Raw genomic sequence first — 57,671 nt, forward strand, 5'->3', positions numbered from 1 at the left:
ACCCGGACGAGGTCGTCGCCGTGGGCGCCGCACTGCAGGCCGGTGTGCTGCGCGGTGAGGTCAAGGACGTGCTGCTTCTCGACGTCACCCCGCTGAGCCTGGGCATCGAGACCAAGGGCGGTGTGATGACCACGCTCATCGAGCGCAACACCACCATCCCCGCCAAGAAGTCGATGACGTTCACCACGGCGGAGGACAACCAGCCCGAGGTTGGCATCCAGATCTACCAGGGTGAGCGCCAGATCGCCGCGCACAACAAGCTGCTCGGATCCTTCCAGCTCGCAGGTATCGCCCCGGCACCCCGTGGTGTCCCGCAGATCGAGGTCACCTTCGACATCGACGCCAACGGCATCGTCCACGTCACCGCCAAGGACAAGGGCACCGGCAAGGAGAACACGATCAAGATCCAGGACGGCTCCGGCCTGTCCCAGGAGGAGATCGACCGGATGATCAAGGACGCCGAGGCACACGCTGAGGAGGACAAGAAGCGCCGCGAGGAGCAGGAGGTCCGCAACTCCGCGGAGTCCATGGTCTACCAGACCCGCAAGTTCATGGAGGACTCCTCCGACAAGATCGGCGAGGACACCAAGGAGGAGGTCGAGGCAGCCGCCAAGGAGGTCGAGGAAGCTCTCAAGGGCGAGGACATCGAGGCCATCAAGACGGCCGTCGAGAAGCTCTCTACCGAGTCCCAGGAGATGGGTAAGGCCATCTACGAGGCCGAGGCTGCGGCCGGAGCCACCCAGGCCGATGCGGGTAACGCCGACTCCGATGTCGTGGATGCAGAGGTTGTCGACGACGACAACGAGGAGAAGAAGTAGATGACCGATCCGATCGGCACCGACAAGAACCCGGACGAGGTTCTCGAGGGCGACGCCGTGGCCACCGACCTCCAGGAGGCGGCGGACACCGCCCACGAGCGCGCGGTGCACGAAGAGCAGGCCATCATCGACAGCGAGAACGAAGACAGCGACGAGGACGAGGAGGCCACCCAGTGAGCCAGGACGACGCAGCAGCAATGCCGGACAATCCCGGCGATCCGGCCGCAACGGATCCGGAGGCCACATCTCCGGAGCGCGCCGAGTCGGCGGTAGCCGATGCCGAGGCCGCAGCCGACGCCACGGAAACCTCCGACGCGGAAGCCGCCGACGCCGAGCTCGATGAGGCACTTGCCACCGTCGCCGCGGAGGAGGCCGCCGAGGATGCGGAGGCCGCCGCGGGTGGGGAACCGGATCTCTCGGCGGAGCTCGCCGAAAGGACCGAGGATCTGCAGCGGGTTACCGCGGAGTACGCCAACTACCGGCGTCGCACCGAGCGGGATCGGCAGGCGGTCATCGCCTCCGCGAAGGCCTCCGTCGTCAACCAGTTGCTCGATGTCATCGACGACCTCGAGCTTGCGGGGCGGCACGGTGACCTCACTGGGCCCCTGAAATCCGTCAACGACAAGCTCCGCGGCGTATTCAACCGGCTCGACGTCGTCGAGTTCGGTGCCGAGGGCGACGAGTTTGACCCCGAGCGTCACGAAGCCGTCCAGGATCTCTCCGAGGGCGATGACAAGGTCATCGGCACCGTCCTGCGCCGTGGTTTCGCGATGGGGGACCGGCTGTTGCGTACCGCGATGGTGATCATCACCGACCCCCGGGAGTCCGCTCCCGAGGGTGACGGTGCTGAGGGTGGAGGCGACGCCACCGCCACGGAGTGACGTGGCGACGGGGCGGTGGCGACACCGCCCCGGTGTCCGGGTCCGCAGTCGCGGATCCTGGACACCACCGAACAACCTGAATCACACTGAACCCGTGCATGACGCGGAAGGAGGAGATGCCCAATGGCTGAGCGTGAATGGGCTGAAAAGAACTACTACGCGGACCTGGGTGTCTCCTCGTCCGCATCAGCGGAAGAGATCAAGCGGGCGTATCGCAAACTCGCCCGGGACAATCACCCGGACAACCATCCCGGTGACAAGAACGCCGAAGAGCGCTTCAAGCGCATCGCCGAGGCCTATGATGTCGTCGGCGACGAAAAGAAGCGCAGGGAATACGACGAGATGAAAGCCATGCTCGCGTCCGGTGGACTGCGCGGCTTCGGCGGAAAAGCGGGGTCCGGCTTCCCGGGCGGGTTTCGCCAGGCGCAGGGGGACTTCGATGTCTCGGATCTCTTCGGAGGAGATGGAGGATTTACTTCGGAAGGGGGTCTGGGTGATATCTTCGGTGGCCTTTTCAACCGCGGCCACGGTCCTCGCCACGCAGCTCAACCGTCGCGGGGGGCCGACGTCGAAACTGACATCACACTTGATTTCCGGGAAGCTGCGCAAGGGGCGACGATCCCCGTAGAGCTCAAGGGGCCGGCGCCGTGTACACGGTGCCACGGCTCCGGCTCCCGTTCCGGCAAAACCAGCCGGTGCGAGAGCTGTAGCGGAACCGGCTTCACGAGCGAGAGCCGCGGAGCCTTCGGGTTCTCCGCCCCGTGCCCCGACTGCGGCGGCAACGGTCAAGCCATCTCCGATCCGTGCGCGGACTGCTCCGGAACCGGAACCGTCAACCGGACGCGGTCCATCACCGTCCGGATCCCCGCAGGTGTCATCGACGGGCAGAAGGTGCGCCTCGCCGGACAGGGTGAGGCAGGCCCCAACGGACGTCCCTCCGGTGATCTCTTCGTCACCGTGCATGTCCGCAAGGACAAGGTGTTCACCAGAACCGGCACCACACTTGAGGTCGAGATCCCGGTCTCGTTCGCGGAACTGGCTCTCGGCGACACGATCACCGTGCCGACACTCGATTCGCCGGTTCGGGTGAAGGTCCCGGCCGGGACACCTGACGGACGGACCCTGCGGGTCCGGGGGCGCGGGATTCCGAAACGCGACGGGACGAAGGGCGATCTGATGGTCACCGTCAGGGTCACGGTCCCGAAGAATCTCGGTCCCGCGGCGACCAGTGCTCTGCGTGCCTACGCGCAGGCGGAGAAGGAATCCGGTTTCGACCCCAGGGCGGACTGGGCGGGATCTGCATAGACGACGACGCCCGGGTCGGGTGGGGCGGCGACGGATCCCCACCGGCCCGGCATCCGGGCCGGTGACCCACCGGGTCGGCCACGACATCCACACGAGGAGGTGAGGGAGCAATGCCGCACAGTGACCGGCGGTTCCAGCCCCACGACGGCACCTCGCCGGACCACGAAGAGGTTTTCGTCATCTCGGTGGCTGCGGAGCTTGCGGGGATGCACGCGCAGACCCTCCGCACCTACGACCGGATGGGCCTGGTGACGCCAATGCGCACCCGCGGTGGGGGTCGCCGCTACTCCCGCTCCGATGTTGCGCTCCTCAGGGAGATCCAGCGCTTGAGTCAGCAGGAGGGGGTGAACCTCGCGGGCATCAAGGCGATCATCGACCTGACCCAGTCCAATGAACGTTTGCGCCGGGAGGTGGAGACCCTCAGGTCCGACAACCAGCGGTTGAGTGAGGCGCTCGAACGGGAGCGGAGAGCGCCGCGTACGCGGGGAGAACTCGTTGAAGTCCCCGAGTCCACGGCGGTCGTCATCTGGGAACCACGGCGGAAACGACGCAAGCGCCATTCCTGAGAGGTACCGGGAACCGGGATCGCATCGGACCATCGTCCGGGTGCGATCCCAGTTTTTTTGTTCCGGGGGGCTGGTTCCTTACTCCGAATCGGTAAAACCGGCGACATCCCATTCCTGAAAAAGAAGTGAGAAACATCGAAAACACCCCCGTATTAGGTATTTGCAAGGGGTATGTTGGCAAATTTTACTGGATCTAGAGAAATGGCTCGTCGGTGGCAGATTTCAGCTCTGGCGATGATGTTGTGTTGTGCCTCACTGTGTCCGGTCATGCATTTAGTGATGTGCAACACAAGAAGAAGTGGTTAGGGTGGGGCTCACTACATGGTCGGACCTGATCGACTCGCACCGGTGGGACTCCATCCCCGGCGCGAGCGTCGGGAAGGCCGTTCGTCATCACCGAACAAGCGAGGACCGTTATGACTATCTACGCCAATCCCGGAACCGAAGGTTCCATCGTCTCCCCGAGGGAGCGCTACGACAATTTCATCGGCGGCGAGTGGGTTGCCCCGGTCGACGGTGAGTACCTGGACAACATCAGTCCGATCACCGGTGAGGTCTACACCCGCTTCGCCGCAGGTAAGGCCGCGGACATCGAGAAGGCACTCGACGCAGCCCATGCAGCGGCACCGGGCTGGGGGAGCACCCCGCCCGCGGAGCGGGCCCTGATCCTGCACCGGATCGCGGATCGTATCGAGGAGCACCTCGAGGAGCTCGCGGTCATCGAGACCTGGGACAACGGCAAGCCGGTGCGCGAATCCCTCGCCGCCGATCTTCCGCTCGCGGTCGACCATTTCCGGTACTTCGCCGGTGTCACCCGCACCGCGGAGGGGCGTCTCTCCGAGATTGACGACAACACCGTGGCCTACCACTTCCAGGAGCCGCTCGGTGTCGTCGGACAGATCATCCCGTGGAACTTCCCGATTCTGATGGCCACCTGGAAGCTCGCTCCCGCGTTGGCTGCAGGCAACTGCGTGGTGCTCAAGCCTGCGGAGCAGACCCCCATCTCGATCATGCACCTGATGGAGATCATCGCTGACATTCTCCCCGCAGGTGTCGTGAACGTGGTCAACGGTCTCGGATCAGACGCCGGTGCGGCCCTGTCCGGCTCCGATCGGATCGCGAAGATCGCCTTCACCGGATCCACCGAGGTCGGCCGACTCATCAACAAGGCCGCGGCGGACAAGATCATCCCGGTCACCCTGGAACTCGGCGGGAAGTCCCCGAACGTGTTCTTCGCCGACGTCCTCGACAAGAAGGATGACTTCCTGGACAAGGCGGTCGAGGGCATGGCGATGTTCGCGCTCAACCAGGGCGAGGTCTGCACCTGTCCCTCCCGTGCGCTGGTGCAGGAATCCATCATCGATGAGCTCATGGAGCTCGTCGTCGCCAAGGTTGAGAAGGTCCGGATGGGCAATCCGCTGGACACCGACACGATGCTCGGCGCGCAGGCCTCCGAGGAGCAGATGGAGAAGATCACCGGCTATCTCTCCTCCGGCCCCCAGGAGGGTGCCGAGGTGCTCACTGGTGGCGGGGTGGCCAAGATCGACGGCCTGAACGGCTACTACATCCAGCCGACGATCTTCCGTGGCGACAACACGATGTCGTGCTTCCGGGAGGAGATCTTCGGGCCGGTCCTCGGCGTTACGACCTTCACCGACTTCGACGATGCGATACGTATCGCGAACGACACCAATTACGGCCTCGGTGCCGGCGTCTGGACCCGCGACAACAACACCGCCTACCGTGCCGGGCGTGCGATCCATGCGGGGCGCGTGTGGGTGAACAACTACCACTCCTACCCGGCGCACGCCGCGTTCGGCGGGTACAAGGAATCCGGCATCGGGCGGGAGAACCACGCCATGATGATGGCCCACTACACCCGAACCAAGAACATGCTGGTGTCCTACGGCACCAAGCCCACCGGGCTCTTCTGAGCCTGGGTGGTGCCGGGCGTTCGCTGAACCTTCCGGCACCACCACCGCACATTCCGGTCAGGTACACACATCCCGTGTGACCTGGCCGGAGGCATGTTCCCCCACTGTTGAAAATAGTTGCCAATTGGCTTTTATGCAAGGGGGTGGCTCCACCCACCCCTGTTCATCCCTACACGAGGAGATTCCCATGAGTAACGCCCCCGAGAAGTTCACCGCCGCCGTCGTCGACGAGTTCGGTCCCGAGGTCACCGTCCGGGAAGTCGATCTTCCCGAGCCCGGCCGTAACCAGGCGCTGGTCAAGCTCCAGGCCTCCGGTATCTGCCACACCGACCTGCACGCCGCAGAAGGTGACTGGCCGGTCAAGCCCCCGCTGCCCTTCGTCCCCGGGCACGAGGGTGTCGGTGAAGTGGTCAAGCTGGGCCCCGGCGAGCACGACGTGGAACTGGGCGACATCGTCGGCAACGTCTGGCTCTGGTCCGCCTGCGGAACCTGTGAACAGTGCCGCACCGGCTGGGAGACGCTGTGCAACGACGCCGAGTATGGCGGCTACACCGTCGACGGTTCCTTCGGTGAGTACATGCTCGTCGACACCCGCTACTGCGCCCGTATCCCGGAGGGCGCCGACCCGCTCGAGGTCTCCCCGATTCTCTGCGCCGGCGTCACGGTCTACAAGGGCCTGAAGATGACCGAGACCCGCCCCGGTCAGTACGTCGTGATCTCCGGTGTCGGTGGACTCGGCCACATCGCTGTCCAGTACGCCGTGGCCATGGGCATGCGCGTCATCGCGGTCGACATCGCCGACGAGAAGCTCGAACTGGCGAAGAAGCACGGTGCCGAATTCACCATCAACGCCCGCGAGCAGGATCCCGCTGAAGCGGTCATGGAGTTCACCGGCACCGGCGCCCACGGCGTGCTGGTCACCGCCGTCCACGAGGCAGCTTTCGGTCAGGCCATCAACATGGCCCGCAAGGGCGGAACCATCGTGTTCAACGGCCTGCCCCCGGGAGAATTCCCCGCCCGCATCTTCGACATCGTCTTCAAGGCGCTCACCATCCGTGGTTCCCTGGTCGGCACCCGCCAGGACCTCGAGGAGGCCCTCGACTTCTACGCCCGCGGACTGGTCAAGCCCACGATCGCGGAGTGCAAGCTCGACGACATCAACAGCGTCTTCGAGGATCTGCGCAAGGGCAGGATCGACGGCCGCATGGCCATCCGCTACTGAGCGACCGCGGACACCCGGGCACGAACTGATCCGGGTCGCCGACTTCCCCGGCCCCGTGCCTCCCACTGTGGAGTCACGGGGCCGGGTTCTTCGGTCCCTTCGGTGACGCCGGTGGCGGCTCAGTGATGCTGCAGCTTCCTCAGCGCGTCCAGCACCACCGGATCCCGGAAGTAGTCACTGTGACCGCCGGTCGCGGGAAGCACCTCAGCCCCGAACACGTCGCTCGAGGGGTCCGGCCCGTGCAGTCCCGCGTAGCCGGAACCCACGATCCCGATTGGATCCGCGGCACTCCTGGCGGCGACGATGTGCGGATCCGGGGAGTTCAGCTGGAGCTCATCCACACCGGACACGCTGGTTCCCGGACTTCCGAGGAACACGATGTTGTCCGCGTCGAGCCCGCCACTCTTCTTCGCGGCTGCCATCCCGACCACGAGAGATCCGTAGCTGTGAGCCACCACGGTGTGCGTTACCGACGGCCCGCTGCGCTCGGTGAGGGAACGCATGAAGTTCCGGAGCTCCACCGCACCCAGACGCGCCGAGATGTCCTGACCGCCGTCGATGAGTGATTCCGGTGGCCGGTACCCGTTCCACACGATGACCGCACCGCCCACCTGCCGGTGGAGTTCCCGCCCCCGGTCGAGGGTTCCCGCCACCGCCCCGGGAGTGGCGGAGCCGACGCCCGAGACCACCGTCGTGATGGATTCCGCAGCGTCGATGTCACCGAATGCGGCGACCAGATGATGGTCCCCGCTCTCCAGGACGACCATCCCGGGGAACTGATCAGCGAGTTCCCTGAGCCCGTCTTCCGCGCCGGCCATGTTGACCTCGTGCAGCTGGGCGGCGGAGACGGTGGGGTCCTCAGGGAGCGGCAACCGCGCCGGGGCCGGTGTGTACAGGTCCTCCAGAGTCGCCACACACCGTTTCCTCCGATCGTCGAATGGTGTCAGAGGCAGGAGCATCTCGAGCCGTCCGGCGCAGTGCCGGTCGAGGAGGATCCCCTCCTCCTTTATCCGTCCCAGCATGACGTTGAAGATCACGGCCTCTTCGAGCAGGTCGTCGGTGAATGCGATGATCGTGCCCGCGACCTCGGTCAGCCCCCTGGACCGCGCGGTTTCCACAACCCGGTCGTACTCCGCTTCCAGTGCAGCCTGGGCGGAGGCGACCCGGGAGAGGACGGACACGGCGGTCTCGATGAGGTTGGCCGCGGCCTCCCGTCGGGCGGTGATCTGCTCTTCTCTCCTCCTCGCCGCGGCGAAAGACACCCCGTGTAACCCCTGGTGAGTGGCCGTCGACCACTGTCCCCTGTTGATGTCGCGCGAAAGGATGATCGCCCGCCCGCCCCGATCGAGGCCTGTCGTCACTGCCTCGAGTGTCCCCGACCAGGGCAGCGCGAGTGGGGGACTAGCCATGAGCGATGCCGTCGAGATCCCGGGCGCCGGAGGCATCGGCAGCCCGGAGCTGAGAGACCAGGTCCCGGACAGCGGAGCGGAGATCGGTGAGCTCCACGGACGTCTGATCGAGAAGATCCGTCCAGGCGGCCACCAGCCGGGAGAACACCGCAGCGGTCATCGAACCCGGGGGCAGCTCGGGGAAGACGACGCGAGGGTGTGCGGGGCTCCGCAGCGGGAGGGACGCATGGTCGGAAATGATGATCCGGTTCACGGAGGGGTCCTTTCGTCCGGCGTGGTGGAGGGGTGGATGAAACCACGGATTCGTGGACCCAGATTCGGCGACCCGGGCAACCGGGGGATGACTCCCCCGGCACGGCTGTGGACAACTCGGCGCGGGAACGGTCAATCCACCTGAGGCTGCGGAGACATGCACCGGAACCCCGGCGGATGTCCACCGGAACCCCTATCGTGGAGCCATGCGAGTAGCTCTGGTCCAGATGCAGTCCACCGGTGAGGTCTCCACCAACCTCGGTGCCGTTCTCCGGCACGTCCGCACCGCCTCGGGGAACGGTGCGGAGCTCATCGTCTTCCCTGAGGCGACGATGCGGGCATTCAAGACGGGACGCCTCGACACCGTCGCGGAACCGCTCGACGGCCCGTTCGCCACGGCGGTGCGTGAGCTCGCCGACGAACTCGGGGTCACGGTGGTCGTCGGCATGTTCACACCGGCCGACATCGTTGAGGTCGACGGAAAGACGATCCACCGGGTGCACAACACCGCGTTGCTGACCGGCGGGGGGCACCACCTCGGATACCACAAGATCCACTGCTACGACGCCTTCGGTTTCCGCGAATCGGACACCGTCAGTCCCGGGGACGAGCTGGTCACGGTGGAGATCGGCGGCCTCACCGTGGGCCTCGCCATCTGCTATGACGTCCGCTTCCCGGAACAGTTCGTCGCGCTCGCGGAGAACGAGGGCGCTGAGGTGATCGTCCTCCCAACTTCGTGGTCGGACGGCCCGGGGAAACTGCAGCAGTGGCGGGTGCTCACCGGCGCCCGCGCACTCGACTCGACCTGCTACCTACTCGCCGCGGGGCAGGCCCGCCCCGGTGGGGAGGGCTCGGCGGGGGAAAATGATGGGCCGACCGGGATCGGGCACTCGGCGGTTATCGGTCCGGACGGTCTGCGCATCGTCGAGGCAGGCTACGGCGAGGACATCATCTACGCGGATATCGATGCTGCCACGGTGGCCGACACCCGCAAATCCATTCCGGTGCTCGGCGCTGAGCGACAGTTCTGACGGCTCACACCGGATCGTGTCGGATGTTCTCCGCCGGGGTGCCTGCCGCCCGCATCGCGGCGGCGATGTCCGCCACGATGTCGCCCGGACCGGAGATGAGGACGTCCCGGTCCTCCCAGGTGCCATAGCTGGGGACCACCTCCGCGAGTGAGCCGGTCTGCTGCATGTGGAGGCCACGTGGGGCGGTCGAATGCTCGGTGCGGCGCACCCACCACGGGTCGACTTCCCGGGTGACCACCGGGGTGACCGACAGCCACGGTGCCCCCGCGACCAGCTGCCAGAGCCCCCGGAGATCATAGAGTTCACCAGGGCTGTCCGCCCCGAAGAACAGGTGTACCCGGCGGCCTGTTCCGTGCATCAGCATGTCCAGGAGTAGCGCACGCAACGGGGCGAGGCCCGTCGAGTGGGCGACCATCAAGATGTCGCGGGAGCCGTCGACCGACATCAGGCCGAGCGGTGAGCCGAACCGCCAGCGGTCACCGGGCTCGGGTGCCGCGAGGAGACGCCCGATGGTGTCGTCTCGGTCCGCGAAGACATGGAATTCTACCTGGCCGTCGTCGTTGGTCGGGATCGACGGCGACAGGTGCCGCCACAATCCACGGGTCGTCGTGTCACTCGTGACGGGCAGATACTGCCCCGCCGCGTAGGGAGGGGGGACGTCCGCGATCAACCGGACGACGGACACCCGGGCGCACCGCCGCTCGACCTCCACGACCTCGGCGGGCCAGGAATCCGGTATTCCGGCGGCATCGCATTCTGCGGCAGCCTCCGCCATAACCCCGAAGCACTGGGCGATGGCGGTGTCGGCACCGGTGACGAGCTCCGATGGCAGGTTGGTGATGATCCGTCCTACCTCTGCCCGCGTGGCGCCGGACAGCGACGCGTAGTGCGCCGTGGGCATCCGGTACCGGCGATTCTCCCGCCCCAGTTGCGCGAGAATCCTGCGCACCCGCTCCGGGAGGGAGCCGTCGACAGGGGTATTGGTCAGGACCCAGTCGAGCACCGTCGGCAGATCGGCGTGCACGTCGTGGCTGGCAACCGGAAACAGTTCCCGATCGCTCGGGTGCTCCCGAAAGAAACGTGCGTTGACCTGCCCGCGGAGGCTCTCCGCGTGAATGCGCAGCCGGACCGCCACCGGCTTCAGGGTCTCATGGTGCACACGTGTCATTGTGCCCCAGAAAACGACGTATCCCCGCACCGGACACCCATTTTCGGTGGGATCCGTGGTGCGGGGAGGAGGCGCGGGTGGCCTAGTAGTACTCGCCCTGGCGGTAGTCCCAGCTCAGGAAGAACTCGGAGAGGTTGTTCATGATGCGGTCGCCGTCCAGGCCGTTGCGGATCAGGACCGGGCACGGGGTGACGGAACGCTCACCCTTCTGCTCGGGGACGAGCTTGCCGTCCTTGTCCACCAGGGACACCATGACGCCCTGCTCGTGGCGGGAGTCCTCGTCCTTGTCGGGCTGGATCGACGCGACGTAGTCATCCGCGGCGACGATGTAATCGGCCATGGATTCGATGCGCTCACCGATGAACGCGACCTGGCCGCGGTTGCCGATGCCGGAAGGGTTGGCAGAAGACGCGAAGGTGACCTTGCCCTGTTCCCAGTTCTTCGCCGCGATCTGCTCGGCCGGGCGGCCGAAGCGGATGACGAAGCAGCTCGTACCCCGGCCGTCGCGGGCCAGCTCACGTACGGTCTCGTCGGGCATCTTCGCGATGGCGTCCTCGCGCCAGGGCAGGATGCAGCCCAGCAGGATGTCCTGCTCCCAGTGGCGCTCGTAGAACGCGACGATCTCGTCGTTGACCTGGGCGAGTTCCTTCAGCTCGTCGATGTTCGCGCACAGGACGACGGCGGGCTTGTTGCGCTTGCGCTGCTTGGCGTCGAACTTACGCTCCAGGCCCTTGCCGTCGGTGGCCATGAGGATGTAGCCGACCTTGGTGGCGCAGACGATCAGGCCGCCGTCGGCGGAAATCGCGTCGAAGGCCTCGGGGATGATCTCGCCGGTCCACTGGGTTTTGGGCGTTGCTTCTGCCATTTTTTCGGTGTCCTTTCTTCGGGCTACCGCGGTGGATGCGACGGTGGTCGCGGCCGCGCCGGTGTTTCAATATGTGGAATGCGAGTCCTACTATATGGGATCGAGTCCGGTTGGGCAATGCGGGGGATGGGTGAGGAGGGCCCGTGCCTCCGGATCCTTGATGGTGGGCCGAGGGATGCGGTACAAAGTTGAGTCCTGCACTATAAAGGCAGCGAGCCGAAAAAAGTTTGAGTTGAGTGGAACAGACTCAACCCTTGTGGCGTTGTACGGAGTGAAAGGCCGACTAACGGGACGAAACCCCGTAGGCGGTGACAAAAAACACACGATAAAACGACACCGAAAAAGAAGGGACAGACGAAGAACATGAGTTCTTTCACCCCCACCACAAAAACCCAGGAAGCGATGCAGGCCGCCCTGCAGTCCGCTTCCGCCAACGGCAACCCCGATATTCGCCCCGCCCACCTCCTCGTCGCCATCCTCGACCAGACCGACGGCATCGCCGCCCCAGTCCTCAAGGCCGCGGGCACCGACCCCAACATCGTCCTCGCCGAAGCGAAGAACCTCGTGGCCGGCTACCCCAAGGCACAGGGCGCCAACATGGCGAACCCGAACTTCAACCGGGACGCCCTCAACGCACTCACCGCGGCACAGGAACTCGCCGGTGAACTCGGCGACGAATACGTCTCCACCGAGGTGCTCCTCGCCGGAATCGCCCGCGGCGCCGGTGAGGCCGCCGACCTGCTGAAAAAGCACGGCGCAACCTACGACGCCATCAAGAGCGCCTTCACCACCGTGCGCGGCTCCACCAAGGTCACCACCGAAGACCCCGAAGGCCAGTTCCAGGCCCTGGAGAAGTACTCCACCGACCTGACGAAACTCGCCCGCGAAGGCAAGATCGACCCCGTCATCGGCCGCGACTCCGAGATTCGCCGCGTCGTCCAGGTTCTGTCCCGCCGCACCAAGAACAACCCGGTGCTCATCGGTGAACCCGGCGTCGGTAAGACCGCCATCGTGGAGGGGCTCGCCCGCCGCGTCGTCGCCGGTGACGTGCCCGAGTCCCTGCGCGGCAAAACCCTGATCAGCCTCGACCTGGGCTCCATGGTCGCGGGCGCGAAATACCGGGGCGAGTTCGAGGAACGCCTCAAGGCGGTGCTCGACGAGATCAAGAACTCCGACGGCCAGATCATCACCTTCATCGACGAGCTGCACACCATCGTCGGCGCCGGGGCCACCGGCGACTCCGCCATGGATGCGGGCAACATGATCAAGCCGATGCTCGCCCGTGGTGAACTACGCATGGTCGGCGCCACCACGCTCGAGGAATACCGCAAGTACGTGGAGAAGGACGCCGCACTCGAACGCCGCTTCCAGCAGGTCTACGTCGGCGAACCCTCCGTCGAGGACGCCATAGGTATCCTCCGTGGCCTGAAGGAACGCTACGAGGTGCACCACGGCGTCCGCATCCAGGACTCCGCCCTCGTCGCCGCCGCAACCCTCTCCGACAGGTACATCACCTCCCGCTTCCTCCCCGACAAGGCCATCGACCTCGTCGACGAGGCCGCCTCCCGCCTCCGCATGGAGATCGACTCCTCCCCGCAGGAGATCGACGCCCTCGAACGCGTCGTCCGGCGCCTCGAAATCGAGGAAATGGCCCTGGCCAAGGAGAAGGACGCCGCCTCGAAGGACCGCCTGGACAAACTCCGCCAGGAACTCGCCGACGAACGCGAGAAACTGAACGAGCTCAAGGCCCGCTGGACCAACGAGAAATCCGCCATCGACAAGGTTCGCGGCGCGAAGGAGGAACTGGAACGCCTGCGCCAGGAATCCGAGATCGCCGAACGCGACGGCGACTACGGGCGCGTCGCCGAACTGCGCTACGGCCGCATCCCCGAACTAGAGAAGGAGGTCGCCGACGCGGAGAAGAACGTCGACAACCCCGGCGAGAACCAGCTCCTCACCGAGGAAGTCACCCCCGACGTCATCGCCGAGGTCGTGTCCGCATGGACCGGTATCCCCGCAGGCAAGATGATGCAGGGCGAGACCGAGAAACTCCTCGCCATGGAGAGCGTCCTGGAGAACCGCGTCGTCGGGCAGCCCGAAGCCGTCGAAGCCGTCAGTGATGCCGTGCGCCGCTCCCGCGCCGGGGTCGCCGACCCGAACCGGCCCACCGGCTCGTTCCTCTTCCTCGGACCCACCGGCGTCGGTAAGACGGAGCTGGCGAAATCGCTGGCCGAGTTCCTCTTCGACGACGAGCGCGCCATGGTCCGCATCGATATGTCCGAGTACGGCGAGAAGCACTCCGTCGCCCGACTCGTCGGCGCGCCCCCCGGATACGTCGGCTACGACGCCGGCGGCCAGCTCACCGAGGCCGTCCGCCGCCGCCCGTACACCGTCGTCCTGTTCGACGAGGTGGAGAAAGCGCACCCGGACGTGTTCGACGTGCTGCTCCAGGTCCTCGACGAGGGCCGGCTGACCGACGGCCAGGGCCGCACCGTGGACTTCCGCAACACGCTGCTCATCCTCACCTCCAACCTCGGTGCGGGTGGCACGAAGGAACAGATGATGGACGCCGTGAAGCACGCCTTCAAACCCGAGTTCATCAACCGCCTCGATGATGTGGTCACGTTCAACCGACTCTCGGAGGAACAGCTCACCCACATCGTGGAGATCCAGGTCCGGCAGCTCGCCACCCGACTCGCCGCCCGCCGCCTCGTCCTCGAGGTCGACGACCCGGCGAAGGCATGGCTCGCCGAACGCGGCTACGACCCGGCCTATGGTGCCCGCCCGCTGCGCCGACTCATCCAGCAGGCCATCGGTGACCAGTTGGCGAAGGAACTCCTCGCCGGCACCATTGTCGACGGCGACACCGTGCAGGTCACCCTCGCCGCAGACGGGGAGACCCTGAAGGTCAGCCCACAGCGGTAAGTGCATTAGTGGTGCCCCGGCCGTTTCAGTGCGGCCGGGGCACCAGTATGAGATGCACTATTCTGTGGCTATGAACTCGGCTCCCGACAAAGAACCCAACGCCAGCGGAGATGATGTCCAGCCGGAGAAAAAGACGACCAACCGCTGGAAAATGTATGCGAAACTGCGAACAGTTCTCGTCGGTGCGCCCTTCGTTCTTCTCCCAGCAGGGCTCATCGGAACCGGGTGGGACCGAATAGTCGAGGATATTGAGGAGATCTGGAATTGGATTGGCTGGCTTTACATCATCGGGCTTGTGATTGTGGTTGTGGGGGTATGCTGGTGGCTGTTTGAACCCGTTGAACCGACCGACAAAGACGGTGCTTCGGCAGTTTCCACGGAGACGACTCATCCCTCCAGGTTTTCGTGGATCGAGCTCGTTTTTGTTCTCTTCTCCCTCCTGTCACTGGCCGGAGGAATACGCGTACTCACGGTCATGCACGAGGAGGGCAAAGCACAACTCGCTGCGGGGCTGTTTGCTGCAGGTGCGCTCGCGCTGTCTGTCTGGGCAACTCAACGCCGCTCCATCGAACAGCAGGAGCGGGAAGACAAGAGGCAGAACGATCGACTGGAATCCGAATCACTGCGGGAGAGTCGACAACTCTCCGTTCAGCAGCGTATGGACATGTCGAAGAAGCTGCAAACTTCGATTGAGCACCTATCCAGTAAGAGTGAAGTTGTCTGCGCAGCCGCCATCTCCGAACTGATGTTCCAGATTGATGACTGGAATGCCCTCATTCAAGGAGAGGTCACGGAAATCGAAACCCGGAAACCCCACGACGCGGAACAGCGGGTGGAGCAGCTCAAAGCTGAGGGGTTACGCCGGAGGCAGGAGCTCTTTGATCTGGCGATGAAAGACTACGCGGAAAGCGGTGAGGATTCTCAGGAGCCCTCATCAAGTGACAGTACGAACCACAATGAGAAACGAGAATTCCGCAAAGGGATCATTGCTGCTCGCCGGAGAGGCCTGAAATCAGCGCAGAAGGGATCGTTTGAGGGGGTGAGCTTTGAAGGAGTTAGGCTTCCAGATCTTCCTGTTGGTGGCAGAGGCGTCCCGGGAGATACAGAAAAAGAGGGAGAGGAGAAACGCATAGAAACTTGGTCGATCCATCTGAGGGGGGTTGATTTGGTGGGTGCCCATTTGGAGGGGGCGAACCTGGAGGGGGCGAACCTGAAGGGGGCGAACCTGGAGGGGGCGAAGCTGGAAGGGGCGAACCTGGAGGGGGCGAAGCTGGAGTGGGCGAACCTGGAGGGGGCGAACCTGAAGGGGGCAAACCTGCGAGGGGCGAAGCTGGAGTGGGCGAACCTGCGGGGGGCGAACCTGCGGGGGGCGAACCTGTGGAGGGCGAACCTGCGGGAGGCGAACCTGCGGGGGGCGAACCTGCGGGAGGCGGCCCTGTGGAGGGCGAACCTGCGGGAGGCGAACCTGCGGGAGGCGAACCTGCGGGAGGCGAACCTGCGGGAGGCGAACCTGCGGGAGGCGAACCTGGAGGGGGCGAACCTGGAGGGGGCGAACCTGGAGGACGCGAACCTGAAGGAGGCGAACCTGAAGGAGGCGAACCTGAATGGGATGAAGCTGGGGAGGGCGATCCTGCGGGAGACGGTGCTGCGGGGGCTGAAGCTGGCGGAGAGGAGCCTGTGGTGGGCGAACCTGTTGGGGGTGAACCTGAAGGACGCGAACCTGAAGGACGCGAACCTGGAGGACGTGAACCTGGAGGGGCTGAAGCTGGTGGAGAGGAGCTTGCGGTGGGCGAACCTGTGGGGGGCGAACCTGGAGGGGGCGAACCTGGAGGGGGCGAACCTGGAGGGGGCGAAGCTCGCTCACAAGGATGACGATGGGGTGCTGATCTACCCCTGCGCCTTCGACGATGACACGCAATGGCAGGACGCCACCTACAGTGTGTCCACGGTTTTCCCCGAGGGCTTTGATCCGGAAACTCAAGGCATGATCCAGGTCGATGACCCGAAACCGGAGGAGACCTTGGAGGGGAACGACTAAATCTGTGCAGGGGAGGGATACTCAGATGCCGATGTGTCTACAGTCCGGTTGGCTGTCTGGACTAGCAATGTGTTGGAGACTGTAACCACTCCATCCGGCGAAGCGCGCTAGAACCTGAAGGGCTGCTTGATCCATCTTTCGCTGACGGCTCGCGGTCAACACTGTCGATGACGGCCGGAGATAACCGGGGTGCTGCTGTCGAAGGCCGATCTAGTGCCCGTCGCACAAATCTGTCCACCGTAGACCGCGTAGGTCATTCCGTGGACTTATTGCGCTGGGAAGCGCCGCCTATAGGCGTGGGGGATATGGGGCGGTAAATACGCTACTGATCTGGTGGGTTGGCTCCATGCGCTTTGCGGGATCATGGTCCGCTTTGTCGTGTGTCGAAATTGATCGAATGACTGTGTCGAACAGCAGGGCGTCTAAAGAGGTTCGCCTGTCCGTCCGAGGTTACCGGTGGTGTGTGATGCTGTGCCGTTGGGTCCGCAACCCGACGCAGGTTGTGGTCCTTCCGTCGGGGTTTCCGCGGTCCTCCTTCTGCCGCCGGTGTCTTCCTTCGTGAGAAGATCTACTATTGAGTTCATGGGAGAAAACAACCGGACCAATGTGGGGACGGATGGAGAGGCCACGGAAACCACGGAGTTTCGTGAGAATTTCTGGACTGTTGATGGGATTCCGGACAGCTATCCCCGAATAGTTCGAGGGGCGATCTGGATGGTCGCTATGTTGTTCCGGTTGGTTGCGTTGCCGCTCCGACTGTTGCTCTGGGGTCTGGAACGACCCTGTGTAACAGATGCCGACGTACAAAGTGAACAGTCAGCGAAGTCAGTCTCCACAGGTCATGGGGATGGCAGCGACGGGGAATCTCCCCGGTATATTTCCCGCTGGCGGACTATAAGAGATAGACAACAGATCGCTACCATCGGTGTTTTCCTTGTTCTCCCGGTCGCTCTCATAGGGGAGGGGTGGGGTGCCCTCTGGAAAGGGCTCGGTTCCGGTCCTGCATGGCAGTGGATTCTTGTTGGTTTAGCGGTAGCGGTAGTTCTGGTGTGGCTGAGTGTGTGGCTCACAGAGCTTGTGCCCGAGCCTGGGAAACGGTGGAAACACGGTGACGGAGGCTCGGGTGCCGAGGTCCCGAATAAGGCGCCCTATGCCGAGCGGCTTTTTGTTCTTCTCGCGGTGCTCGCTCTCGCTGCGGGTGTGCGGGTGATCCTTGTTTCAGACCTTGAGCGGACGGTCCAATTGGCTGCAGGGTTATTTGCTGCTGGGGGTGTTGCCCTGTCTGTGTGGGCTACTCAACGACGGTCCTTGGATCAGCAGGAGCGGGAAGATAAACGACAGCATGACCGACTCGTCAGGGAAAGCGTACTGCAGGACGATCGGCTTCGGCGCGAAGCCGAGCTTCAGAATGAGCGGCTCGAACGGCAGGCCGAGCTTCAAAATGTTCGTCTCGAGCGAGACGCGAAACTCCAGAACGAGCGGCTCGAATTCGACTCGTTCCGTGGGAGCCGGCAGTTGTCGGTTCAGCAGCGTCTTGATCTGTCGCAGAAACTCGCGGTGTCCATCGGCCATCTTGCGCATGATGATGTCACGGTCCGTGCGGCGGCGGTGGCGGAGCTGATTTTCCAGATTGATGATTGGTCGTCTCTCGAAAGGTCCGAAAGGGCAGTGATCGAGGTATCTGCCGACCAACAAAAAGAGCACAAGATCAAAGAACTGGAAAATGAGAGTCTTCGACGGCGCCAGGAGCTGTTTGATCTCGCGTTCAAATCGGATATCCGTGGGCAGTCGGTCTCAGAAGTCAGAACCAGGGGAGCGGGGCCGCGTCTGGTGGATGGTGATCGGGGTTGTTTTGCTGGTGTGGATCTTTCCGGGATGGTGGCCCCGGGCGCTCAAGCGCCGGAGGCTAGCCTGAAAGGGATGAAGCTGCGGGGTGCTCATTTGGAGCGGGCGAACCTGCAGAGGGCTCATTTGGAGGGGGCGAACCTGGGGCTTGCTCGTTTGGATGGGGCGGACCTGCGGAAGGCTCGTTTGGAGGGAGCGCACCTGGGGGAGGCTCGTTTGGAGGGGGTGGACCTGCGGGATGCTCATTTAGAGGAGGCGGACCTGCGGGGGGTGAAGCTGGAGGGGGCGAAACTGCGGGATGCTCATTTGGAGAGGGCGTACCTGGGGGAGGCTCGTTTGGAGGGGGCGAACCTGGGGGAGGCTCGTTTGGAGGGGGCGTACCTGGGGGAGGCTCGTTTGGAGGGGGCGTACCTGGGGGAGGCTCGTTTGGAGGGGGCGTACCTGGGGGAGGCTCGTTTGGAGGGGGCGAAACTGCGGGGTGCTCGTTTGGAGGGGGCGTACCTGGGGGGTGCTCGTTTGGAGGGGACGGACCTGCGGGGTGTCCATTTGGAGGGGGCGAACCTGCGGTTTGCTCGTTTGGAAGGGGCGAAACTCGCTGACGGGGATGACGATTGGTTTCTGCTCGGTCCCTGCACCTTCGACGAGAACACCCAATGGCAGGACGCTACCTACAGTCCCTCCACGGTTTTCCCCGAGGGCTTCGATCCGAAAACTCGCGGCATGAAACTGGTTGATGACCCGGAACCGGAGGAGACCCCGGAGGATAACGACTAGCGCTCATACTGTGACGCGGCCGGGGTGAGCGCCCGATCCACGATCAGGCAGATTCCATCCCCTCCACCCGTTGTACCCCGTACCTCACTATTTCGGCCTGTGCGCTGGCCGGTCTCCACCTCCACCCGCCTTCCCCTGTGCTGGAACTTGACTACTCTGTGGGGTATGAGCCTTCTGATCAGTCCCACTGAACTCGCCGATGGAATGCAGACCGGAATCAAGACGACGCTCCTGGCGTCGATGTGGTTGCCCGGCCCCGAGAACGCTGGCTTCGAGTACTACCGAGGCAAGCACATCCCCAACTCTATTTTCTGTGATCCGGCGCGTGCGTTGGCGTCGGCGCCGTCGAGCAAGCTGGGGCGGAATCCGCTGCCTGATCCTGTGAGCCTGCAGAAATGGTTCGAACGTTGGGGTTTGAATGATAAACACCGTGTTGTTGTCTACGACGGTGGTCGTGGTTTGATGTCTGCCCGCGCCTGGTGGATTTTGACGTGGGCGGGTGTCCCTGATGTTCAGATTCTTGATGGTGGGCTCGCGGCGTGGATCAAAGAGGGGCGCCGTCATGCTGGTGGCCCGGGGAATCTGCCGCAGAAGTGCACTCTTGAGGTGAATCCGGGGCAGTTGCCGGTGGCGTCGATTGATGATGTGAAGAGTTTTGATGGTGTCCTTCTTGATGTTCGTCAGGAAAACCGTTACACGGGTCGTAAGGAGCGGATGGATCTGAAGGCTGGGCATATTCCCGGGGCGGTGAATCTTCCGACTCGTCGTTTGGTGAATGAGGATAAGACGTTCCGGAGTCCGGGGGAGATTCGTGCGGAGTTTGAGGCTGTGGGTGTGGAGGATCCGTCGAAGGTGATTGTTTATTCGGGGTCTGGTTTGCATTCTGCTCTGGCGGTTGCGGCGATGCATCATGCTGGTATGCCGGGTGCTGCGGTGTATATCGGTGGTTGGTCGCAGTGGTGCGCGGACCCGAAGAACCCGGTGTCCACGGTTGTCTGATCAGTAACAATCTCCCTGCTGGGGAGTGGGTCAGGGCGGGGCGATTGCTGGCAGATGCTCGTGGGATGTGGAAAGCCCGTGTTCTCCCCACCGGACACCGCCGTGAATGTTCCTGGGCGGGGGCGCGTGGGGCGCTAGACTCGGAGCCAAATGCTAACCGAAACTCTCCTCCTGCTCGCCGGGGCCTCCGCCGCCGGTGCCGTCGCCCTGACGCTCGCCGCGAACCGCCGCGACGCGCTCACCCGTCGGGCCGCCGCCGATGCCGACGAGGCCTCCGGTCCTGTCCCCGACGCGGAAAACGACCTCCCCGGGGACGACAGCTGCGCGTCCGTCGCTGATGCGGAGCCGATCCGGGAACCCGACGAAGACACCCCGGTCCCGCAGTATGCTCTCGAACCGGACCGTGCGGAGGCTACGGTCCCGGAAGACGAGGAACCCGGGGCTGGTGCTGACGTGATCGACGTGGAGGTCGAGGACCAGCTGCGGGACGTGCCGGTCGTGACGCCGGACGAACGGGACGACCGCATGCAGGAAGCGGGCGCCGTTGATGAGACCCCGGCCGACCCGGACACCCCCGGGGAGAAGAGCCGTGTCCCGGGGTCGACGGTCGGCGACCACGGTGGCCTGCACCTTCCCGGGTTCCCGAGACGGCAGCGGCGCCGGTGGGCCACCGCCAACGGCTACGACTACAGCAAGGGCGACGCGTTCCTCACCGATGAATGGAGCTACGGCCCCGCCGGGACCGGGGCCGTAGCCAGGGATGTCGTCAGCGGTGTGACGTCCGGCCATGAGTTCCACCTCACCGACCTGGGGCAGCAGACGGTCCTCGCGTTCCGTCGCGTCACCGGGAGCGCAGCGGTCGTCGAGATGTCCCGCACCGCAGATGACCGGGAGAGTTCCTTCCGACTCGGGGACTTCGCCGTGTTCTGCGCGGAGCCCGATGTCGCACGCCGGTTCGTCGATGAGCGGGTCACCGCCGCGATGGAGGCACTCCCGGCTGCGGTGACGATGGTCTGGACGGAGTCACGGTGGATCATCGCCCAGCTTGTCCGGCGGAGTTCCCCGGCGGATTGGGACGCGGCACTCGAACCCATGGCGCTGCTGGCCGATGCGGCCTGCACCCTTCCGCCGCGTGCCGGGGAGGCCCCGCTCCGGGATACCGGGGGACTGGATCCCTCCCGGCCGCTGCCACTGCCGCACCAGTGTCCGGACCACACTGAGGACGAGACTGAGGGGACGGAGGTGCCCCCCGCGCAGCCCCTGGTCCAACGCCCCGATGAGCCGGTGGAGCTGCCCAGTCGGTTCCGCTCGGAGCAGCGCGGTACCGTGGAACCACGTGCCGTCGGCGGCGACGAGATCGACGCAATCGCCGACGGCCGGGACGTGGACCCCCAACCCGGCGGGGTGCGTGTTCCGCGGACCTTCCGGACCGGTCCGAGCATCTTCACCGACTCCGGGGCCGACGCTGAAGCCCCGGACACCGACAACCCGACTACACCCGAGGAGCCCTGAACAGCCGTGACCCCGACGCCCACCGAAGCCCGTAGAGAACTCGCCGAACTGGTCAAGGAACTCGCCGTCGTCCACGGCCGGGTGACTCTCTCGTCCGGCAGGGAGGCCGACTACTACGTCGATCTCCGGCGCGCGACGCTGCACCATCGGGCGTCGAGGCTGATTGGCGAGCTGCTGCGCGAACTCACTGCGGACTGGGACTATGTCGCGGTCGGCGGACTGACGCTCGGGGCGGACCCCGTGGCCACCGCTGTCATGCACGCGGACGGACGGGCGATCGACGCGTTCGTCGTCCGCAAGGAGACGAAGAAGCATGGCATGCAGCGTCGGATCGAGGGGCCGGACATCGTCGGAAAGAAGGTCCTCGTCGTCGAGGACACCACCACCACCGGCAACTCGCCGCTCACCGCGGTGGAGGCGCTGCGTGAGGCCGGCGCCGAGGTCGTGGGTGTCGCCACGGTCGTGGACCGTGCCACCGGCGCGGACAAGGTCATCGCCGACGCCGGACTCGAGTACCGCTACCTGCTGGGTCTGTCGGATCTCGGCCTTGAGTGAGAAGCTGACCGACACCCGGGAGGAACACGACGGTACGCGGCCCGGCCCGACCGAGTGGGGTGTGAGTCGGGTCGGCGTCGGCCCCTGGGCCGAGGAGCATCCGGGCGAACCGCTCCCGACGGATCCACGTTTCGACCCGACACTCCTCGCGGAGGGGGACCGCCGCAACGTCGTCGACGCCTACCGCTACCTGACCCGGGAGGCGATCGTCGCGGACATCGACACCCGCAGGCACCCACTGCATATCGCGATCGAGAACTTCGAGAACGACGCGAACATCGGGACCGTCGTGCGCACCGCCAACGCCTTCGCCGTGGACACCGTGCACATCGTCGGTCGGCGCCGGTGGAACCGGCGTGGTGCGATGGTGACCGACCGCTACCAGCATCTGCTGCACCATCCGGACGTCGAAGCCCTCCTGGCGTGGGCCGCGGATCGGGACATTACCGTCGTCGCCGTCGACAACACGCCCGGATCTGTTCCCCTGGAGACTGCCCGTCTACCGGAACGGTGTCTGCTGTTGTTCGGGCAGGAGGGGCCGGGTGTTACGGAGGCTGCGCGTGCCGGTGCGTTGATGACCTGTTCCATCGCGCAGTTCGGTTCGACGCGATCGATTAACGCGGGGGTCGCCGCAGGTATCGCGATGCACAGGTGGGTGACGCAGCATGCGGACCTCGACCAGGCCTGGTGATACCATTTGCTCTGCTAGGACGGCGTTTGACGTGGGGTAAGTAACATCCCGCCGATCACGAGAGATGAACCATAACGTGCAAGAAAAATGGGCCCACCGCGCTGACCTCGCGGAAGCTGCGATCAACGAGCGGCACGCGAGCCGACTTTGGCTGCTTCCGTACACCAATCTGGCCGTGGTTGCGTGGCCTCCGACTACCCGGGACAAGATCTTCCTCCGGTGGCATTACTGGTGGCAGGCCCACTACCTGGACTGTCTCATCGACGCCGCCGTGCGGCGCCCCACCCCGGCCCGCCAACAGCGGATCAGGCAGACCCTGCGCGGGATAAGGATCCGTAACCTCCGCAGGCTCACCGCGAACCAGTACTACGATGACAAGGCCTGGCTCGCCCTGGCCGGGGAGCGCGTGAAGGAGGTGAAGAAGTTCCGCACGCCGAAGGCGATCAAACCCCTGGAGAACAACATCATCGCCGGTGCGGACAACCTCACCGGTGTGCTGCCGTGGCGCACGAACGAGACGTTCTACAACGTTCCCACCAATGGTCCGGCCGCGATCATGATGGCCCGGTCGGAGCATCTCGAGCAGGCGATCGGTCTCACTGACTGGATCTTCGACAACCTCATCAATGAGCAGGGTCTGGTCATGGACGGGGTCCGGCTGCGGATGCACGGGCCCGAGATCGTCCGCGACATCCATCCCTACTGCCAGGGAGTCACCCTCGGGGCGTGCCTCGAGATTTCCGAGAAGCTGCGGGAACGCGCGGGACTCGAACCCGGACAGCCGATCACCGGGATCGATGACGCGGAGAAGGCGGAGCACCTCATGCTCTGGATTACGCGCCTGCGGGAACTGGTGCACGCGGTGGCCAAGGACATGGCGACACCGGCTGGGGTGATCGACGCGCGCACGGGTGGCGGCGATGGCGGTCTGTTCAAGGGCATCCTGGTGCGCTACCTCGCGGAGGTCGCCGTCCGACTGTCGGAGGACACCCCGTTGAACAGGGCGACGCGGAAGATCGCTGCGCGTCTGGTTCTCGCGTCAGCGGAGGCGGTGTGGAAGAACCGGCTGGAGATCGACGGGCTCCCGGTGTTTGGTGCGGATTGGACAACGGACGCGAACCTCCCGCGGAACGCGGGTGTCGTGGGTACCTCGATCGCCGGTGCGGTCCGCAGTTCCGAGATCCCGGAGCGGGACCTGTCGGTGCAGCTGTCCGGGTGGATGCTCATTGAGGCCGCGGCGAAGGTCTCCGCGGCCGGGTACACGTACAACGGATGAAGCGGATCGGGGCCCGGATAGGGCCCGGTGACGCCATGCCACATTCTGGGACTGTGCCCGCACGGTCATCTGTTCGGGCAGTGGTCGATCTCACGTCCCGAACGGGGGACGGGTGTCGGTCTCACCACCTGCGAATTTGCTTGAAGCACAGGTCCGAAACCAGTCAATCGGGCACAAAATCACAAAATCGGGCGATCAGGGTCGGCGAGAAGTCACCGGTGGGGGCATAATTGAGGGCAGGACGACCGCACCGGCGGTCGCGGACCGCGCTGGCGCGGTCGTGGCCCCACGGTGTGATCGACACAGAGAACGTCGCACCACGAAAAGGAGAGCACATGCCCATCGCAACCCCAGAGGTCTACGCCCAGATGCTTGATAAGGCCAAGAAGGAAGGCTTCGCCTTCCCGGCCATCAACTGCACCTCCTCGGAGACCATCAACGCAGCACTCAAGGGCTTCGCCGAGGCCGAGTCCGACGGCATCATCCAGTTCTCCACCGGTGGTGCGGAGTTCGGTTCCGGCCTGGCCATCAAGAACATGGTCAAGGGCGCCGTCGCGCTCGCCGCCTACGCCCATGAAGCCGCCAAGAACTACGGCATCAACGTTGCTCTGCACACCGACCACTGCCAGAAAGAGAAGCTGGACACCTACGTCCGTCCGCTGATCGCCATCTCGCAGGAGCGCGTCGACCGCGGCGAGGCCCCGCTGTTCCAGTCGCACATGTGGGACGGCTCCGCCATCCCGATCGACGAGAACCTTGAGATCGCCCAGGAACTGCTGAAGAAGGCGCACAACGCGCACATCATCCTGGAGCTTGAGATCGGTGTCGTCGGCGGTGAAGAGGACGGCGTCGAAGCCAAGGCCGGCGCCCAGCTCTACACCTCGCCCGAGGACTTCGCCAAGACCGTCGACGCCATCGGCACCGGCGAGAATGGCCGCTACCTGCTGGCCGCCACCTTCGGTAACGTCCATGGCGTGTACAAGCCCGGCAACGTGAAGCTGCGCCCGGAGGTGCTGTTGGAGGGTCAGCGCACCGCCGCGAAGAAGCTCGGCCTGGATGAGAACGCCATGCCCTTCGACTTCGTCTTCCACGGGGGCTCCGGCTCCGAGAAGGAGAAGATCGAGGAGGCGCTGCGCTACGGTGTCATCAAGATGAACGTCGACACCGACACGCAGTACGCGTTCACCCGCCCGATCGTCGGCCACATGTTCGCCAACTACGACGGTGTCCTGAAGATTGACGGCGAGGTCGGCAACAAGAAGGTCTACGATCCCCGCTCCTACCTGAAGAAGGCCGAGCAGGGCATGTCCGAGCGCGTCATCGAGACCTGCCAGGATCTGCACTCCGTCGGCACCACCGTCTCCAAGTAACACCCCTGACGTAGTACCCGGGTGGGCAGCTTAGCCCGCCTGCACGAGGCCCCGCCCGAACGGCGACATCCGTTCGGGCGGGGCCTCGTGCGTTCCTGCGGTCGGCCCGCATCCGGGTGATTCGGCTCACGTACAGCCATAGTTGGTGACGCTACCCTTACATCCGCTCGGCTCCCCGGGTAGCGTCTGAGGAGTGCGCCCGGCCACGGAAGGAAGGGGATGAGCGGTGACCACACCAGCCCAGACCCGACCCCGTGACGCGTGCCTGCGCCTGTCCGCGGTGACGGTGGCCCGTCGCGGAACCGTCCTCATCGACGATCTGTGCCTGACCGTTCGCCCCGGGGAGGTACTCGGAGTGTCGGGCCCCTCGGGCTGCGGGAAGACCACCCTTCTGCGCGTCATCTCCGGACTCACCACTGATTTCACCGGCGACGTCACCAGACCGGCCGGGCGGATCGGGGTGGTGTTCCAGGAGCCGCGTCTCCTGCCGTGGCTGACCGCCCGAGCCAACATCGAACTCGTGCTGCCCGACCTACCGCGCAGGGAGCGGACCGCGACGGCCGACTCGTGGCTCGATCGGGTCGGCCTGGGCGACGTCGCGGAGCTACTGCCGGCCGCGATGTCAGGCGGAATGCGGCAGCGGGTCTCCGTGGCCCGCGCGATGGCGACCGAACCGGCGCTTTTGCTCGTCGACGAGCCGTTCGCGTCACTCGACAAGCCCCTGGCCCGCCACCTGCGCCGGCTGCTGCTCGATGTGATCACCCGGGACACCGTCACCGTCTGGGTGAGCCACGACCCCGAGGAAATCGCCGAGGTGTCCACCGCTCGCCTGGCATTCGATTCCCCGGAGCCGACCTCTGTACAGCTTCATCCACCGACCACACAAGGAAGCGACACACCATGAGCCACACCATCAGGACACGCGTCACCGCGATCGCCGCGCTGGCCGCGCTCACACTCGCCGGCTGCTCGTCGGACCCGGAACCCACGGCGGATTCCGGTACATCCGGAACGTCCACGGCGACCGCGGCTTCCGGGGGCGCCACGGGCACTGACCGGGAGAGCGATACCGACCGGCAGAAAATCCCGCGGCTGCGGGCCTATCTGCACAGCACCATGGCGTTCGGCGCGCCGATGATCAACTTCGACAAGGACGGTGAGCTCCGGGAGTACGCCGACGAGATCGACGTCGACTACTGGGACAGCGTCGATCAGCTGCGTGCCGCGATGATGCAGGGCGACGCCCAGGTCGCGGCCACTCCGGCGTACACCGCCGCGAACCTCTACAACAAGGGGATCGATGTTCGCCTCATCGGCCAGGTCGTGTGGGGGATGCTCTATGTTCTCGGGCCCGACACCGCGGAGGAGGGCAACTGGGACGAGCTGAAGGGACAGAAGGTTGCGGTCGTCATGCCGGGGGAGATGGTCGACCTCGTGTTCAGCTACCTCCTGGCGGAGAACGGCCTGGACAAGGAGTCCGACATCACCTACGTACCGGTGAATGATCCGCGGCAGGCGGTCGGCATGCTCGCCAAGGGAGAGGTCGACTGGGCCGTGCTCCCGGAACACCTAGCCACCGTCGCGCTGAAGAAGACCGCGGAATCCGGGAAAAACCTCAAGCGCGTGTTCAATCTCCAGGAGGAGTACGGCAAGGCCACCGGCGGACCGGCGCGATTCCCCATGGCCGGCCTGATCATGCCCGGTGAGCTCGTTGACGCCCACCCGGAGCTCCCGGCCGCGATCCTCGACGAGGTCACCGACACCACGGCGAAGGTCAACGGCGGTGACGATGCCACGATTAAGGCGATCGCCGAGCAGTACGAGATGCCCGAGCAGCTTGTCCGGGACATCATCCCCCGCCTCAACCTCGAGGTTGTCCCCGCATCAGAGTCGCGGAAACAGTACGAGGAGTTCCTGAAGATTCTCGCCACCGTCAACCCGGACGTCTACGGCGGGACCCTGCCGGATGACCGGTTCTACGCCGAGTAGGCGATGAAGCCCGACACCTCCCCGCCCACCGGGTCCAGGCATCCGGTCGCCTGGATTCTCGCCGGGGCCGTCGTGCTCGTGCTCTGCTGGCATGGTGTGAGCATCGGTCAGCTCGAGTACGTTCTGCCGGGACCGGTGCGCACCGCACGGGCGCTGGGCGGGCTCATGACGGACCCGGGCTTCTGGGCGGCACTCGGGCTGACCCTGGCGCGGGCCGCCGGTGGTCTCCTCTGCGGCGTCGGGGTCGGTCTCGCGTGGGGGATCCTCGGCGGAGTGTGGATCCGGGCCTCGTGGTTCGGCCAAACCTTGCTCCAGGTGCTGTTGTCCACCCCACCGATCATTCTCGTGATCCTCGGGCTCACCTGGCTGGGGGCCAACGGCTGGGTCGCCGTGCTCGTCGTCGCCCTGGTGACGACACCACTGATCGCCGCGACGACGGAGGAGGCGATCCGGGGCATCGACCGCGATCTCGTCGAGATGTCCCGGGTCTTCGGTCTCTCCCGCGCGGCGATCATCACCCGAGTGATCCATCCCATGGTCGCACCCCCAGTGCTCGCCGCGACGACGGTGGCGCTGGGGCAGGGGATCCGGGTCGCCGTCATGGCGGAACTCCTCTCCACCGCATCCGGTGTCGGCGGTGCCGTGCGCATGGCGCAGATCAACATCGACACGCCGACCATCTTCGCCTACGCGGTGGTGCTCACGGCCGTCACGTTCGCCCTCGACAGGTCGGTGGTCCAGCCGCTGCGGGAGCGCGCCAACAGCTACCGCGGCACCTCCGGATCAACCGTCTGACGGTGCGGACGCCGACGCCCGTTCACCGCGGTGGCGTAGAGTACAACCGGCTGAGCCCGTCGCCCGCCACTGACCGTTGCCGCACCCGACGGGATCCGACCGAGACACCATCGATCCGAAAGAAACTACCCTAAACAGATGGCCAGGCGAACATCCTCCGTGCCCAATCCGGCAGCTGTGGTCAAGGAGCTGCTGCGCCCCGGTGTCCAACGACTGCGGCTCAGCTGGATCTCGATCCTGCAGGGCGGCATAGCCGCGGGTCTGTCCTGGTGGGTCGCGGTGAACCTCTTCGGCCACGAATCGGTGTTCTTCGCGCCGATGGCCGCGATCATCGTCATCGGGCTCACCGGCGGCGAACGGCTCCGACGCGCGGTGGAACTCAACATCGGTGTGCCCCTCGGCGTCGGGATCGGTGACCTCCTGGTCACCTGGCTCGGCACCGGCACCTGGCAGATGACGCTCATCGTGTTCCTCGCGCTGACGGTGGCCGTGCTCGTCGACAAATCCCCCCTCGTGTCCACCCAGGCGGCCATCGGCGTCGTGCTCATCGCCACGATCTTCCCGCCCGGTTCATCCGGAGGCATCGACCGGATGCTCGATGCGTTCATCGGCGGTACCGTCGGCATCATCGTCATCGCGCTGCTCCCAGACTCGCCGCTCCGCGGCGGGCGTCATGAGATCGCCACCATCCTCACCATCGCCGGACAGGTCCTCAAGAAGGTCGCCGTCGACCTGGCCGACGGCAACACGAAGGGCATCAAATCGGCGCTGCAGGAGGCGCGCGGCACCCAGGCGAACATCAACAACCTCATCGCCGCAGCGAAGACCGGTCAGGAGGCGGCGACGGTCTCCCCGTTGCACTGGCGGAACCGGCGCCGGGTGAAATCTCTGATGCGAACCCTGAACCCCGTGGACAATGCCATGCGCAATACCCGGGTGCTCGCGCGCCGGGCGCTGGTGCTTACCGAAGACGGTGACGACGTCAGCGCCCGCCAGATCGCTGTTCTCGAGGAGATCGCCGACATCATGGTCGCCCTCGGCGCCCTGTTCGAGCGGGGGGAACAGATCGGTTCCTCCGAGCGGATCCCGCAGCTCGTCCGGCGGCTCCGCGTACTGGGGGCGATGACCGGCCCGGAGGTCGCCGACCAGAAGGTGCTGTCCGCGCAGATGATCCTCGGTCAGTCCCGCTCGATCATCGTCGATCTTCTCCAGATCTGCGGCATGTCCCGCAAGTCGGCGCAGGCGGTACTGGCCCCGACCAGCGCGCACCCGCACGTCGATCCCGAGGTGTAGCTCTGCGCGGCGTCGTGGAGCACCGGGAAACCCCGGACGCCGATCCCACGGCAACCGTACGGGGTACAACCGGTGATGTAGGCCGCCCGCCGTCGGCCGTTCAGTGACGGGAATGAAACCCTGGAAGGCCGTGGGCAGGCCGGATTAATGACCGCGTCCCGCGCAGGGGAGAGAGGTAGAGGGAACGATCATGGACCGGAACGTCGTCCAGTCACGTCCAGTGTGGGCGGCCTTCGCCGCGCTGGTGCTCGTTCTCATCGCCAACCTGCTGGTCAACGGCTGGCAGCTCACCGGCGGATTCGCCCTTCTGGCGGTCACCGCGGTGATCGTGCTCGTTGCCGTCATAGCCCGTGCGGGGAAGCAGGAGGACCCGGCCTCCTGAGTGCTGGTGGGGGCGCCGCCGCGGTATGTGGTGCGGGTCAGGGTTGCCGGACGATCTGCAGGTCCCGCAGGTGCCGGTAGAACGTCACCCGCTCCGCGGGGCGAGACCGAGAAACGTCGTCCACGGTGATCCGCAGATTCGGCCCGCCGGCCTGGAGCGCTCGGCCCGTGAGCAGGGTCGTCGGATCGACCGTCCCCGACGGCCGCGCCCGCCGGAGGATCCGGTCGATGAGGCCGCCGGGTACCGGCTCGAGGGGGGTGTCGGCGACCACGGCGGCGATCCCCGGGGCGTCGAGCATGGGAACGAGCCGGGCACCGTAGAAACCGGTGCGGGGTGCTCGCTGTCCCGCCTGGTGGTTGAGCAGCGTGTCGTCGTCGACGATGACCTCGCCGGTCATCTCCGCGGCGGGGTCGAAACAGGAGACCGTGGCGCTGCCCGCGACCGCGACCGCGGAGTCGTCCCGGATCAGCGGAGCCGGGTGGACGTGCCCGCCCAGTGCGAGGGCGAGGGCGTCGAGGGGATCGGCGGGAAGCCCGAAATTGGCCGCCGCCGGGGAACCGGGATCGACTGGAACGTATCCGACCTCGACCCACATCCGGTCCGAGCGCATCAACCTGGTCAGCACCGCCGACAGAGCCGCATCCGAGCCGCAGACGACCACCCGCAGCACTTCCTCCGGTTCCTGGGGGGCGCGTTCCGGGGTACCGAGGTGGTCGACGTCGGGTCGCTTCGCGATCTCATCCAGGCCCGGGGTTGGGTCGACGGGGAGAACGGTGCGCGCCGCCTCGTCCAGGGGAGTGAGATCCCGGCGCGTCGGGATGGCGGGAAGCTCCAGCACCTCGAGGGTGTCGACACCGTGGAGCCCCCGGACGTCGTCGAGCACGGACCGGTTGACCGGTAAATCGTCCGGGCCGCCACAGGCGAGGAAGAGTACGTGCATGGTCACAGATGATACGCCCCGGGGTGTGGAGGGTAGGATGGTAAGACGTCTGTGCCGCCCGCGATGCGGCGAAGCTGTCGAGCAATCGGAAGAGGCGTGTTAAACCATGGCCGCAATTGTTGTAGTCGGAGCCCAATGGGGCGACGAGGGTAAAGGTAAGGCCACCGACATCCTCGGATGCCAGGTCGATTACGTGGTCAAGCCGAACGGCGGTAACAACGCCGGGCACACCGTCGTCGTCGGCGGTGAGAAGTACGAGCTGAAGCTCCTTCCCGCAGGTGTGCTGAGTGAGAACGCCGTCCCCGTGCTGGGCAACGGCGTGGTGATCAACCTGGAGGCCCTGTTCGACGAGATCGACGGCCTTGAAGCCCGTGGGGCGAATGCCTCCCGGCTGCGGATCTCCGCCAACGCCCACGTCGTTGCGCCGTACCACCAGGTGCTTGATCGGGTGCAGGAGCGTTTCCTGGGTAAGCGTGCGATCGGCACCACGGGTCGTGGGATCGGCCCGACCTACGCGGACAAGGTCTCCCGCGTCGGTATCCGTGTGCAGGACATCTTTGACGAGTCGATTCTGCGCCAGAAGGTCACCTCCGCGTTGGATGTGAAGAACCAGATCCTGGTCAAGATGTACAACCGCAAGGCGATCGACCCGGAGCAGATCGTCGACTACTTCCTGTCCTATGCCGACCGGCTTGAGCCGATGGTCATTGAGGCGGAGTTGGAGCTCAACCGCGCCCTCGACGAGGGTAAGCACGTGCTCATGGAGGGCGGCCAGGCGACGATGCTCGACGTCGACCACGGCACCTACCCCTTCGTGACGTCCTCGAACCCGACTGCCGGCGGGGCGTGTGTCGGGTCCGGTATCGGCCCGACCCGGATCACCTCGTCCCTGGGCATCATCAAGGCCTACACCACCCGCGTCGGCGCGGGCCCGTTCCCGACGGAGCTGTTCGACAAGTGGGGCGAGTTCCTGCAGACCACCGGCGGCGAGGTCGGCGTGAACACCGGCCGCAAGCGCCGCTGCGGCTGGTACGACTCGGTCGTCGCGCGCTACGCCAGCCGGGTCAACGGCTTCACCGACCTGTTCGTGACCAAGCTCGACGTGCTGACCGGTATCGGTGAGATTCCTATCTGCGTCGCCTACGACGTGGACGGCAGACGTTTCGACGAGATGCCCACCAGCCAGTCCGATTTCCACCATGCCGAGCCCATCTACGAGACGATGCCCGCGTGGGAGGAGGACATCACCGGGTGCCGGACCTTCGGAGAGCTGCCGCAGCGCGCGCAGGATTACCTCAACCGCCTGGAGGAGCTGTCCGGCTGCCGCATTTCCTATGTCGGGGTCGGCCCGGGTCGGGACCAGACCATCGTCATCAACGACGTGATGGAGTCCTAGTCTCCGTTTTGCTGGAACCCTGTTCCCTCCTGTGGGGGAGCGGGGTTTCATTCATTCCTGCCGAAGTGTATCGGTCCTGTTCAGGTGGGGCGAATGATGCGTGTCGACGGTGATCTGGGTGGTGGGGTGGAATGCGGCGGACAAAGTTGCGGTTGTGTCAACAAGATGCGAAAGCGCAGCATCCCCGATTCTCCGGGACATCCCGGGGAACACAATCCAGTACCCATCAAGGAGCCTCCATGACCCGCACCTCGACCGACACCGGTCTCCTGATCATCCGAATCATCTTCGGCGTCATCCTCACCGCCCACGGATTCCAGAAACTCTTCCTCATCGGCCCGGGGCAGGTCGGTGAGACGTTCTCGCAGATCTCCAGCCTTCCCGCCCCTGGGATCATGGCGTGGATCGCCATCCTCGTTGAACTCCTCGGTGGACTGGCCCTCATCGTCGGCATCGCGACCCGGATCGCCGCTGCGGCCGCGGCCCTCGTCATGGCCGGGGCGATGGTCACGGTGCACCTGGGCAACGGATTCTTCAGCATGGACGGTGGAATCGAGTACACCCTCATGCTCACGGCGGTCGGTGTCGCACTCGTCCTGACTGGTGCCGGCCGGTTCAGCCTTGACGCGAAACTGGAGCGCGGTACCCGGGAGCAGGCCGCCACCGTTCACACGACTCAGGTATGACACCGGCGGGTGAATCAACCCGCAGGGAAAAGAAAAGGGGAGGCGCCCCGGTTGATCCGGGTGGCGCCTCCCCGCATTCGATGTGATTCCTCAGACGTACTTCCGAACTGTGGCGAAGATCTCCGGCCACGACCTGTCCAGCTTCCGGGTCGACACCACGATCCCCACCAGGAACACGCCGGTCGAGACCAGCACGACCCAGGCGGCACCGCCCAGGAACAGCCCTGATCCGAGGCCGTGGCCCCTACCGATCACCATCATGATGATCCCGGGCAACAGCGGCAGCCAGACACCGAGCAGACCACCGAATGCCGCGATGAACGCGGCCCCGGAGTATCCGGACCTGTCCTTCATCGGGTTCGTTCCGGGACGGGCGGCGGGGAAGGGGTTGAACACGCTGAGCAATGACCCGAAGCCGAGTGCTGCGGGGATCGCCCCGATCGTCGTCACCGCCGTGAGCACCCACAGCGTCGAGAACCCGCTGATCACCCCGAGTGCGGTGTTGTAGAGGAGGACGGTGGGCACCGAGATGGTGGCGGCCACCGCAGCCTGGGCACGCACCATCACCCGCGCCGGGACACCGGTGGTCATGTGCACCCAGTTCGCCGGGCCGTCGTAGCCGTAGGCGTTGGCGACGTACTGCGTCGCCGCCGCGGCCATCATGTACGCGCCGAACCACTCCATGCTGTTGTCCTCGTTCGTCGCCCCGAGAACCAGGAAAAACACCGAGAACAAGGGCAGCGAGATCAGGCTGTAGAGCAACCGCGAGTCCCGTACCCAGTACAGGAGCCCGCGCGAGTAGACGGCTCCGCCGACCGTCTCCGGAACCCCGGGCAACATCAACCGCCCCCGCAGCCGCGTGCGGGAACCGGAACCGGTTTCGGTGACCTGGGTGAAGGACCTCGTCAGAGCCCGGTGCCACGCCCCCCAGAGCATCGGGAGAAGGACGACGCCGATGGCCGCCTGCAGTACGGCGGCTCCCCAGGCGCCGTCCGCGAGACTGCCCGCGGCACCGCCCGCCCCGCCGAAAGGCGTGTAGCCGAGGATCCGGGTGATCCTCGCGGTATCCACACCGATCGCCGAGTTCACCACCATGTTGAAACCGATGATGATGAGGATGAACACCACACCGCTGGCCATGGACAGCTTCTCCCGCCGGGACCGCCCACCGGACAGCACGCCGAGAAGGATCCACGCCTCGGCGCCGCAGATACTCAACGCCAGTGCCGCGACGACGGCCAGGAACCAGAACGGGATGACCCACGCGTGACCGGTGAGCACCAGGCCAACGGTGCCGAAGCCGAATGTGATCACCGAGTTCAGCACCGCGAGGTAACCGCGGGACTGGAGGAACGCCGCCAGAATGAAACCCGGGAGTAGCTGCCGTGCGTCCACCGGCAGTGGGGCGAACCAGGCCGGGGTGAGCTGATTCTCACTGGACGGGTAGATGAACGCGAGCACCCAGTACGCGAGCACCCCCACCCCGAGTGGCAGGGAGAGCGCGGACTGGTTCCCGTCCATCTGCTCTGTGAGGGACAACCCGCCGAGGGACAGTGCGCCGATCACGCCGTAGACCCAGATGAAGATGATCATGAACCACTGAGACGGCTGCGCCTTCAGGGACCGTTTCCGCAGGGTGCGGTGGAGCTGGATCAGGGTGCGGGTCACTGGGCAGCACCCGCGCCGGGCTGGCCCGGGGCTGTCGCCGATCCGAGCCAACCGAGGGAGCCCTCGTCGAGATCGCCGCCACCGACCAGGTTGATGAACGCGTCACTCAACGATCCGGAGCCCCGGACGTCATCGACGGTCCCGGAGGCGACGACCCGGCCACCGGCGATCAGCGCGACGTGGTCGCAGAGTCCCTCCACCAGCTCCATCACGTGGGAACTCATCACGACGGTGCCGCCGCCGCGCACGAAGGCGTTGAGGATCGAGCGGATCACCCGGCCCGAGACCGGGTCGACCGCCTCGAAGGGCTCATCGAGGATCAGGATCCGCGGCCGGTGCAGCAGGGCGCCCGCGAGCAGAATTTTCTTGGTCATGCCCGCCGAATAGTCGACGATGAGCTTCTCCCCGGCGTCGGTCAACGCCAGGGCATCCAGCAGGCCGCGGGCGCGCTCGGCGATGGTCGCCGGGTCCATCCCCCGCAACCGCCCGAGATACTCGAGATACTCGGCTCCACTGAGCCGGTCAAATGTGGGCAGCCCGTCGGCGAGCAGACCGTAGGCCCGCTTCGCTTCGAGGGCACCGCCACCCCAGACATCGGCGCCGCACACCCAGGTCGCGCCCGTGTCCGGGCGGAGCAGACCCGTGGCGATGGTGATCGCCGTCGTCTTCCCGGCACCGTTGGGGCCGACGATCCCGTAGAAACTCCCGTGGGGGATGTCCAGGGACAGGTCCGCGACCGCAGGGTTATCCCCGAACCGTTTGGTGACACCGCGCCAGGCGAGCGCCACCGAGGTGGGATCAGGAGCCAGGGAGTCGAGATGTGCTGAATTGGTGGGAAGAGTCATAGAGACAGTGTGCGTCCCCCCGGAGTGGGGCCGCAAGGCTTCCCGTCAGAATCAACCCGTGGGTTGGCAGGCGGTGTGGTCCGCCCGCCACCACCGATCTAGTCCCGGTCGATGGACGGAACCACGGGCTGCTCGGCCGACCACGGGAACACGATCCACTCGTCGGTGTGCTTCCACACGAAGTCGGGTCGGATCACCGACTGCGACTTGCCGTACAGCACGGCGGAACGACACTCCGCGCCGGCCTTCTCCAGGATCTCGAGGACGAGGGCCAGGGTCCGCCCGGAATCGGCGACGTCGTCGACGACGAGCAGCTTCTTACCGGTGATCGCGGAGGTGTCCAACAGCGGCTCGAGCAGCACCGGGTCGGGCAGGGTCTCGTGGACGTCGGTGTAGAACTCGACGTTCATCGTATCGGCGAGCTTCACCCCCATCGCGTAGCTCAGCGCACCCGCCGGAAGAAGGCCACCGCGGGCGACGGCGATGATGATCTCCGGGTCGAAGTCGCTGTCCACCACGATCTGGGCGAGCTCCCGGGAGGCGGTACCGAAGCCCTCCCAGGTCAGAATTTCCTTGGTCTCGAGATCAGTCGAGTCTGCATGGTAGGCCATGGGTCGATGGTAGCGGTTCCGGCCCTGTGATGCCGCACGCAATGCCCCACCAGTGTCTGCCCCCGGCGCACATGGCGGGCACCGCGCTGCGGCACAGGCGCCCTGTGTGTGCTCACGCTCCCGCGCGGTCCGCTCCTGTGCGATACTGCACCACGAGAAACACCCCGTAGCGACGTGAGGACACAGCACATGTACACCCCCGACATGATCGGCACACCGCAGAGCGGATCCGCGACCCGCGTTCTCCTGCTCGGGGCAGGTGAACTGGGCAAGGAAGTCACGATCGCCTTCCAGCGTCTCGGGGTCGAGGTGCACGCGGCGGACCGGTACGACGGTGCCCCCGCGGGGCAGGTCGCCCATTCCCACCACACCCTGGACATGACCGATGCGACGGCCGTCCGCGCGCTCGTCGACGAAGTCCGCCCGCACTTCATCGTCCCCGAGATCGAGGCTCTGGCCACCGACGCCCTCGCCGAGATCGAGGAAGCCGGTATCGCGACCGTCGTCCCCACCGCGCGCGCCACCCGGCTCACCATGAACCGGGAGGGCATCCGTCGCCTGGCGGCCGAGGAACTCGGTCTGCCCACCAGCTCCTACACGTTCGCCTCCAGCTACGCCGAATTCGTCGACGCGGTCGCGGCGATGGGCTACCCGTGTGTGGTCAAGCCAGTCATGAGCTCCTCCGGGAAGGGACAGAGCGTGATCCGCGGCGCCGACGAGGTCGACCGCGCCTGGGAACACGCCCGTACCGCGGCGAGGGTTACCAGCGACCGCGTCATCGTCGAGGGCTTCGTCGAATTCGACTACGAGATCACGCTGCTCACCGTCCGGTCGACGGATCCGGCGACCGGAAACCCGGCGACCTGGTTCTGTGAACCCATCGGCCACCGCCAGCAGGACGGCGACTACGTCGAGTCCTGGCAGCCGATGCAGATGAGCCCCGCCGCAGCGGACAACGCCCGCTCCGTCGCCGCACGCATCACCAACGCCCTCGGCGGACGGGGGGTGTTCGGTGTGGAACTCTTCGTTCTCGGGGACGACGTCTACTTCTCGGAGGTCTCACCCCGGCCCCACGACACGGGCATGGTCACCATGGCGTCCCAGCGGTTCTCCGAGTTCGACCTCCACGCCCGCGCGATCCTCGGCCTGCCGATCGACGTCACCCTCATCTCACCCGGTGCCTCCGCCGTCATCTACGGCGGCGTCGATGCCCCGGCCGTGAGCTACAGCGGCCTGGGCGCCGCACTCGCCGTGGCGGAGGCGGACGTCCGGATCTTCGGCAAACCGGAGGCGTTCACCCGCCGCCGGATGGGCGTCGCACTGGCCACCGCCGAGGACACCGACACCGCCCGGGAGCGGGCCACCGCCGCGGCCGCGGCCGTCGAGGTCCATGCCACGTCCGACCGGCACTGAGGCGGACGTCCGGGAGCTGTCGGGCGGGTTCGCTCAGCCGGCCGGGCGCACCATCGGCAGGTGCATCATCCCGTCCCAGTCGAACTCGTCACCGCAGACGGTGAACCCGTAGCTCTCGTAGTAGCCCCGGAGCGGGGTCTGCGCGGTCAGCGCGACATCGGCGTCCGGGTTCTGTTCCTTCGCGAGCTTCAGCGCATCCTTCACGATCGCGGCACCCAGCCCGGTCCCGCGTGCCCCGGGGACCAGACAAAACCGCCCGAACTGCCAGAGCTCGCGGTCATCGTCGATGTCGACCCCGCCGCCGCACTTCGCCCGGAACCCGGCACCCGTGTCCGGGTAGATGCGCGCGTATCCCGCCAGCACACCGTCGCGGTCTTTGGCCTGAATGTGGAATGTGCTCGGCAGGGCATCGGTGTCGTCGATCTCCGCGTAGGGGCACTGCTGCTCATTGACGAAGACATCCACCCGCAACTTGTAGATGCGGTGCACCTCAAGTGCGCTCATCTGGTTCAGGTGGGACACGGTGAAGTAGGTGTTCATCCCTCGAGCATACTGTCAGCGGTACGAGCCATCCCAGTCTCCGTGGGCTGCCCGGAAAACCACGAAGCCCCACCCCGCCGCGTGGAGGACACGGACGGGCTGCGGGGGCGGGGACTGGCGCGGAGGGGAAGCTAGTCCTGCTTCGCCTTGGCGTGGGCGACCATGTCCTCCCACTCGACGATCTTCTTGCGCTCGCGGCCCTCGGCCTCGCCGGCCTTCCGCTCCGCGGCGTCGAGCCGGTGCCAGCCGTCCCACGTGGTGTACTCGATGCCCTTGCCACTGAGGAACTCGAGGACGGCGTCCTCGTCCGGGTTGGCTGCCGGCTTCAAGGTGCCGTTGGCCCAGTCAGCGAGCAGCATCTCGGTGGTTTCCTTGGCATCACCCTTGGTGTTGCCGATGAGCCCCACGGGGCCGCGCTTGATCCAGCCGGTCGTGTAGTAGCCGGCGATCGGTGCCCCGGATTCCGGGTCGAGGACGTGTCCGCCGTCATTCGGGATGACGTTGCGGGCGGTGTCGAACGGGATATCGGTGATCGGATCGGAACGATAGCCCACGGCACGGTAGACGGCCTGGACGTCCCATGTGGTGTACTTCCCGGTGCCCCGGACGTTGCCGGCCCCGTCGAGCTCGGTGCGTTCGGTGGTGAAACCGACGACATGGCCGTCCTCGCCGATGATCTCGACCGGGGACTCGAAGAAGTGGATGAACAGCTTGTGCGGTGCCCCCTTGGGGTCGCGGATCGCGTACTGCTCGATGACGGAACAGACGAGATCGGTGGTCTTCGACGTGCGGCGGGCCTCGATGGAGGCCTCGTCGTAGTCGATGTCCTCGGGGTCGACGACGACCTCGATGGTGTCGGAGTGGTCAAGCTCCTTGAGCTCCAGCGGGGTGAACTTCGCCTGGGCGGGGCCGCGGCGACCGAAGACGTGGACCTCGGTGGCCTGGTTGTTCTTCAGGCACTCGTAGACGTTGTCCGGGATCTCGGTGACGTGGAGTTCATCCCCGGTCTTGGCGAGGACACGAGCGATGTCGAGCGCGACGTTGCCGACACCGACGACAGCGACCGATTTCGCGGACAGGTCCCATTCGCGGGAGAAGTCCGGGTTGCCGTCGTAAAAACCGACGAACTCTCCGGCGCCGTAGTGTTCGGGGAGGTCGGAGCCGGGGATGTCGAGATCCCGGTCGCCCGTCGCGCCCGTGGAGAAGACCACTGCGTCGTAGTACTGCTTCAGTTCCTCGACGGTTACGTCGGCACCGATGTCGACGTTACCGAGAAAGCGCAACTCCGGTTTATCCAACACCTTATGCAGTGACATCACGATGCCCTTGATGCGCGGGTGGTCGGGGGCGACGCCGTAGCGGATCAGACCGAACGGCGCGGGCATGCGCTCGTAGAGGTCGATGGTGACATCGGTGTCGGACTTCATCAGTAGATCGGAGGCATAGATGCCGGCTGGGCCGGCGCCGATCACGGCTACCCGGAGGGGACGAGACATATCAGTGGACATCCTTGGTGAAATCGTCGAGGACAGGACAGTAAATAGACAGCTCTGACTACTGTACGCGGTGGGCGTGGACCCATGCCAGGATATCCTTCACGGTCGCTGACGGCGGTGGTCTGGGTCACTGTGGGTCTGGGGCGGGTGCGTCGGTGACCGGATCGGCGCCTCCGAAGGTGGATACCGGGGGAGCGGGGGCGCCCCCATGGTCGGAGGGTGTGGAACCTCACGCCCTGGTCTAACGGGGCTGTGTGCAGGGGTGTTTCCGGGACTTTTTCCGCGTCGTGTCATTCCGAATGTGCCCGAGTGTTCGGTAACGGGTGTCCGGTCGAGTTTCCATGTCTAAACTATGTAGTGAATCACAGACAATGACAGAGGCCAACCTGTGCCACAGCACAGGGCTGTTGGCCGCATGAAGTGTCACGTCGCGGCCTCCTGCGCCCGTGTGGCACACAGAAAGGACTCCACGTGACTTCCTCCCCCCGCCCGGTGTTGCTGACTGCCACCGGCCGCAGCCTCAATGAGATCGACACCACGCCCCTCACCGGGCGTCTAGGGCTGGAAACACGCCCGCTGATCGGCGGGGAGGTGACGGTTTCCGCGGTGATCGCCTCGGACCCGACGGGGGCGGGGCCAGCACTCCTCATCGGCACCGGAAACATCGACTTCGACGCCCGGTGCGCCGCGGCTCTCGGGGTACCTCTGCTCGTAGCCACCGGCCCGGAGTCGACGCTCGCGGATCTCGCGGTAGCAGAGGCGGAGCGGCACGGTGCAGTCGTCGTCACGCTCACCGATCCTGCGGACGAATCCGCGCTCGACAGTGCGGCGGAAGAACTCACCGCGGCCGTCGCGGAGCCGGTGATGAGTCCCGCACTGTTCGAGCACTGGCTGCTCGGCCAGGCCCGCCAGAAGCGCACCCACATCGTCCTGCCCGAGGGCGAGGATGACCGGATTCTCACCGCCGCGCACCAGCTCCTCGCCCAGGACGTCTGCGAACTCACGATCCTCGGTGACGTCGACGAAATCCAGAGCCGGGCCGCTGACCTCGGACTCGATCTCTCCGCCGCGCACCTGGTCAACCACCTGACCGATCCCGATGCCGAGGTCTTCGCCGCGGAGTTCGCGGAACTGCGCAAGGCCAAGGGCGTCACGCTCGACCAGGCGCGTGAGACCATGCGGGACATCTCCTACTACGGCACCATGATGATCCACACGGGCCGCGCCGACGGCATGGTATCCGGTGCGGCACACACCACCGCGCACACCATCAAGCCCTCCCTCCAGATCATCAAGACCGCGCCGGGTGTGAGCTTCGTGTCCTCCATCTTCCTCATGGTGCTGCAGGGCAAGCTGTGGGCCTTCGGTGACTGCGCCGTCATGCCGAACCCCACGGCCCGCGAACTCGGCGAAATCGCCGTGGTCTCCGCCCGCACCGCGGCACAGTTCGGTATCGACCCCCGGGTCGCCGTTCTGTCCTACTCGACGGGTTCCTCGGGCTCTGGTGTCGACGTCGACCGCGCGGTGGAGGCCGTCGCCGCTGCACGCGAACTCGATCCGTCCGTCGCCGTCGATGGGCCGCTGCAGTTCGATGCCGCCGTCGATGCGGGAGTGGCGAAGAAGAAGATGCCCGAGTCCGCCGTCGCTGGCCGGGCCAATGTCCTCGTGTTCCCCGATCTTGAAGCCGGCAACATCGCGTACAAGGCGGTCCAGCGCACCGCCGACGCCCTCGCCGTTGGCCCCGTGCTACAGGGCCTGAAGAAGCCCGTCAACGATCTTTCCCGGGGTGCGACCGTGCGGGACATCGTCAACACCGTCGCCATCACCGCGATCCAGGCAGGAGCCAAGTAATGTCCGATCTCGCACTCGTCCTCAACTCGGGCTCGTCATCCATCAAGTTCCAGTTGGTGGACCCTGCGCGGCACGCCACGGATGAGCCTTTCGCATCCGGCCTCGTCGAGCAGATCGGTGAACCCGAGGGAAAGGTCACCCTGAAGCACGGCGGGGAGACCTACACCACCAGCGCACCGATCCCGGATCACAGCGTCGGCCTCGACATGGCCTTCGAGTTGATGAACGAACACGGCTGCGGCCCCGCAGAGGTGGAGATCACCGCTGTCGGGCACCGCGTCGTCCACGGCGGAATCCTGTTCTCCTCACCGGAGATCATCACCGACGAGATCCTCGGTATGATCCGCGACCTGATCCCGCTCGCGCCACTCCACAACCCCGCCAACATCGACGGCATCGAGGTCGCCCGCCGGATACTCCCCGACGTCCCACACGTCGCCGTGTTCGACACCGGTTTCTACCACTCCATGCCGCCCGCCGCCGCGCTCTACGCCATCAACAAGGACGTCGCCGCGGAGCACGGCATCCGTCGCTACGGTTTCCACGGCACCAGCCACGAGTACGTCTCGAAGCACGTTCCCGAACTGCTGGGGAGGCCCGCCGCCGAGGTCAATCAGATCACCCTGCACCTGGGCAACGGTGCCTCGGCCACCGCGATCCGGGGTGGCCGCGCGATCGACACCTCCATGGGCATGACCCCGCTCGCGGGTCTGGTCATGGGTACCCGGTCCGGTGATATCGACCCCGGCATCGTCTTCCACCTGCACCGTTCGGCGGGCATGTCCATCGATGAGATCGACCGTCTGCTCAACCGCGATTCCGGTGTGAAGGGCATCTCCGGGGTCAACGACTTCCGTGCGCTCGGTGACCTCATCGAGGACAACAACGAGGACGCGTTCCTCGCGTACAACGTCTACATCCACCAGTTGCGGCGCTACATCGGCAGCTACATGATCGCCCTCGGGCGTGTCGACGCGATCACGTTCACCGCCGGTGTCGGCGAGAATGCCGCGAACGTTCGCGCAGACGCGATGGCGAACCTGGAGAACTTCGGTATCCGGATCGATCCGGAGCGCAACGCGGAGCGCAGCAGTTCCGCCCGTGAGATCTCTACCGACGATTCCCCGGTCAAGGTCTTCGTCATTCCGACGAACGAGGAATTGGCCATCGCCCGCTACGCGGTGGAGCTCGCCAACTGTAACCGCTGACGCGGGACGCCGAGTGTCTAGTTCCTGTCCCCGGTCGTCCATTCACCGGACGGCCGGGGTCTCCGGCCCCGGGGTCAGATTCCGACGTCAAGGTCGTTGAAGTCCTCCAACCTTGCGCCCTCCGCAAGTTTCCTCTCGTAGAACCGCTTGCGTGCCCGGTCGATCTCATCGTTGCCGACGCCGATGCGCCAGTAACCGGCGATGCTGACCCGGGATTTATCCATACCGACCTCGTTGCGGAAGTAGCTGCGGATCGAGGTCATCTCCGCGCGTTCCCCGGCCGCCCATACGACGTACGAGGTCGGGTCCGGAAGGGCCTTCGCGCACGTGTCCAACGGTCGGGGGTCGTCGGTGTCCGCTGGGTCGATGTGGGTCAGCCGGATACCACCGGGGAGAGGAATTTCGTCGACGGCGGCCCTGTCCCCGGCGACGAGATAAAGCTCGCCGGAGAGGTCACCATCGGTGCGGTCGAAGATACTCACGAGCGCGGGAATGGCGGTGGCATCGGCGAATAGGGCGACAGGTTCGCCGTGGGGGCGGGGCGGGATGGTGAAGTGCACCCGGGGGCCGGTGAGGGAGAACTGCATGCCCACGTGCGCGTCGCGGCTGAACAGCATCATCGGTGAGTCATGCTCGTGCTGCACGATGTCGACGACGATTTCTTCGGTCTCCTCCAGATAGTCGCGCACAGTGTAGACGCGGGTGTGGTTGCCGTACCGTTCCGACAGATACAGGCGGATCGCGACGTTGGCACTCGACCACGCCGGATTGGTTCTCGCCCCTTGTAGTTTCGCGGTGATCCGGACGATCGACGGGCAAGGTGTGGACACCGAGGTGATCACCGCGGTGTAATCGTCGATGTCCCGGTCGTGTTCACTGTTGCGCAGATGGACCGGGGGCTGCCCGGTGGAGAACCTGTTCGCGGCGCCCGGGGTCTCCGGTGCTGTGGTGGGGGTCCTGCCGGTGTCTGGAGTGTTGTTCGTCATGAGGGCCTCTCTGGTTTTCTCGTTTGTCAGGGTGATCAGCGGATCTCCGGTGGTCCGTCCCCTGCGTCGCTGCGCCGGACGCGGGGCACGATGAGCGGTCTGCCGGTGTCCGGGTCCCGCAGGATGTGGGCGTCGAGGTCGAAGACCTCGCGGAGCATGTCGAGGGAGAACACGTCGTCCGGATGGCCCTGGGTGATGACACGGCCGCTCTTCATCGCGATGACATGGGTGGCGTAGCGCGCGGCCATGTTCAGGTCGTGCAGGACCGCGACGAGTGTCCGGCCCCGGGCGTGCAGGGACGCGCACAGGTCGAGGACATCCGTCTGGGTGGAGATGTCGAGGAATGTGGTCGGTTCGTCGAGGAGCATCACCCGGGTGTTCTGGGCCAGCACCATCGCGATCCAAGCGCGTTGCCGCTGCCCACCGGAAAGTTCATCGAGGCGTGCGCCGGCGAGGTCCGCCAGGCCGGTGTGGATGAGGGCGTCGTCGACGGCACGCTCATCCTCGGCGGAGAACTGGGACAGGATGTGCTGGTGCGGGTAGCGGCCCCTGCTGACGAGGCCGGCGACGGTGATGCCCTCCGGGCTGATCGGAGACTGGGGGAGGACACCGACGGCGCGGGCGATCCGTTTCGTCGGTATCCGGGACATGTTCGTGCCGTCGATGAGCACCCGGCCTCGGGTGGGTTTGAGCATCCGGGAGAAGGTCTTCAGCAGCGTTGATTTGCCGCATCCGTTGGGGCCGATGACTGCGGTGAACTCCCGGTGGGGGAGTTCCAGGTTGAGATCGTGGATGATGGCGTCCCCGTTGTAGCCGACCGTGACGTTCTCCAGCGCGAGGTGAACCGGCTCCCCGGAGTCCGTGCCTTGGCTGCGGGGTGACTGCTGCTCAGGTCCGCCCGGGGCCTGGAGCTGGTGTGGTGTGTGGGGCATCGTGTCATGTCCTCGTCGATGATCGGGTGAGCAGTATCAGGAGGTACCCGCCGCCGAGGACACCGGTGACGAGACCGACCGGGGAACGGAGCCCGATGTCGATGTTCTGGGTCACGTGATCGGCGAGCAGGAGCAGTACCGCGCCTGTGATGAAGGAATGCAGGATCGTGACCCCGGGAATGCGGGTGATGAAGCGGGCGATGTGCGGACCGGCCAGCGCGATGAACGCGATGGGCCCGGCTGCGGCCGTGGCGATGCAGGCGGCTAGTGTCGCGACGATGATCGCGGCGAAGCGGGTGCGCTCGACCGGGATACCCAGATTGCAGGCGGTGGCGTCACCGAGTTCAATGGCGTCGACGCCACGGCGGAGCAGGACGAGACAGGGGAGCAGGACGGCGGTGGCGAGGAGCACCGATCGGGCGTGCTCCCAACCCCGCCCGGACAGGGACCCGGCCCGCCACCCCTGGACCTGCGTGGCGAGGCTGATGTCCGAGTTCAGCAGCATGAAGTCGAGAATCGCCGATACCGTTGCCGCGACACCGATTCCGACCAGGACCAGGCGGATACCGTTCGCTGAACCACGGGTCCGGGCGAGTGTGTAGACGATCGCGGCGGTGAGCAGGCCGCCGACGGCTGCGGCGATTGCGACGGGCCAGACATCGGGGGTCACGAACAGAATGGTCATCCCCGCGGCGGTGGCGGCCCCGGCGGTGAATCCGATGATGTCCGGCGAACCCAGGACGTTGCGGCTCAGGGACTGGAACACCGCGCCGGAGACGCCGAGCAAGCCTCCGACACACGCTGCGGTCAGTGCCCGGGGTAGTGCCCGTGACTGAATGGAACGGACCGTTCGCACGTCACCGTCGCCGACAACGGCCCGCAGTGTCTGCTCGGGAGAAAGCTCGGTGCGCACCGACAACAGCGCGAAGAAGATGGCGGCGCCGAGGACGAGGAGGCCTAGGACACCCGCGACGGTGGCCCGCGGGGAGTAGGTGAGGGACACCGGCCCAATGCGTACCGCACGGATCACCGCGCCACTGATCCTCGGTTTCCCGGTGCTCACAGGTTCACCGCCTTCCTGGAACGCACAAGCGCGATGAAGATGGGCCCGCCGAGTAGCGCCGTGGCGACACCTGTCTGCAGCTCTGCCGGGGCGATGATCACCTTCCCTGTGACATCCGTAGCCACGAGCAGCGCCGGACCGATAGCCATGATCGCAGGGATGAGCACCCGGTTGTCGGGGCCGGTGAGCCGCCGGGCGAGGTGCGGCGCAGCCAGACCCACGAAGGTGATCGGGCCCGCTGCGGCGGTCGCTGCACCGGCCAGCATCACCACCGCAAGAGCAGTGGTCAGACGCACAACGCCGATCCGCACACCGAGCCCCACCGCAGACTGTTCCCCCAGCCCCAGCGCGTTGAGAGGGCGTGCCAACAGGAGCGCGAGCACGCAGCCGACGGCGACGAATGGCAGCACCGCCGTTAGCACGTCGACATCCCTGCCCTGGAGCGAGCCGATCGCCCAGAAGCGGAAATGCTCGAAGACGCTGTAGTTGCTGAGCAGAATCATCGAGATGATGGAACTCAACGCCATGGTGAACGCGGCCCCCGCGAGGGCGAGCCGCGCCGGGGAGGCCGCGCCCCGGGACACCGAACCCAACAGGTACACCATCACGGACACGACGCCCGCCCCGGCGAAGGCCCACCACACGTACCCGGACACGCTGGTGACGCCGGCGTATCCGATGGCGACACACACGGCGAGCGAGGCACCCGCGTTGATTCCCAGGATGCCGGGGTCGGCGAGAGGGTTGCGGGTCAGTGCCTGGATGAGGCCCCCGGCGAGCCCGAGACACAGGCCGACGATGAGGCCCAGCGCGATCCGGGGCAGGCGCGACCGCATGATGATGAGATGGTCGGGGTTCGTCTGGTCGAAGGCGGTGATGGCCTCGATGACCGCCGACGGCGGCACCGGATGTGAGCCGGTGAACAACCCGGCGAGGGTCGCGGTGACCACGACGGCGAGGCTTCCGCAGATCACCGCCCACATGCGGCCCCGGCGGTGGTGCGGCCGGGGCCGGGTAGGGGCTGCTGCGGGGACGGCGACTGGGTGGCTCATCAGCATGGCAGTTGTTTGCGGAACTACCTGGTCAACTGTTCGACGATGGAATCAATGGTGAGCAACGCCGAGTAGTAGTCCAGACGCCACGCGTATTCGTCGAAGAAGTAGACGTCGCCTTTCTGGACCGCGGGAGCCGTGGACACCAGCGGGTCTTCGGAGAACGCAGCCACGGGTGACTCGGTTCCGGTCTGCATGAGGAACACGCTGCCCACGTCGGCCAGCGCAGCCGCCATGTTCTCCCGGCTGACCGTCCGGATGCCGGGACGTGTCTGCTGGGACACCGTTTCATCGACGTCGCCGGCGGTGATTCCGAGATCCTCCAGAATCTCCCCGTGCTGGGTGTCGGGGCCGGACACCATCAGTCCTTCCGCTGCGCGGTAGAAAGCGACGATCGCGGGCGCGGGCGGTGCGGTGATCTTCCTGGCCGCCTCCTTCACCTTCCTCTCGTACTCGGCGATGAGTTCCTCGGCTTTGTCCTCGGTTCCGGTCGCTTCCGCCAGGAGCCGGGTCTGGTCTTGCCAGGACAAATCGATGTAGTCGACCATTACGGTTGTCGTGATGTCCTGCAACTGCGCGTACTCGTCGTTGACCGCGTCGGCGCCGACCACCGACCCTACGATCAGGTCTGGGGAGAAGGAGTCGACGGCGTCCAGGTCGATGTCGAGACGTGGGTAGGCGACCTCCACTCCACGGTCGTGGGCGATCTCGGCCCACTGCATGAAGAAGCCGTCACCGTCGGTGAGGTCCGTCACGGGCGCACCGGCACTCGCCACGACTGGCACCCCGAGTGCCAGCAGGGTGCCCGTCATCGACGGCGACGTCGACACGACACGCTGCGGCTTCGCATCGATGGTGACCTCGCCTTTGGCGTCGGTCACGGTCCGTGGGAAGGATTCCTCCACTCCCGAGGTGGAGGTCTTCGCTGTGTCTCCGGCGGTCGCCGTTGTGTCGGTTGTCGCGGAGTCGTCACTGCCGGAGCATCCGGTCATGGTGGATATGCCCAGTGCGGCGACGGCGAGCATGGTGGTGGCGCGTCTGCGGATCTTCACCATTGGTTGATTCACACCCCTGTCAGATGTCGAGTTGGTGTCACCCACTGTGGTTCGTCCGGATGGCACCGCGCACGACGGGGCGTCCGGCTAACGCCAGTAGGATGAGTGGAAGGCTCGCCTAACTTTAGGGTGGGATACTCGCACTATGGTTGGCGGAGCGCGCCACATTTTTACCATCCGCCATTCGGCGGGCGCCGTGGTCGGCGGCGCGGACGAAAATGGATGGGGGAAGGCAGAAACGATGGGAGTTCCACACGGTATCCGTCGCGGCCCGATCGAGGGCGTGTCCCGATGCGCCAGACGGGCGCTCATCGTGTGGGTCTATGCCGGGACAGCGAGCGTGGAAACAGCGGCGACGATGACGACACTATCGGCAGGGCAGGTGGCACTCGTTGCTGCGGGCCTGCGCTACCGGATCCGTGGTGATGAGGATGCGGTGGTCATTCCCGTTGAACTTCCCGTTGACATGGCGTGTCCCGCAGTTGTCCGAACTGCCGTCGCGGTCCTGCCCGATAGCCTCCGGCTACGTCTCCTGTTCGAGTTCGCCCAGAACCTCGGCTATCTGAAACACGACGCCACACGTACTGACTTCGTTCGTGCTCTCGCGGCAGAGATCATCGCTGCTCAGGAAGACGCGGTGCCGGTGCTCGTGGTACCCCAACCGCATTCGGAAGAAGCCACCGCTGTTGCGGCGACGGTCATGGCTGATCTCTCCGTCAACCGAAGCGTCGCCGAGCTTGCGGGCATCGCAGGCGCCTCCGTGCGGACAGTGCAGCGGAGGTTTCGGGCGGAAACCACCCTGAGTGTCAGCCGGTGGATCACCCGGGTCCGGCTCAACGAGGCGATCGCCCTCATAGCCCGTGGCCGTAGCCTGCAGTTCGCCGCCCATTCCACCGGTTATCCCGGCGCGAGCGAACTCATCCGTGCCTTCCGTGCAGAAACGGGAACGACCCCGGCTGCTGCGCTGGCGCGGGAGTCGTGCTCCGAGGTCGCCAAAATCAGTCTCGCGGACCCCGGTGTGCCTGAGAATGAAACGTGGCGGAACATCAACCGTGGCGACATCTTCCTGTGGGTTGTCACCGGGCGGGCAACGGTCACCGCAGGTGGGGTTACCACCGCTGTCGGTGCGGGGCAGGGGGTGGTGCTTCCGGCGAATGTCGCAGTCCATGTGGCGATGGCTCCGCAGACGCTGGTTCTTCCCCTCGGTTTTCGATATCCCGACGACGCGGAGTTGTTCGATTCGGTGCGAGCACTCACCGTCGTCGATCTTTCTGACTTTGGTGCCGCTGATCTACTACGCACGGCTGTCTCGACCTATACCCAGGTTGCCGTCCCGGGTTCCCGGCATGACGACATATTCCGGGTCCTCACCGAGGAACGGATCATCGCGAGGGTGCCTGTCTGGTCGGGGGCCGGAGAGGGACGATCCGGGTCCTCACCGGAGTCTCTTCCCGAGGTGTTGAGCAGGCAACGACACAACTATGTTCGCCGGATGACCCTCGCCCGTATCCTCCTGGCGCAGGGAAAGAGTCCCACCGAGACGGCACGCACCCTGCGGTATGCACATGCCGCTGCGTTCACCAGGGCGTTTGCTACCGCGCACAGTATGACGCCCAAGCAGTACTCGGAGATCGCCCATTCCCAACCGGGGCCTGTGATGGTGGGGAAACGCATCAACGTTCCTCCTCGCTACAGTTTGCTGGTCGATCCGGGCGCCACGGGGTGAGTGAACGTGTCGCTGTTGGCGTGCCCGTTGTCCGCGCCGGGGGCGCGGGGTGGTGCATTCTGGTTATGGGCCGGTGTTGGCGGGGATGACACAACCCGGTCTTATCAGGTACTGTTTTCAATAATGTCCTGAAGGTGTTTCGGCGGGACGTATATTCGGCTGGTGTTCACGAAGTGTTGGGCACCGGTTACTTCGGAGTGCCATGTTCGGTTAACCCCGGAGTGGTGGACTGGCTGAGCTCTGGGACGACAACACGTCGTCACGTCTCTCAGCTCCGTCACCTCCGACATGGAAAGCCTGACACATGACCGCCAATGAACGTCGAACACACAGCCGCGTGACCCGCGCCGTGGTGGGGGGACTCCTCGCCACAACGCTTGCCGTCACTCTCCCCCTCAGTGCCGCAGCAGACCCTGAACGCCTCCCAGCCACAGAAAAAGCCCCGGTCACCGGGCCCGGAGGTCAGTACAACGGGCCGGAGAAGTGCAACCCCATCGCCGAGGACGGAACGGTCCGTGCCCTCAAACCCGGTGAGTGCGCCCAGTTTGGCACCGTCGGCCAGAAGCGGACCGAGGACCACGCCAAGAACGTCATCATCGTCATCGGTGACGGCATGGGTCAGCAGGAGATCACCGCTGCCCGCAACTACCTCAAGGGCGCAGCCGGACGTTTCGAGGGCCTCGATGCCTTCACCTCCACCGGGGCCTACACCCATCACTCGGTGGACCGGGACGGCTCCTTCAACTACGTCACCGACTCCGCGGCGTCCGCAACATCCTGGACCACCGGCATCAAGACCTACAACGGTGCCGTCGGCGTGGACCTGGAACAGAAGCCGGTCGAGAACCTCCTGGAGAAGGCCAAGAAAGCCGGACTTCGCACCGGCAACGTCACCACCTCGGAGATCGAGGACGCCACCCCGGCGGCCTTCGTCGCGCACGCCTTCAACCGGAAGTGCTACGGCCCGCAGGAGGAGGAGAACTCCAAGGCCTGTCAGGGCGAGGCCTTCGCCGCCCAGTACCGGCAGAACGGTGGACTCGGCTCCATCGCGGAGCAGATCGTCGACGCCCGCGCGGATGTCACGCTCGGCGGTGGGCTCGAGGCGTTCCAGCAGGAGGTGATCCACGAGGGACAGGGAGTGTCGCCGTTCCTGCCCACCAACACAACCTGGACCGCAGGCAAATCGGTGCTGGACAACGCGAAGGACAACGGGTTCACCGTCGTCCAGGATGCTGCGGCCCTCGATTCCGTCACCAGCGCGAATCAGGACGCCCCGCTGCTCGGATTGTTCGACGACGGCAACATGATCACCCGCTATGCGCCCTCCAAGGCCACCGTCGACGGCGCCTCGGGACGCCCACTCGCCTGTGAAAAGCAGGACACGAAAGGCCAACCCGAACTGGTCGACATGACCCGGAAGGCCATCGAGCTTCTCGACGACCCATCCGCTGACAAGGGATTCCTTCTGCAAGTCGAATCAGCATCCATCGACAAGCGTGCCCACGCGGCGGACGCCTGCGGGATGATCGGTGAGGTCGAACGCCTCGATGAGACAGTGAAGGCCGCACTCGACTTCGCGAAAAAGGACGGCAACACGCTCGTCGTCGTCACCGCTGACCACGCGCATTCCACCCAGCTCATCTACGACGGCCAGAACTCCGTCGCCGCCACCACTCGCCTGCGCACCGAGGAGGGATCCTCGCAGACCATCGCCTACGGCAGCCTCCCGCTGCAGGAGCTCACCGACAACCCGAAGGCATCCCAGCAGCACAACGGTTCCCAGCTCCGCGTCGCCGCATACGGCCCCGGCGAGGAGAACGTCATCGGACAGACCGACCAAACCGATCTTTTCTTCACCGTCGCCAACGCCCTGCAGATCAACGACGTGCCGACCATCGAGCCCTCGGTGACCACGGAGGACTCCGCGAAGACCTATGACGCGGCGACCGCTCACCGCACTGACCCCGCAGACCCCCTCGCCACCTGCTACAAGGTCGGCGACAACGGGTTCGTCTCCGGGCCAGGCGACTGCGCCCAGTTCGCCAAGGAAGGCCAGGGCCTCGATGACGAGAAGGCCAAGAACGTGATCCTGTTCATCGGCGACGGGATGGGCGACAGCGAGATCACCTCCGCGCGCGACTACCTCTACGGCGCGAACGGCCGGCTCCCCGGGATCGACGCCCTGCCCTATACCGGCTACTACACGACGTTCGCCCTCGATCCCGAACTCGGCGGCCCCACCTACGTCACCGACTCCGCGGCATCGGCCACCGGCTGGGCCACCGGAGCCAAGACCTACAACGGTGGCCTCGGCATCACGGTCGACGGAACCCCCGTCCCCAACATCATCGAACTGGCCAAGGCCAAAGGGATGAAGACCGGCAACGTCACCACCGCAGAGGTTCAGGACGCCACTCCCGCAGCCGTCGGCAGCCACGCACTCAACCGCAAGTGCTACGGCCCGGAATACGACAAGAACAGCAAGACCTGCCAGGGCGAGGGCTTCGAGAAGCAATTCCGCGAGTACGGTGGCCTCGGCTCCATCTCCGAGCAGCTCATCGACACCCGCGCCGACCTCACCCTCGGCGGCGGCGCGAAGTACTTCGAGCAGACCGTCCAGGCGGGCGGCGACTGGGACGGACACACCTGGACCAAGGGCGACTCGGTCCTCGACAACGCCCGGAACCAGGGTTTCACCATCGTCACCTCGGCCGACGAGCTTGACGCCGTCAAGGAGGCCGACCAGGACGTCCCCGTCCTCGGACTCTTCGCCGAGGGCAACCTGCCGCGGATCTGGGAACAGAGCATCCCCACCGTCGAACCAGCCGTCGGACAGGGCATGCGCTGCACCGAGAACCCGGAACGCGGTGCCGAGGTGCCCAGCCTCGCACAGATGACCACGAAGGCACTCGACCTGCTGCGCAATGACGATGGATTCCTCGTCCAGATCGAATCCGCCTCCATCGACAAAGCCGACCACGACGCCGACATCTGCGGCCAGATCGGCGAGGCCCAGGAACTCGATGACGCGATCCAGGCGGCCCGCGAATGGGTGAAGAAAACAGGGGAACCCACCCTCATCATCACCACCGCCGACCACGCCCACACCTCGCAGATCACCGCGAACGACCGGGCGACCGCCGGGCGCACCACCAAACTGGTCACCGCAGACGGCGACGAGATGACCGTCAACTACGCCACCGCCAAGTCCAACGACGATGAAGAGGCGCTCGGTTCCCAGACCCACACCGGCGCACAGTTGCGGGTCGCAGCCGAAGGACCCGGCGCGGCGAACGTCGTCGGGCACATCGACCAGACCGACATCCACTACGTCATCGCCAACGCCCTCGACCTGGACACCGATGGCGCGGGCATCAACCTGGCGGCCCGCTGGGAAGCGACCGAGAAAACCGCCCCCGACGCGTCCGCGGCGAAGGAGACCAACGGCACCCCCACCAGCTCGTCCGCGAAGATGTGGATCGGCCTCGGATTCCTCGTCCTGGTTATCCTGATTGCCGTCACCGCATTCATCTCAGGTCGTCGACGCTCCAGCGCCCGAGGCTAGAAAAGGGACACCATGATCAACCACCCGGACCGGAACGACCATCACGACCATGTCCACGACACACCTGTCGACCATGGCCCGGTGGCCGGTCCGGGTTTCTCGGCCCAGATCATCGCGGTCCTGTGGCTCCTCACCGGAGTGCTCGTCCTCGCGCTGCTCGCCACGGGTCGGCTCGCCACCTACATCAGAACCTTCTGGCACCCCATGACCCTCACCGTCGCGCTTCTCGTCACCGGCCTCGCACTTTCCGTGCTCTGGTTCGGCGCACGTCACGAGAACCGGGCCGGTGGCGAGAAAGCGAAGGTCTCGCCAATCGCCTGGCTGGTGTTCGTCCCGTTCCTGCTCGTCGTCATCGGATCCCCTTCCCCACTCGGCGCGGCGATGCTGGACAACACCGCCAGCGGTACGGAACGCGACGCGGCCCTCGCGGGTGGCGCAGGCCGTGCCGCCACGGCGCCCCGCAGCGGAGTGAACTTCGACCCACTGTCCGACACCGGCATCAACGAACTCAACCTCGACGATTTGCACAACCGCTATTCCTACGGTGATCTGGAGGATCTGGCGGGAAAGAAGATCAAGGTCATCGGATTCATCTCCCACGGCGGTGCCGCCAGCTTCGACGACAGCGGGGAGCACTCTGCTGGCGACGGCGGAAAAGTAATGGTCAATCGCTACAAGATCTTCTGCTGCGCCGCCGACGCCGTCGCCTACTCCGCCACACTCGCCGGTGGCTCGGATCTCCCGGATGACACCTGGGTCGAGGTGGTCGGCACCGTTGATGTTGACGCCTCCGACTCACACCTCGTGCTCACCCCAGAATCAATCACCGCCACCAACGAACCGAGGATTCCATACCTGTGAGTACCACACCGACAGACGCGGGCGTCGACAAGAAGTTCCGCGTCACTCCCCGCCAGCTCGCACTCTGGGAGTTCACGGCACTCGGCATCGTCGTCGTCCTGTGGACCCAGTTCGGCACCGGCCCGACCTCCGCGACCGACCCGCTCTGGAACATGAGCGGAACCGTCGAATCCTGGGCCGCCATCACCGTCGCCGTCGCGATCCAGGCCCTGCCCTTCCTGGTCCTCGGTGTAACCGTGTCTGCCCTCATCGCGGCGTTCGCGCCCCCCGGATTCCTCCAACGGATCACACCCCGCAACAGTTTCCTCGCCGTCCCCGTCGCCGGAACCGTCGCCATCGCTCTGCCCGGCTGCGAATGCGCCTCCGTTCCCGTCGCCCAGTCCTTCATGCGCAACGGGGTGTCCAAGGCAGCCGCGCTCGTGTTCATGCTCGCCTCCCCGGCACTGAACCCGGTGGTCATCGTCTCCACCGCCGTCGCGTTCAACGCCCTGCCCGAGATGGCCTGGGCCCGGTTCATCGCATCCTTCCTCGCGGTCCTCATCGCCGGGTGGCTGTGGATCATCATTGGCCGTGACGACGACATCCGGGTCACCGCCCCCGATGGTGCAGGCTTCGGCGGTTGTGCCGATGACCACTGCGCTTCCGCCACCGACCAGGCCGGGAGACGGAGCTGGCAGTGGCGCAGATTCCAAATGACGGCACTCCACGACCTGACCCAGGCCGGAGGATTCCTCGTCCTTGGCGCTATGGTCGCCGCACTCATCAAGGTCAGCGTCCCCTCATCCTGGTTCGCGCAGATCTCACAGACACCACTGCTCGCCGTCCTCGTGATGGTGGGGCTGGCGATTCTGCTTTCCCTCTGCTCCGAAGCCGACGCTTTCGTCGCTGCATCCTTCAGCGCCGTGTCCCCGACCGCGCAGCTCGCATTCCTCGTCGTCGGGCCCATGGTGGACATCAAATTGATCTCCATGCAGGCCGGTGCGTTCGGGCCGCGCTTCGTCGTCCGCTTCGTGCCCATGGTCCTGATCTGCGGGGTGCTGTCCGCCGTTGCCGTGGGGACAATCATCTTCGGCGTTCTCTGAGAGATCGTTGTGATCCGGAGTATCCGGTACCCTGGAAGCCCCGTGGCATTACCGGCTACGGCAGGCCCATCCGTCGTTGAGGAGTACACCATGAAACCAACGCGTCGCACCCTCGTCCGCACGGCGACGGCGGCGGGCATCCTCGCGGCCGGACTCGCCACCGCGGCACCCGCATCGGCGGTCCCAGCGGTCCCGGATGCCGAACTCCTCGATGACGTCCGGGGTGTCCTGGGGATGATTGATAACCTCGGCGGGCTGGACGCCATCCTCGCGCGCCTCGATGCCGCCCTCAATCCGGCGACCACCCCCGATACCGGGATGCTCATCGAGAATGTCGATGTGTCGAGCTACCGCGGTCAACCGCGCTACGAGATCACCGTGACCGAGGCTGCCGCCACCGCCCCGGATGAACTGCGTGACGCGATGTGGGACGACGTGGTGGCCAGAGGCGTCCCGGACACCGCGACGCTACGCAACCAGTTCACCTGCCACTACCACTACCGGGACATCCTGGCGGTTAAGCCGTCCTGGAATCTTGAAGCCGCCCGTGCGGACAAGGGACACGACGGTTTCGTTGGGGACCTCTGCAACTAGCGTCCACGGGTACACCACCTTGCGGAGCCGCCACACCGCGTGACTCGGACTGCGGGCACACCTGCCGACACGTGTTGTGGTCAGAACCACGTCGGGGGGCGCACCGCATTCGCCATGTCGACGAGGGCGTACCGGTGCCTGGCGAACGGCGCCATCCGTGCCTGACTGCGCAGGGTGTCGGCGAGCGCCGCGCGCAGACCCCGCTGGGAGAACGGGAAACCGAACAGGGCGTTGGGGCTGGCTGAACAGCGCAGGCCGGTGGCCCGCAGCCAGTTCAGTCCCGCGCTGATCACACCGATCTTGATCTGCAGGAGGCGGGGCTCGTTGGTGGGGATCTCCTCCAACCGGCGGGCCGCGCGTCGGATCCTCGATTCGGTGAGCGTCGCCGGATCCCCGGAGACCAGCAGCAGGATCGTCGTCAGTTTTGCCATTCGCTGGTGCCGGGACGCCTGCGGCACCCGGTCGAGGGCGCTCACCGCGAGTTCCACCTGTTTTTCCGCCATGAGCTGGCGGGCCATGCCGAACGCGGAGGACACCGTCGTGGGGTTCGTCGCCCACACCAGTGCGTAGAGACGCATCGAGTGGAACCGGAGGGCAACAGGATCAGCGGTCAGGTGGGACCAACTATCCCCGAGGGTGGACAGCACATCCATGTGGAGGGCCGCGTCGGTTCCAGGGGAGTGTGCCGCGGTGTGGATGGCATCCTGGTCGAGCAGCGGGCGGTGGGTGTACCCGAGCTGCTGGAGAAGCATCTCGTCGACCGCGGCGAGAGCAAGCTTCGGTGCCGCCTCACCGGGGACGATGTTGAGCACGTTGTTGAAGTGGTCCTGTGCGGCCATGTAGTCGTCCAGAAGCAGGTCGGTGACCCCCGAGTACCACTGGTGCCGCCAGTCGAGACCGAGACGCTCCGACAGGGAATCGAGCCACTGTTTCGCCTCGAGGGTGAACCCGAGATCCAGCAGTGCGCGGACAACTCCGAGGGGGATCTCCGCGGATGCGGAGTACTCCTCGGTCTGCATCGCCTGTCGCATGGTCTCCAGGGCCTCGAGCGGCTCCGCGTACGACGACCCGGAGAGCAGTCCCGCGCCGATGTCGCTGCGGTCGATGAGGGGGACCGGAAGCGCCGCGACCACCTCGGGAGCGGTGATCCGCACCTCCCGTTCGATACCGTCGATGAGCTGGTCGGTGCGGAAAACCTGGTGCTTGGTGCCGAAGGTCGTACGTTGCGGGGAGAACAGGGAATGCTGCGCGGGGAACTGTTTTCCGTCACGGATCGCGAGAATCTCCCGCAACACCCCGTAGAGCTGGGTGGACAGCTCGGTGACATCACGGAACCGGCGGGCCGGATCCTCATGGGTGGCGCGGAGAAGCAGGCGGTAGAACGACAGGTGTCGGCGGAGCACCGGTTCCCCGGCGGGAGAGGGGATACCCGGGGCGTATGCGTCGTCCACGATCGGGAGGTTGCAGGTCATGGCTGCGAGGGTGCGACCGATGGTGTAAATGTCGCTGGCCACACTCGGGCCCTGGGTCGGGACCTCGGGGGCCTGGAAGCCTCGGGTGCCGTAGATGTACCCGAAGGCACCGATGCCGCTGACCGCGCCGAGGTCGATGAGTTTGACCTGGTCCTCCGTGACGATGATGTTGTCGGGCTTGAGGTCGTTGTAGACGACACCGCGGGAGTGCAAGTAGTCGAGAGCGGGCAGGATCTCGAGGATGTATCCGATGGCGAGCGCGACGTCGAAGACACCATCCTGTTGCTTCCGTCGGCGGTCCCGGAGGGAGGGGCCGCCCACGTACTCCATGACGATGAAACTGGCATCGCTGCGGGGGTCGTCGATGAAGTTGAAGATCTTGACGATCCCGGGGTGCGTGATGTCGGCGAGGAATTCGCGCTCGGCCTCGGCGACGGACCGGTGCCGGTTGTTCGGATCGGAGATCATACCCTTCAACACGACCCACCGGCCGGAGACGTTGAGGTCCTGCGCGAGGTAAACCCAGCCCATCCCGCCGTGAGCGAGCACGCCCGCGACCTCATATTGTCCGGCGACCATGTCCCCGGGGGACAGGGAGGGTGGTTCGACGCCCTTGGCGATGTCCTCCGCCGGATCGGTGATTGCCTCCATGGGGTCGCGGAGACGGATGAACGGAAGCTGCACCATCCCGTCGGCGACGAACCGGCCCTTGCGTGCTGAGGAACGCCGCTCCC

At 65.6% G+C, this 57,671-nt stretch carries 49 protein-coding genes (2 of these 49 only partly in view); 32 read left to right on the top strand and 17 right to left on the bottom strand.

The genetic code is table 11. From position 1 onward, the window contains the following. The 7 genes from dnaK to adhP all read left to right on the top strand — a co-directional run. A protein-coding gene (gene dnaK, locus JDV76_RS09995; protein WP_198736747.1) for a molecular chaperone DnaK crosses the window boundary here: on the top strand, positions 1–818 show its final stretch. 1,018 nt of this gene lie to the left of the window's left edge; the window shows 818 of its 1,836 coding nt (coding positions 1,019–1,836); the start codon falls outside the window, past its left edge; the stop codon is at positions 816–818. Beyond that, a complete protein-coding gene (locus tag JDV76_RS10000) occupies positions 819–995 on the top strand; it encodes a hypothetical protein (RefSeq protein ID WP_198736748.1) in 177 nt (58 codons plus the stop codon). 20 nt (positions 996–1,015) lie between these two features. Beyond that, positions 1,016–1,699 carry a nucleotide exchange factor GrpE gene (gene grpE / locus JDV76_RS10005; RefSeq protein ID WP_198736821.1) on the top strand — a complete coding sequence of 228 codons (684 nt, stop codon included), beginning with the start codon at positions 1,016–1,018 and terminating at the stop codon, positions 1,697–1,699. 123 nt (positions 1,700–1,822) lie between these two features. Beyond that, positions 1,823–3,004 (top strand): molecular chaperone DnaJ, encoded by a 1,182-nt coding sequence (dnaJ, locus tag JDV76_RS10010; RefSeq protein WP_198736749.1) that lies wholly within the window; start codon positions 1,823–1,825, stop codon positions 3,002–3,004. Between the two features lie 110 nt (positions 3,005–3,114). After that, entirely contained in the window at positions 3,115–3,570 is a 456-nt protein-coding gene (locus JDV76_RS10015; protein WP_198736750.1) for a heat shock protein transcriptional repressor HspR, read from the top strand. A gap of 416 nt (positions 3,571–3,986) precedes the next feature. Next, entirely contained in the window at positions 3,987–5,504 is a 1,518-nt protein-coding gene (exaC, locus tag JDV76_RS10020; protein WP_198736751.1) for an acetaldehyde dehydrogenase ExaC, read from the top strand. A 187-nt stretch (positions 5,505–5,691) separates the two neighbouring features. Then, a complete protein-coding gene (gene adhP, locus JDV76_RS10025; protein ID WP_198736752.1) occupies positions 5,692–6,726 on the top strand; it encodes an alcohol dehydrogenase AdhP in 1,035 nt (344 codons plus the stop codon). A 119-nt stretch (positions 6,727–6,845) separates the two neighbouring features. On the opposite strand, the gene JDV76_RS10030 is transcribed toward adhP, so the two are convergent. Together JDV76_RS10030 and JDV76_RS10035 are read right to left on the bottom strand one after the other, a co-directional pair. Beyond that, entirely contained in the window at positions 6,846–8,135 is a 1,290-nt protein-coding gene (locus JDV76_RS10030; RefSeq protein ID WP_198736753.1) for an alpha/beta hydrolase, read from the bottom strand. Beyond that, on the bottom strand, positions 8,128–8,388 hold the full coding sequence (locus JDV76_RS10035; RefSeq protein ID WP_198736754.1) for a hypothetical protein: 261 nt from the start codon (positions 8,386–8,388) through the stop codon (positions 8,128–8,130). The genes JDV76_RS10030 and JDV76_RS10035 overlap by 8 nt, the downstream gene beginning before the upstream one ends. 205 nt (positions 8,389–8,593) lie before the next feature. On the opposite strand from JDV76_RS10035, the gene JDV76_RS10040 reads away from it, so the two are divergent. Then, positions 8,594–9,418 carry a carbon-nitrogen hydrolase family protein gene (locus tag JDV76_RS10040; RefSeq protein ID WP_198736755.1) on the top strand — a complete coding sequence of 275 codons (825 nt, stop codon included), beginning with the start codon at positions 8,594–8,596 and terminating at the stop codon, positions 9,416–9,418. A 4-nt stretch (positions 9,419–9,422) separates the two neighbouring features. On the opposite strand, the gene JDV76_RS10045 is transcribed toward JDV76_RS10040, so the two are convergent. Beyond that, positions 9,423–10,577 (bottom strand): FAD-binding oxidoreductase, encoded by a 1,155-nt coding sequence (locus JDV76_RS10045; protein ID WP_198736756.1) that lies wholly within the window; start codon positions 10,575–10,577, stop codon positions 9,423–9,425. A 91-nt stretch (positions 10,578–10,668) separates the two neighbouring features. Next, on the bottom strand, positions 10,669–11,451 hold the full coding sequence (locus JDV76_RS10050) for an L-threonylcarbamoyladenylate synthase (protein ID WP_198736757.1): 783 nt from the start codon (positions 11,449–11,451) through the stop codon (positions 10,669–10,671). Positions 11,452–11,814: 363 nt separating this feature from the next. On the opposite strand from JDV76_RS10050, the gene clpB reads away from it, so the two are divergent. Both clpB and JDV76_RS12950 read left to right on the top strand, forming a co-directional pair. Further along, positions 11,815–14,376, top strand: coding sequence for an ATP-dependent chaperone ClpB (clpB, locus tag JDV76_RS10055; RefSeq protein WP_198736758.1), 2,562 nt, complete (start codon positions 11,815–11,817; stop codon positions 14,374–14,376). Between the two features lie 28 nt (positions 14,377–14,404). Then, on the top strand, positions 14,405–16,414 hold the full coding sequence (locus JDV76_RS12950; protein WP_198736759.1) for a pentapeptide repeat-containing protein: 2,010 nt from the start codon (positions 14,405–14,407) through the stop codon (positions 16,412–16,414). Positions 16,415–17,668: 1,254 nt separating this feature from the next. On the opposite strand, the gene JDV76_RS10065 is transcribed toward JDV76_RS12950, so the two are convergent. Further along, positions 17,669–17,995, bottom strand: coding sequence for a hypothetical protein (locus JDV76_RS10065; protein WP_198736760.1), 327 nt, complete (start codon positions 17,993–17,995; stop codon positions 17,669–17,671). 294 nt (positions 17,996–18,289) lie between these two features. Here JDV76_RS10065 and JDV76_RS12820 point away from each other — a divergent pair, with 294 nt between their 5' ends. From JDV76_RS12820 to JDV76_RS10125, 12 genes are all read left to right on the top strand, one after another. Next, positions 18,290–19,033 (top strand): pentapeptide repeat-containing protein, encoded by a 744-nt coding sequence (locus JDV76_RS12820; protein WP_255520449.1) that lies wholly within the window; start codon positions 18,290–18,292, stop codon positions 19,031–19,033. Between the two features lie 165 nt (positions 19,034–19,198). After that, positions 19,199–20,032, top strand: a complete 834-nt coding sequence (locus JDV76_RS10075; RefSeq protein ID WP_198736762.1) for a sulfurtransferase — start codon at positions 19,199–19,201, stop codon at positions 20,030–20,032. A gap of 150 nt (positions 20,033–20,182) precedes the next feature. Next, the gene (locus JDV76_RS10080; RefSeq protein WP_198736763.1) at positions 20,183–21,544 is read left to right on the top strand and encodes a type III secretion system chaperone family protein; all 1,362 of its coding nucleotides are present in this window, start codon (positions 20,183–20,185) and stop codon (positions 21,542–21,544) included. A 6-nt stretch (positions 21,545–21,550) separates the two neighbouring features. Continuing rightward, entirely contained in the window at positions 21,551–22,099 is a 549-nt protein-coding gene (gene pyrE, locus JDV76_RS10085; protein ID WP_198736764.1) for an orotate phosphoribosyltransferase, read from the top strand. Beyond that, positions 22,092–22,790, top strand: a complete 699-nt coding sequence (locus tag JDV76_RS10090) for a TrmH family RNA methyltransferase (protein WP_232959235.1) — start codon at positions 22,092–22,094, stop codon at positions 22,788–22,790. The genes pyrE and JDV76_RS10090 overlap by 8 nt, the downstream gene beginning before the upstream one ends. Positions 22,791–22,866: 76 nt before the next feature. Further along, positions 22,867–24,066 carry a glycoside hydrolase family 76 protein gene (locus JDV76_RS10095; RefSeq protein WP_198736765.1) on the top strand — a complete coding sequence of 400 codons (1,200 nt, stop codon included), beginning with the start codon at positions 22,867–22,869 and terminating at the stop codon, positions 24,064–24,066. Between the two features lie 335 nt (positions 24,067–24,401). Continuing rightward, a complete protein-coding gene (gene fbaA, locus JDV76_RS10100) occupies positions 24,402–25,436 on the top strand; it encodes a class II fructose-bisphosphate aldolase (protein ID WP_198736766.1) in 1,035 nt (344 codons plus the stop codon). A 226-nt stretch (positions 25,437–25,662) separates the two neighbouring features. Further along, complete coding sequence (locus JDV76_RS10105; protein WP_198736767.1) at positions 25,663–26,340, top strand: ATP-binding cassette domain-containing protein; 678 nt, start codon at positions 25,663–25,665, stop codon at positions 26,338–26,340. Then, a complete protein-coding gene (locus JDV76_RS10110; RefSeq protein ID WP_198736768.1) occupies positions 26,337–27,425 on the top strand; it encodes an ABC transporter substrate-binding protein in 1,089 nt (362 codons plus the stop codon). The genes JDV76_RS10105 and JDV76_RS10110 overlap by 4 nt, the downstream gene beginning before the upstream one ends. Before the next feature lie 3 nt (positions 27,426–27,428). After that, on the top strand, positions 27,429–28,220 hold the full coding sequence (locus JDV76_RS10115) for an ABC transporter permease (protein WP_198736769.1): 792 nt from the start codon (positions 27,429–27,431) through the stop codon (positions 28,218–28,220). A gap of 138 nt (positions 28,221–28,358) precedes the next feature. Beyond that, the gene (locus JDV76_RS10120) at positions 28,359–29,513 is read left to right on the top strand and encodes an FUSC family protein (RefSeq protein ID WP_198736770.1); all 1,155 of its coding nucleotides are present in this window, start codon (positions 28,359–28,361) and stop codon (positions 29,511–29,513) included. A gap of 190 nt (positions 29,514–29,703) precedes the next feature. Beyond that, positions 29,704–29,895 (top strand): hypothetical protein, encoded by a 192-nt coding sequence (locus JDV76_RS10125; RefSeq protein WP_198736771.1) that lies wholly within the window; start codon positions 29,704–29,706, stop codon positions 29,893–29,895. Between the two features lie 37 nt (positions 29,896–29,932). Here JDV76_RS10125 and JDV76_RS10130 read toward each other — a convergent pair whose 3' ends face one another. Continuing rightward, positions 29,933–30,835, bottom strand: coding sequence for a diacylglycerol kinase catalytic domain-containing protein (locus JDV76_RS10130; protein ID WP_198736772.1), 903 nt, complete (start codon positions 30,833–30,835; stop codon positions 29,933–29,935). Between the two features lie 106 nt (positions 30,836–30,941). On the opposite strand from JDV76_RS10130, the gene JDV76_RS10135 reads away from it, so the two are divergent. Beyond that, on the top strand, positions 30,942–32,231 hold the full coding sequence (locus JDV76_RS10135; RefSeq protein ID WP_198736773.1) for an adenylosuccinate synthase: 1,290 nt from the start codon (positions 30,942–30,944) through the stop codon (positions 32,229–32,231). Between the two features lie 239 nt (positions 32,232–32,470). After that, on the top strand, positions 32,471–32,917 hold the full coding sequence (locus tag JDV76_RS10140) for a DoxX family protein (protein WP_198736774.1): 447 nt from the start codon (positions 32,471–32,473) through the stop codon (positions 32,915–32,917). 90 nt (positions 32,918–33,007) lie between these two features. Here JDV76_RS10140 and JDV76_RS10145 read toward each other — a convergent pair whose 3' ends face one another. The 3 genes from JDV76_RS10145 to JDV76_RS10155 form a co-directional block, all read right to left on the bottom strand. Further along, a complete protein-coding gene (locus JDV76_RS10145; RefSeq protein ID WP_198736775.1) occupies positions 33,008–34,585 on the bottom strand; it encodes a hypothetical protein in 1,578 nt (525 codons plus the stop codon). Continuing rightward, positions 34,582–35,430 carry an ABC transporter ATP-binding protein gene (locus JDV76_RS10150; RefSeq protein ID WP_198736776.1) on the bottom strand — a complete coding sequence of 283 codons (849 nt, stop codon included), beginning with the start codon at positions 35,428–35,430 and terminating at the stop codon, positions 34,582–34,584. Before JDV76_RS10150 ends, JDV76_RS10145 begins: the two co-directional genes overlap by 4 nt. Positions 35,431–35,528: 98 nt before the next feature. Further along, positions 35,529–36,041, bottom strand: coding sequence for a phosphoribosyltransferase (locus tag JDV76_RS10155; RefSeq protein WP_198736777.1), 513 nt, complete (start codon positions 36,039–36,041; stop codon positions 35,529–35,531). Positions 36,042–36,230: 189 nt separating this feature from the next. Here JDV76_RS10155 and purT point away from each other — a divergent pair, with 189 nt between their 5' ends. Continuing rightward, positions 36,231–37,454 carry a formate-dependent phosphoribosylglycinamide formyltransferase gene (gene purT, locus JDV76_RS10160; protein ID WP_198736778.1) on the top strand — a complete coding sequence of 408 codons (1,224 nt, stop codon included), beginning with the start codon at positions 36,231–36,233 and terminating at the stop codon, positions 37,452–37,454. A gap of 33 nt (positions 37,455–37,487) precedes the next feature. On the opposite strand, the gene JDV76_RS10165 is transcribed toward purT, so the two are convergent. Together JDV76_RS10165 and JDV76_RS10170 are read right to left on the bottom strand one after the other, a co-directional pair. Beyond that, positions 37,488–37,994, bottom strand: a complete 507-nt coding sequence (locus tag JDV76_RS10165; RefSeq protein ID WP_198736779.1) for a GNAT family N-acetyltransferase — start codon at positions 37,992–37,994, stop codon at positions 37,488–37,490. 131 nt (positions 37,995–38,125) lie between these two features. Then, positions 38,126–39,490 carry an FAD-dependent oxidoreductase gene (locus JDV76_RS10170; protein WP_198736780.1) on the bottom strand — a complete coding sequence of 455 codons (1,365 nt, stop codon included), beginning with the start codon at positions 39,488–39,490 and terminating at the stop codon, positions 38,126–38,128. Positions 39,491–39,961: 471 nt separating this feature from the next. Here JDV76_RS10170 and pta point away from each other — a divergent pair, with 471 nt between their 5' ends. After that, complete coding sequence (pta, locus tag JDV76_RS10175; protein ID WP_376993077.1) at positions 39,962–41,341, top strand: phosphate acetyltransferase; 1,380 nt, start codon at positions 39,962–39,964, stop codon at positions 41,339–41,341. Continuing rightward, complete coding sequence (locus JDV76_RS10180; RefSeq protein ID WP_198736781.1) at positions 41,341–42,549, top strand: acetate kinase; 1,209 nt, start codon at positions 41,341–41,343, stop codon at positions 42,547–42,549. Before pta ends, JDV76_RS10180 begins: the two co-directional genes overlap by 1 nt. A 74-nt stretch (positions 42,550–42,623) precedes the next feature. On the opposite strand, the gene JDV76_RS10185 is transcribed toward JDV76_RS10180, so the two are convergent. From JDV76_RS10185 to fepB, 5 genes are read right to left on the bottom strand one after another with little or no spacing between them, the layout of a single operon-like run. Beyond that, positions 42,624–43,535: a siderophore-interacting protein gene (locus JDV76_RS10185; RefSeq protein ID WP_198736782.1), complete on the bottom strand. Its 912-nt coding sequence runs from the start codon at positions 43,533–43,535 to the stop codon at positions 42,624–42,626. Positions 43,536–43,570: 35 nt separating this feature from the next. Continuing rightward, positions 43,571–44,467 (bottom strand): ABC transporter ATP-binding protein, encoded by an 897-nt coding sequence (locus JDV76_RS10190; protein ID WP_198736783.1) that lies wholly within the window; start codon positions 44,465–44,467, stop codon positions 43,571–43,573. A gap of 4 nt (positions 44,468–44,471) precedes the next feature. Beyond that, positions 44,472–45,530, bottom strand: a complete 1,059-nt coding sequence (locus tag JDV76_RS10195; RefSeq protein WP_198736784.1) for a FecCD family ABC transporter permease — start codon at positions 45,528–45,530, stop codon at positions 44,472–44,474. Continuing rightward, positions 45,527–46,582: a FecCD family ABC transporter permease gene (locus JDV76_RS10200; protein WP_198736785.1), complete on the bottom strand. Its 1,056-nt coding sequence runs from the start codon at positions 46,580–46,582 to the stop codon at positions 45,527–45,529. Before JDV76_RS10200 ends, JDV76_RS10195 begins: the two co-directional genes overlap by 4 nt. A 23-nt stretch (positions 46,583–46,605) precedes the next feature. Continuing rightward, a complete protein-coding gene (gene fepB / locus JDV76_RS10205) occupies positions 46,606–47,637 on the bottom strand; it encodes a Fe2+-enterobactin ABC transporter substrate-binding protein (protein ID WP_198736786.1) in 1,032 nt (343 codons plus the stop codon). Positions 47,638–47,878: 241 nt separating this feature from the next. Between fepB and JDV76_RS10210 the strand changes: the two genes are divergently transcribed. The 5 genes from JDV76_RS10210 to JDV76_RS10230 all read left to right on the top strand — a co-directional run bounded on the left by JDV76_RS10210 (position 47,879) and on the right by JDV76_RS10230 (position 55,465). Continuing rightward, positions 47,879–49,363: a helix-turn-helix domain-containing protein gene (locus tag JDV76_RS10210; RefSeq protein WP_198736787.1), complete on the top strand. Its 1,485-nt coding sequence runs from the start codon at positions 47,879–47,881 to the stop codon at positions 49,361–49,363. A 304-nt stretch (positions 49,364–49,667) separates the two neighbouring features. Further along, positions 49,668–52,928: an alkaline phosphatase gene (gene phoA / locus JDV76_RS10215; protein ID WP_198736788.1), complete on the top strand. Its 3,261-nt coding sequence runs from the start codon at positions 49,668–49,670 to the stop codon at positions 52,926–52,928. A gap of 12 nt (positions 52,929–52,940) precedes the next feature. Next, entirely contained in the window at positions 52,941–53,789 is an 849-nt protein-coding gene (locus tag JDV76_RS10220) for a TIGR03943 family putative permease subunit (protein WP_198736789.1), read from the top strand. Next, positions 53,786–54,871 (top strand): permease, encoded by a 1,086-nt coding sequence (locus tag JDV76_RS10225; RefSeq protein ID WP_248140941.1) that lies wholly within the window; start codon positions 53,786–53,788, stop codon positions 54,869–54,871. The genes JDV76_RS10220 and JDV76_RS10225 overlap by 4 nt, the downstream gene beginning before the upstream one ends. Positions 54,872–54,961: 90 nt before the next feature. Continuing rightward, positions 54,962–55,465, top strand: coding sequence for a DUF2599 domain-containing protein (locus tag JDV76_RS10230; protein ID WP_198736790.1), 504 nt, complete (start codon positions 54,962–54,964; stop codon positions 55,463–55,465). Between the two features lie 80 nt (positions 55,466–55,545). On the opposite strand, the gene JDV76_RS10235 is transcribed toward JDV76_RS10230, so the two are convergent. Continuing rightward, positions 55,546–57,671 carry the 3' portion of a serine/threonine protein kinase gene (locus JDV76_RS10235; protein WP_198736791.1) on the bottom strand. It continues 259 nt past the right edge of the window, so only the last 2,126 of its 2,385 coding nucleotides appear in the window; its start codon lies beyond the right edge, outside the window; it ends in the stop codon at positions 55,546–55,548.

The organism is Corynebacterium marambiense (assembly GCF_016342275.1).
In the GTDB taxonomy this organism is placed as follows: Bacteria; Actinomycetota; Actinomycetes; order Mycobacteriales; family Mycobacteriaceae; genus Corynebacterium; species Corynebacterium marambiense.

Excerpts from the sequence above, each read along its gene's own strand:
- JDV76_RS10000 (WP_198736748.1), top strand. The coding sequence starts at position 819 with ATGACCGATCCGATCGGCACCGACAAGAACCCGGACGAGGTTCTCGAG.
- grpE (WP_198736821.1), top strand. The coding sequence starts at position 1,016 with ATGCCGGACAATCCCGGCGATCCGGCCGCAACGGATCCGGAGGCCACA.
- dnaJ (WP_198736749.1), top strand. The coding sequence starts at position 1,823 with ATGGCTGAGCGTGAATGGGCTGAAAAGAACTACTACGCGGACCTGGGT.
- JDV76_RS10015 (WP_198736750.1), top strand. The coding sequence starts at position 3,115 with ATGCCGCACAGTGACCGGCGGTTCCAGCCCCACGACGGCACCTCGCCG.
- exaC (WP_198736751.1), top strand. The coding sequence starts at position 3,987 with ATGACTATCTACGCCAATCCCGGAACCGAAGGTTCCATCGTCTCCCCG.
- adhP (WP_198736752.1), top strand. The coding sequence starts at position 5,692 with ATGAGTAACGCCCCCGAGAAGTTCACCGCCGCCGTCGTCGACGAGTTC.
- JDV76_RS10030 (WP_198736753.1), bottom strand. The coding sequence starts at position 8,135 with ATGGCTAGTCCCCCACTCGCGCTGCCCTGGTCGGGGACACTCGAGGCA.
- JDV76_RS10040 (WP_198736755.1), top strand. The coding sequence starts at position 8,594 with ATGCGAGTAGCTCTGGTCCAGATGCAGTCCACCGGTGAGGTCTCCACC.
- JDV76_RS10050 (WP_198736757.1), bottom strand. The coding sequence starts at position 11,451 with ATGGCAGAAGCAACGCCCAAAACCCAGTGGACCGGCGAGATCATCCCC.
- clpB (WP_198736758.1), top strand. The coding sequence starts at position 11,815 with ATGAGTTCTTTCACCCCCACCACAAAAACCCAGGAAGCGATGCAGGCC.
- JDV76_RS10065 (WP_198736760.1), bottom strand. The coding sequence starts at position 17,995 with ATGCGCAAGATGGCCGATGGACACCGCGAGTTTCTGCGACAGATCAAG.
- JDV76_RS12820 (WP_255520449.1), top strand. The coding sequence starts at position 18,290 with ATGGTGGCCCCGGGCGCTCAAGCGCCGGAGGCTAGCCTGAAAGGGATG.
- JDV76_RS10075 (WP_198736762.1), top strand. The coding sequence starts at position 19,199 with ATGAGCCTTCTGATCAGTCCCACTGAACTCGCCGATGGAATGCAGACC.
- JDV76_RS10080 (WP_198736763.1), top strand. The coding sequence starts at position 20,183 with ATGCTAACCGAAACTCTCCTCCTGCTCGCCGGGGCCTCCGCCGCCGGT.
- fbaA (WP_198736766.1), top strand. The coding sequence starts at position 24,402 with ATGCCCATCGCAACCCCAGAGGTCTACGCCCAGATGCTTGATAAGGCC.
- JDV76_RS10110 (WP_198736768.1), top strand. The coding sequence starts at position 26,337 with ATGAGCCACACCATCAGGACACGCGTCACCGCGATCGCCGCGCTGGCC.
- JDV76_RS10115 (WP_198736769.1), top strand. The coding sequence starts at position 27,429 with ATGAAGCCCGACACCTCCCCGCCCACCGGGTCCAGGCATCCGGTCGCC.
- JDV76_RS10120 (WP_198736770.1), top strand. The coding sequence starts at position 28,359 with ATGGCCAGGCGAACATCCTCCGTGCCCAATCCGGCAGCTGTGGTCAAG.
- JDV76_RS10125 (WP_198736771.1), top strand. The coding sequence starts at position 29,704 with ATGGACCGGAACGTCGTCCAGTCACGTCCAGTGTGGGCGGCCTTCGCC.
- JDV76_RS10130 (WP_198736772.1), bottom strand. The coding sequence starts at position 30,835 with ATGCACGTACTCTTCCTCGCCTGTGGCGGCCCGGACGATTTACCGGTC.
- JDV76_RS10135 (WP_198736773.1), top strand. The coding sequence starts at position 30,942 with ATGGCCGCAATTGTTGTAGTCGGAGCCCAATGGGGCGACGAGGGTAAA.
- JDV76_RS10140 (WP_198736774.1), top strand. The coding sequence starts at position 32,471 with ATGACCCGCACCTCGACCGACACCGGTCTCCTGATCATCCGAATCATC.
- JDV76_RS10150 (WP_198736776.1), bottom strand. The coding sequence starts at position 35,430 with ATGACTCTTCCCACCAATTCAGCACATCTCGACTCCCTGGCTCCTGAT.
- JDV76_RS10155 (WP_198736777.1), bottom strand. The coding sequence starts at position 36,041 with ATGGCCTACCATGCAGACTCGACTGATCTCGAGACCAAGGAAATTCTG.
- purT (WP_198736778.1), top strand. The coding sequence starts at position 36,231 with ATGTACACCCCCGACATGATCGGCACACCGCAGAGCGGATCCGCGACC.
- JDV76_RS10165 (WP_198736779.1), bottom strand. The coding sequence starts at position 37,994 with ATGAACACCTACTTCACCGTGTCCCACCTGAACCAGATGAGCGCACTT.
- JDV76_RS10170 (WP_198736780.1), bottom strand. The coding sequence starts at position 39,490 with ATGTCTCGTCCCCTCCGGGTAGCCGTGATCGGCGCCGGCCCAGCCGGC.
- JDV76_RS10180 (WP_198736781.1), top strand. The coding sequence starts at position 41,341 with ATGTCCGATCTCGCACTCGTCCTCAACTCGGGCTCGTCATCCATCAAG.
- JDV76_RS10185 (WP_198736782.1), bottom strand. The coding sequence starts at position 43,535 with ATGACGAACAACACTCCAGACACCGGCAGGACCCCCACCACAGCACCG.
- JDV76_RS10190 (WP_198736783.1), bottom strand. The coding sequence starts at position 44,467 with ATGCCCCACACACCACACCAGCTCCAGGCCCCGGGCGGACCTGAGCAG.
- JDV76_RS10200 (WP_198736785.1), bottom strand. The coding sequence starts at position 46,582 with ATGAGCCACCCAGTCGCCGTCCCCGCAGCAGCCCCTACCCGGCCCCGG.
- fepB (WP_198736786.1), bottom strand. The coding sequence starts at position 47,637 with ATGGTGAAGATCCGCAGACGCGCCACCACCATGCTCGCCGTCGCCGCA.
- JDV76_RS10210 (WP_198736787.1), top strand. The coding sequence starts at position 47,879 with ATGGGAGTTCCACACGGTATCCGTCGCGGCCCGATCGAGGGCGTGTCC.
- phoA (WP_198736788.1), top strand. The coding sequence starts at position 49,668 with ATGACCGCCAATGAACGTCGAACACACAGCCGCGTGACCCGCGCCGTG.
- JDV76_RS10220 (WP_198736789.1), top strand. The coding sequence starts at position 52,941 with ATGATCAACCACCCGGACCGGAACGACCATCACGACCATGTCCACGAC.
- JDV76_RS10230 (WP_198736790.1), top strand. The coding sequence starts at position 54,962 with ATGAAACCAACGCGTCGCACCCTCGTCCGCACGGCGACGGCGGCGGGC.